The organism is Rhodoferax sp. GW821-FHT10B06, assembly GCF_059415605.1.
The window spans coordinates 1-55222 of record NZ_JBWKNO010000025.1 but is presented as its reverse complement, the minus strand read 5'-3'; the positions used below and the strand labels follow the sequence as shown (position 1 = coordinate 55222).

Sequence of the window (55222 nt, the reverse complement as noted above, 5' to 3'; positions counted from 1 at the left end):
CACGGCGGTAAGGCGTGTCGTGCGCGGCCAGTTCCAGTGCCAGCCGGGTCACCATATCGTGCGAGCGTGACGGTGCTGCCTGCAGGGGCATGATGCTGAGCCAGCCGACCACGGGCAGCAGTGCCCAGCGTCCGGGCATGCCGTGGTGGGTGTACTGGCTGCGCCAGATGGTCCAGGCGCTGGCGGTGGTGCCCAGCACAAAACCGGCCACCACTTCGGACCAGGAATGCACCTGGATGTATACCCGGCTCCAGGCAACCAGCAGGGCCAGTGCGTAGCCGCCCATGACCGCCAGGCGTACTGTGCGTGCGTTGCGCGCGTGCGCCGTCAGGGTATAGGCCAGCACCGGGTAGATGGCGGCGGAGAACATGGCATGGCCCGAGAAGCCGGTGAAGTCCAGCGCCGCAATCCCCAGGCCCCAGCCTATGAAGGCGATCTTGGACGCCGTGGTGACTGCAATGACCAGGCCCAGCGGCACCAGCCAGCCCAATACCGGACGCAGCGAGCGGGTGGACGCCACCATCCACACGGCCAGTACGGCTGCCATGGGCAGCACGATGCCCATTTCACCAAAACGGGTGATCCAGTAGGGGGCTTTGGCCAGGTAATAAGACATCCGCTGATTTTACGGGCCGTGCTGCGCCGCAGCATTTCTCTGCGCTATATGCCCTTGACCTTGGAGCATCACCAGTTGGCCACTAAAGTGTAAAAAGTTGTAGCACGCCCTGTGATTCCCCAATGAGCCCGCGGCGGGTGGGTGCAGTGTGTTGTGTCTGGAAAATAGCTGCTGTGGGCGCGCTGTTTAAACGTATTCCATGCATTCTGCTGGGCCATTGTGGGCTATATTGCAACTATCCAACCCCACCGAGTTACGAGGAGAACACCATGAAAGTTAGCGATATCCTGCGTGTGAAAGGCAATACGCTCTACACGGCCAATCCTGATGAGCTTTTGTCTGCTGCCTTGAACGTGATGGCCGAGAAGGATATGGGCTCTCTGGTGGTGATGTCCCATGGCGATTTGGTCGGCATGCTGACCTTCCGTGAGGTCATTCAGCAACTGGTGAAAAACGGCGGCTCCATCGGCAGCACCCTGGTGCGTACCGCCATGGACGATCACCCCCTGACCTGCACGCCCGAAACCGAGCTGGACGAAGTGCGCCGCATGATGCTGGACCGCCATGCCCGCTACATGCCGGTAATGAACCAGAAGATGCTGATGGGGGTGATCAGCTTCTACGACGTGGCCAAGGCCGTGGTGGACAGCCAGAACTTCGAAAACAAGATGCTCAAGGCCTATATCCGTGACTGGCCCGCAGGCGATGACGAAGAGACGGACGCCAAATAAGCGTAGTTACCCCATTAAAAAGCCCGGCTAGCCGGGCTTTTTTGTTTTTGGGCGCTTACTACCGGCGTGGCACTTTGCGGTAGGAACGCTACCTACCGAGGATGCCGTGGAACCGGCTCTGCCGGGCCACTGGCATCGCCCCCTGCAAGGGGGTTGGCGGAAAGTGCGACGCACTGGAGCCTGGGGGTGTTCAAGCTTGGTTGGCGTAGATCATGTCGCGCACGCGCGGGTAGATCTGCTGGTTCCACTTTTTGCCGCTGAACACACCGTAGTGGCCCACACCCGTCTGGATGTGGTGGACCCGCTTGCTGGGGCGGATGCTGGTGCACAGGTCTTGTGCGGCCATGGTTTGGCCGACTGAGCAGATGTCGTCACGCTCGCCTTCCACTGTCATCAGGGCGGTGCGACGAATGGCCGCTGGCTTCACGGTACGGCCCTGGAAAGTCAGCACGCCGCGTGGCAGGTCATAGGTCTGGAATACCTTTTCCACGGTTTCCAGGTAGAACTCGGCTGGCAGGTCGTTCACCGCCAGGTATTCGTCGTAGAACTTGCGTATGGTTTCGGCCTTGTCCAGTTCGCCGTCCAGCAGGTATTTGTACATCTCTTTGTACTGCTGCTTGTGGCGCTCCAGATTCATGCTTAAAAACGCGCTGAGCTGTATGAAACCAGGGTAGACCCGGCGCATAAAGCCCTTGTGCGGCAGGGGTACGTGGGTGATCAGGTTTTGTTCGAACCACTCAATCGGCTTGCTGGTGGCCAGGGCGTTGACGCCGGTGGGGTTGATGCGGCAGTCCACCGGCCCGGCCATCAGGGTCAGGCTGCGGGGCTGGCAGGGGTTATCGTCTTCGGCCATTACGGCGGTAGCGGCCAGGGCGGCCACGCAGGGTTGGCAGACCGCAATCACGTGGGAGCCCGGACCTATGGTTTCAATGAACCGGATCATGTGCGCGGTGTAGTCGTCCAGCGTGAATGCCCCGTGGCTCAGCGCGACGTCGCGGGCGTTGTGCCAGTCGGTGATGTAGACGTCGTGGTCCTGCAGCAGGGTGCGCAGGGTTTCGCGCAACAGCGTGGCAAAGTGGCCGGACAGCGGCGCCACCAGCAACACGGGTGGCTGTGGGGTCTGCAGCTCGACACCGATTTTCTTGAAATGCAAGAGGCTGCCAAAGGGCAGGCTGAGCACGGTTTCTTCGGCGATGTCCACGTCGCGCCCGGCCATCTGCACCGTGTGGATGTCATAGCTGGGGCGGGTATGGGTCAGCCGTATGCGTGAAAACACGTCGCATGCGGCCGCAATACGGCGCACCGGACTGCCCTCGGTATCGTTGAGCCACAGGGCTGCAGCGGCGCTTTGGGCCATGAGCCGCAGCGGCGACATCCAATCGGACTGGAGTTGGTAGGCCTGGTACAGCATGGTTTGTTTTCGGTGGGGCGGATGGACCCAAGTTACGCAGGCAAGTTATGGGCCATATGGGGTCTATGTGCTTGTTACGTTTGGTAAAAATCAGCCTGTTCTCTGGCACAGCCCTTGCTCAAATAGCCCACCACACAAGGAGCATCCATGCGCAAAGCCGAGTTGACCATCAGCAGTAAAAACTACGGCGCCTGGGCTTTACGTGGTTGGTTGATGGCCAAATTCGCGGGCCTGGATTTTGAAGAGCAGGTGGTTTCGCCCGATGATCCGGCCATGAAGGCCGAGATGCTGCTGATGTCTTCCTCCATGCTGGTGCCGTCGCTGGTGCACAACAAGATCAAGGTGTGGGACACGCTGGCGATTGGCGAATACCTGAACGAGATCAAGCCCAAAGCCGGGCTGCTGCCTGCGGATGCTGCGGCCCGGGCGCATTGCCGGGCGATTTGCGGAGAAATGCACTCGGGCTTTGCGTCCTTGCGCACCGCTCTGCCCATGAATTTGAAAGCCCATTTTGCAGATTTCAAGATTTGGTCCCGCGCCCAGAGTGACATAGACCGTATCGTGGAGATCTGGAAAGAGTGCTTGGCCAACTATGGCGGCCCCTACCTTTTTGGAGCCCAGGTCACGCTGGCGGATGCCATGTACGCGCCGGTGGTGACGCGTTTTCTAACCTACAGCGTGGTGCTGGACCCGGTGTGCAGTGCTTACTGCCAGCGCATCATGGCTTTGCCGGCCATGCAGGAGTGGATAGCCGCTGCGCTGGAGGAGCCCGAGGATATCGACGAGCTGGATGCGGAGTTTTAGTTCCAGGGCGTTGGATCAGGTATATCGCATACCGGTTCGACGTCAATCGACTTGAAGTTGGCGGGCGAGACGATCTCCAGGTATTCCATGTCCGGTGAATAGTCGAACAGGTAGTGCCTTATGCCGGGGCGTTGGTGCACGCAGTCGCCGGCCTGCACCAGGGTTTCCTTGTCTTCGTACATGAAGCGGGCCCAGCCTTTGACCATGATGACGATCTGAAAATCCGCTTCATGTCGGTGCCAGCCAGTGCCCTTTTCTGGAGCCATATTTGCCTTGACCAGGTGCGCAATCACCTTTCCGTGCGTGGCCTCGGCAATGCCCAGGTCGCGGTACAAAAAGAAATCGCGCAAGCCGCCTTGCACATAGTCGGTGTCACCGGGTTTGACATGTGAGAAATCGGTCGGGGTGGGTTGCAGCATCGGCCTCTCCTTGAAAAGTTGCACGGACACCGGCATGGGTGTGCGGCCGACTAAGCATGAACTGTTCCCACCTCCGTAGTCGGGGATAATCCTGTGCCATGAGCGGCAATACCTTTGGAAACTTATTCGCAGTCACCAATTTTGGTGAATCCCACGGCCCAGCCATTGGCTGCGTGATCGACGGCTGCCCCCCGGGCATGGCCTTGACCGAGGCCGATATTCAGACCGATCTGGACCGCCGGCGCCCCGGCACCAGCCGACACGTGACCCAGCGCAACGAGCCGGACGCGGTAGAAATCCTCAGCGGCGTATATGAAGGCAAGACCACCGGCACGCCGATTGCGCTGCTGATCCGCAATGCCGACCAGCGCAGCAAGGATTACAGTGCGATTGCGCAGAGCTTTCGCCCTGGACATGCCGACTACACCTATTGGCACAAATTCGGCATCCGCGATCCGCGTGGTGGTGGTCGCTCTTCAGCCCGCCTGACGGCGCCCACGGTGGCAGCGGGCGCAGTTGCCAAAAAATGGCTGGCCGAGAAATACGGCGTAGTGTTTCGCGGCTGCATGACCCAGGTGGGCGACTTGGCCATTCCCTTCGAAAGCTGGGAGCACGTGCCGAACAACCCGTTTTTCGCCCCGGTGGCCGATGTATCGGCTCTGGAAGACTATATGGACGCATTGCGCAAGGCCGGCGACTCCTGCGGCGCACGCATCCGTGTTACGGCCTCGGGCGTGCCAGTGGGTCTGGGCGAACCGCTGTACGACAAGCTGGACGCAGATATTGCCTTCGCCATGATGGGGCTGAATGCCGTCAAGGGTGTGGAAATTGGTGCCGGTTTTGCCAGTGTGGCCCAGCGTGGCAGCATGCATGGCGATTCGCTGTCGCCACAGGGTTTCCGTAGCAATAACGCAGGCGGCATTCTGGGCGGTATCAGCACCGGACAGGATCTGGAAGTGTCTATCGCCATCAAGCCCACTAGCTCCATCATCACGCCGCGCGAGTCCATCGACACGCAAGGGGTGTCTACCGAGGTGGTGACCAAGGGGCGGCACGACCCCTGCGTAGGTATCCGTGCCACACCTATCGTGGAGGCTTTGCTGGCCTTGGTGGTGATGGAGCATGCCCTGCGCCAGCGCGCCCAGAATGCAGATGTGGTGCAGGCGGTAGGCCCGATAGCATCGTCGGCCGGCTGATGCCCGCCACGGCACCCGCAGGGCTGGTGGGTCGCCGCCAGCTGGCGCCGTTTGCCGTGTTTTCGGCCTGCTATTTTGCGCATGCCGGGTTTTTTACTTCCTACCTGCCGCTCTGGCTGAAGAGCCAGGGCCTGGGTTTGGTCACGATCTCGATGCTGACCTCCATCCAGGCCGCGACCCGGTTGTTTGCACCTTATGGCTGGGGTGCGTTGAGCGACCATACCGGCGAACGGGTGGCGTTGCTGCGCTATTGCGCCTTGGCGGCACTGGTGGTTTCTTTGGGGCTGGCGCTGGACTGGGGCCTGGTCTGGCTGGGTGCCGTGTTGTTGCTGCTGTACACCCATACCAGCTCTATGACCCCGATGAGCGAAGCCGCCATGGCTGAGCTGGTCAGCCGCGACGGTGGCTTCAACGCCCAGCGCTATGGGCGTGTGCGCCTGTGGGGTTCGCTGGGTTTCATGCTGTCGGTCTTGCTGTGTGGCATGTGGTTTGATCGGTTTGGCATGCAGGGTTTTCCGGGCGTGACCTGGCTGAGTTTGCTGGTGCTACTGGCCAGCAGCGCCTGGATGCCAAACACCAAGGAGGCCGTACACACCCAGCAGCCACGGCCGCCGATCTGGCCTATCCTGCGCCAGCGGGCGGTACGCTGGATGTTCGTCAGCTGCTTTTTCCAAGTGCTGTCGCATACAGGCATCAATGTGTTTTTCTCGCTGTACCTGGATGCGTTGGGCTATAGCAAGACCACCATAGGCTTGCTGTGGGCGGTGTCGGTGGTGGCCGAGGTGGCCTGGTTTTTTACCCAAAGTCGGTGGTTGCCCCGCGTTGGCCTGCCGCGCTGGCTGATGTTTGCGGCGCTGGCCATGGCCGTGCGCATGGTTTTGACGGCCAGCAGCGCCCATGTGCTGTGGGTATTGGTGCTGGCCCAGACCCTGCATGCCCTGACTTTCGCTGCCCACCATGGCGCCTGCATTGCGCTGCTGTCACACTATTTTCCGGGCCGTCTGCGAGGCCGTGGCCAGGCTTTGTACACCGTGCTGGGCTATGGTTGCCCTGGCGTGCTGGGTGCTTTGATGGGGGGATATATCAGCTCAAAATACGGCTTGGCGCAGGTATATTGGGCGGGACTAGCTACGAGTTTGATAGCGACGATATGCGCACTCAAGTTCCAGTCGCACTCAACTCTTGCCGCGTTGGAGCAGCCCGCTCGCTAGCGAAAACGGCATCAGCAAGAAGCTCAACGGGTCCAGTTGCAGATGCCGCCACAACAGTCCCATGGGGATCTTTTTGCGGTGCGCCACCCGGTGCAGAAGATCACTGGCAAAGGCTTTGCGCAGCCTGGACAGGCTGGCGTTGATGTGGGCGCGCTGGACCGGCGTGACCGGGAATAGCTGGCAGGTCAGCTTTTGGTACTTGATTTCGTTGTGCAGGCGCAGCAGGTGTTTTTCAGTCCCCCAACCGGTGCCGGCAAAGATGTTCACGCCGCGTCCGTAATGCGCCTCGCAGGTGCTGGAGAAAGCCACTTTGGCGCCGCTATGGGCGATGTCCATCCAGAAAAGATAGTCTTCACCGGCGTTGGTAAATTCGACTTTGAAGCGCTTGTCTGGAAACTTTTGCAGGTCGTACACGACGGTGGAGGTGCCGATCACATTGCCGCGGATGATCTGGTCCAGCAAATCGCCCTGGTAGGCATGCAGGCCGGGGAATGTATCGGGTAGCTGTGGGTGCTTGTCTGGTTGGATGCGGCCGGCGCGGGCAAATGCGCCCACGGTAGCCCCCAGCTGGAAATGGTCGGCGAAATAAAAGTTGTAACCCGAGCCCAGCGCTGCGGTGGCGCGCGCCAGATGGTCGTTGGACCAGATATCGTCCGAATCCAGAAAGGCGATGTAGCGGGTGCCCGTGGGGGCGTGGTCTATGCCTGTGTTGCGCGCAGCACCGGGGCCGCCATTGGGCTGCTTGATGATTCTCACCTGGCTGCTGAACGCTCCGATGGCTTCTACCTCGGGTTCTGCGGGTGTCGGCGAGGCATCGTCCACCACCAGCACCTGTATGGGCATGCCCGCGGGCTGCTGGGCGGCAACGCTGGCCAGAGCCTTGGCCAGAATGCCGGCCTCTCGCTGGTAGTAAGGGATGATGACCGTGATCATGGCGCTCCTACTCGGCCGTTGCGGCAGCCTTGGCGGGGTTCTCTGCGGCAGGCGCCGGTGCTGCAGCGCTAGCCTGCATTTGGCGCCGGCGTTCAGCCAGGCTCTTCAACCAGGGCCAGCGGTAGCTGGTGAGGTGGTAGAGGCTGCGCTGGTTTTCGGTCCAGCGGGTATGCCATTCCATCATGCGGCCGTAGTATTCCAGCCGGTGGATCTGGCCCTCGGCGAACAGCTTTTCCAGCACGTCCTGGCTGAGCAAAAACGCCGGGGAGTAGGCCTGTATGCTTTCGTCGTAGGCGGTTTTCAGGATCACCAGCATGCCTGCGCGTTGCAGACATAGGTTCAAGGCCACGGTTTTCCCGTTGAACAGGTACTCAAACACCACGGCCCCACCTTGACGTGCGGCGGTTTGCAGCAACTGGATGTAGAAGCGCCCTTGGTCGTTCTCGGGGTGGATGGCCGTACCCTTGCCGGCTTTCCAGCCTGCGCTTTCCAATGCACCATAGCGGGCAATGGCGTCTGGCATGTCCTCTGGGGCGGTGAAGCTGCGCATTTCGGTGACCACGCCTTCGGCGGCCAGCTTGTTGCGTTGCTTGCGCATGTTCTGCCGCAGGTTTTTGCCGCGTGCCGCCCAGTAGTCTTCATAGCTACCAGCGATATCGATCCAGCCGGTATCGATGTAGTCCATGGGTTTGGTGTCGGACAGCTCGGCTTCGCGTGGTGCCAGCAAAGGATCTACCTGCGTCAGTGAAAAGCCCAGGCACAGGCCCAGCGGGCCGCAGCACACGCTGCGCGCCAGCTCCGAAGCCGTAAGACTGTTGGATGCCACCCAGGCACCCAGCGGTAGTTGGGATGGCTGAAAGGTTCTCCATTGGAAACGCCCCGCTGGCACCACGATCAGCATGGCAACCAGGCTGTTGGCCTGCCGGGCGACCAGCAGCCGTTCGTTGCCGGCGCCGAATATTTGGATGGCTAGCTGGATGGCATCAGCCGTCATGAAGGGCAGGTTGCTGCGCTCCTGGTTCAGGCGGTCCCACTCGGCGCGCAGGCTGACGGTTTTCTGCAGGTCGCTGGCGGGCAGGTTTTGCCATTGGAGGGGAGAGGATTGCATGGAATAGGGGGTAATGGGTAAGCGGACGTGTTCAGACGCTGCTGTTTTGCAGCAGCTGCAGGATGGCCTGCGCTGTGCGGTCGATATCTGCGTCATCCAGATCCTGGTGGCACAGCAACTGCAGCACGTGGTGGCTCCATAACAGACCCACGTCGCCTGCAATGGTCGGAGTATCCGGCCAGATGCGGTCCCAGCGGAATACCGGCAATTCCATGCGGCGCAGTGCCTGGTAAACCGCTTCAGGTTTGTCCACCCAGAGCGGAAATACATAGGGAGCGGCACGTTCCGCAGCGGCCGGAAGGTTGGCAAACAGCGGGCGTGCACCCGGGGTATCCACAAAATACGGAATGTAGCGGCTGAAGTTGCGCTGGCGCCGGGCAATGATGCGACCCCGTGGCAGCATGGACTTGAGTGCCATGGAGGCCCACAGCGGTGTCTGGCTAATGCGGTCCATATCGCAGTCGCGCATCATATTGGCTGCCGGGGCGGGGGCTGTCGCTTCCGTGTGCGCCTGCGCCTGGGGGCTACGTGCATTCTTGAACTTGAACAAAGACGCCAGCACCGGGCGTATGCCTGCCAGGCGTTGGTAGCGTGTTGCCAGCTCTATGACGTCCACCCAGCCTTTGACTTGGGCCTTCAAATTGGGCTTGGCCAAGTCCATGGGCTTGATGGGGTGCAGTGCCGAGGCCAGTAGCCCGGCTTCTGGCACGGGCAAGAATTTCGATAGGCTTGCCGTGGAAAAATCGCCCCAGGCGCCTACGGTTCTGTCCCCGGCTTCACCGAAGTAGCAATGCGCGCAATCTTCTATCAGCGCGATACCGTGCGTGTCACACCATTTGCGTACATCGGCCAAGGAGTTGGCCAAACCGAAATAATGGGACACCAGCATGGCCCGGCTTTTGTTTGCCAGCTCGGCAGGAATGCCGCCGAGGTCAGGCAGACCATTCGGCTGCAGGCCGAAATACGCGACTTCCAGTTGGGCCAGCAGCACCGGGGCCACCATGGTCGGACAGTGGTAGGTGGGTACCAGCACCGTGCTGCCAGCAGGCAGCTTGAGTTGCAGCAGCGCCTGGTAAATGGCCGCCCGCCCACTGGTGGTGAATGCGGTGTGGGCCAGGCTCTCGATGCTGGGAACGCCAGGCGCGTCCACGCGTTGAAAGCTGGACCAGTCCAGCACCGGACCGCGTGGCAGTGGCGGTCGATGGGCTGCTACAGGTTGGGAGGCGGAATACAAGAAATGCGCCTTCTAGGGTTGCGTTGCGGCCGCACTGGCGGCTTCAGCCGGTGCTGAGGCGCTGCTGTCGGGGTTGTCCGTCGCCTTGTCGGTCCATTTCCCCAGGGCTTTGAGGCGATCTTTCAACTCGGGTTGTAAAAAGCCCATTCCATATGCCTTATGGGCCTGTTCTTCGGCTTTGGCATATTCCTTCAGGTCCATGTAATTCAGGCCTAGGTTGTAGTGGGTGAAGGGGTTGTCCTGGTTCTCGGCATTGCTTGCGGCAATGTCCAGTTGTTTTATCGCTTCTGGCACGCGGTTGCCCTTGGCCAGAAACATGGAATACAGCATGCGTGCGATTCCGTCATCCGGGCGGAAGCGTACGGCGCGTTCGAGATAGCACTCCACCGAATACCGCAGGTCCGAGGGGTGCGGCTTTTTCATTTTCTCCCCGTAGCGCATGACGGACATCAGTGCGCGATGGTGGTTGGGGAACGCACGCAGCGTGTAATCCAGATCGCCGCCAATGTAGCCGGCATTGCCTTTGATGAGCGCTTCCACGGGTGGGGTGAAGTGGGCGCCCTCTACCAGGCTCAGGTTATTACCCCGTTCCACCCGGTAGTCGTAAGGCCCAAAGGCATTGGTGAGCGCGCCGCAATCCTCGCCACCGGCCTGCTGTGCCAAAGCCACATCAGTGCCCAGTGTGCATAACAGTGCCAGTACCAATGGCATCGTTTTTTTGGCCAATTGCATCATGCCATGCTCCTGTCCGGTGGGGTCTGTTTGTGACCGCCTGTGTGTGTGGAAAGCCAGTCAAGAGTCATGTTTTCCACCTGGGTTTGCGCCACTGCATTGGAGAAAGTATGGTCTGCGTCGGGCAAGTCCTGGCGCAGCAGCTGGGGGTGCTGGAACGCGCCTGACCATGCCGCATCAGTGCCAGCATATTCTAGGAACTCCTTGGCGGTGAAGTCGTTTCCGCTCAACAGCAAAAGTATGGGGCCTGAGAAATCCTTCCAGGCACTGGCCATGCGTTGTTGAAACGGAGCCTTGGCGGTTTGTGCCGGACCCGCGGCAGAAAAGGCTGTGCGTAAGTTTTGCACCAAACCGCTCAAGGCACCCAGGGCGACCTTGCCGCTGAGCAATTTGCTCCAGAACGCGGGCTGCATTAGGCGCTGCAGGTAATAGTGCTTGACCTGGGTCCGTGCCAGGCTGGCTTCGGAACGCACCCAGGGGTTCAGCAGGCACAGGCCGGTCACCCGGGGGTCCTGGGTTTGTTGCACATACAAGAGCGCCGCCGAAGCTGCGTCACATAAACCCCACAAAACGATATTTTTCGCCTGTGGTACACGGTCTTGCAGCGCCTGGATGGCCGTTGCGATATCCGGCGTGGCAGCTAGAAAATCTACGGCGGAGCCGCTGCTGTCACCCATGCCTTGGTAGTCAAAGCGCAGCACGGCATACCCTGCCGCTGCCAGCCGGCGGGCCAGCAGTACGAACTGACGGTGACTGCCTACGCGGTACTGGGGGCCGCCCACCACCACCACCACGGCGGTTGCTGCAGGCTGGGCAGGTAGGCTCAGAACGCCCACCAGGGTGCTGTCCGGGCGGGCAATCAGCAATGCATGTTCGGATGGCTTCATGGTGCGGGCGCAGACAGGGCTGCCAGGGTGGCGCTGAGCAAGGCCGGCGCCTCTTCGATTTCGCTGGTCTGCCAGAACGCAGGGCCCATGGCGACCTGGCTGCGAACCGCAAAGCCGGCGGACTGCCAGGCCTGTAAGGGCTTGGCGGCGGCAGGCGGTAGCGTGGCGCCTGGTTTGGTGGACAGGTCCAGCCACTCCAGCCGGCCCGCGGTGGGCGGTGGCGTCAGCGTGGCTTGTTCTAGACCCGATGCCAATGCTGCAGACACGGTATAGCCGGCAATCTCGACCGCCGAGCCAGACGCTAGTTGTTGGCGCAGGGCCTCCATGGCGGCTTTGGCATTACCGTCGGCCATGTCGCCAGCGGCTTTCAGGCGCATGAACTGTTGCAGCAGTGGCTTGCCTGCAGGCGTGGGCGCCCAGAACAGAAAGTTGCAGGGGCCGTCCAGTTGCTGTGCGGCTTGCGCGGCCAGCAGGCAACCGGCGCGCAGGCCCCACAGCCATAAAGGTGCATCGTTCTGGCGGCGCAGCCATTGGCATGCCAGGACCACATCGTCCACCCAGTCCTGCCAGCTGGCATCGCCAAAATCGTCGGAGCTATCTCCACAGCCTCGCAAATCCAGTTGCAGCACGGCGTAGCCGGCGGCAGCCAGGGTTTGCGCCTGCAAAGCCGCCATGCGGCGGGATTTGTTCATCTCCTCGGCGAAGGGATGCACGTAGGCCACCAAGCCCCGTGTGGTTGCGCCCTGGGCCGGGTGAAAAATGCAAAACCGCTGGCCGGATGATCCGGGCAGGAAGAAAGCGTCCATCGGGCCGGGCCGCTCTCAGGCCGCGAGTTTTTCGCTGACGAAGTCGGCCAAGCTACCTACGGTGGCAAAGGTGGAGCCATCCATGTCGTCGTCGTCCACCGTCAAGCCAAAATGTTCTTCCAAGCGGGTGATCAAGGACACCACGGCCATGGAGTCCAGTTCGGGAATCGCTCCGAGCAAATGGGTTTCTCGGGTAAAAGCGGCGCTGCGGCCATTCAGGCTCAGAATCTCGTCCAGAACTTGCTTGACCTCCTGTGTGACATCCATGGGAACCCCTGTTGTGTTTGGCTAAAAGTAGGGCGCATTTTAGGCGGCGCCAATTGCAGATTGCCGCCGCGTGTGCCCCAAGCGCTGTGAGATACTTTTGCGACTCCCCGTTTCCACGACTCCAGCCCCATCCCTATGCGTGAATCCACACTTTTGCATGAACTCATAGCCTGTGCGGCGCAGCGGGCTCCGCTGGACAGAGCGTTGACCTATGGCGCGGTGTCCATGGCCTACGGCGAGCTGCAGACCGCCGTGTCCCAGTTTGCTGCCGGCTTGATGGCGCTGGACATAGGCAGGGGCGAGCGGGTGGCGATATATCTGGAAAAGCGCTTTGAAACCGTAGTGGCCAGCTTTGGCGCACCGGCGGCTGGCGCGGTATTCGTGCCACTGAACCCGCTTCTAAAGCCCGAGCAAGTGGCTTTCATCTTGCAGGACTGCAATGTACGGGTGCTGGTGACTTCGCCTGAGCGCCTGGCCCTGCTGGCCGGTGTGCTGGGCGATTGCCCTGATCTGCGGCATGTGGTGGTGACCGATGCCGTGCCGCAACCGGCCCCGGCACTGTCGCATACGGCCTGGCCCGATTTTCTGGCTGTTGCACCCCGCGCCGGCCACCGGGTCATCGACACCGACATGGCCGCCATCCTCTACACCTCGGGCAGTACCGGCAAACCCAAGGGCGTGGTGCTGTCGCACCGGAATATGGTGGCTGGTGCAAAAAGTGTAGCAAGCTATCTAGAGAATACCTGCGCTGACACCTTGTTGGCTGCCTTGCCTTTGTCGTTTGACGCGGGCTTCAGCCAGTTGACCACGGCTTTCCACGTGGGTGCCCGTGTGGTGCTGCTGAACTACCTGATGCCGCGCGATGTGCTTAAAGCCATGGCCCGCGAAGGTGTGACCGGCCTGACCGCCGTGCCCCCTTTGTACATACAACTGACCCAGTTGGAGTGGCCGGTCGAGATTGGCGCCAAGCTGCGCTACTTTGCCAACACCGGTGGCCGCATGCCGCGCGAAACCCTGGACTTGCTGCGCCAGCGCGTCCCGCAAAGCCTGCCGTATCTGATGTACGGCCTGACCGAGGCCTTCCGTTCCACCTATTTGCCACCGGCCGAAGTGGACCGCCGCCCCGACTCCATCGGTAAGGCCATACCGAATGCCGAAATCCTGGTGCTGCGTGAAGACGGCAGCCCATGTGCACCAGATGAACCCGGCGAGTTAGTGCACCGCGGCGCGCTGGTCGGCATGGGCTACTGGAACGACGCGGAAAAAACCGCAGAACGCTACAAATTACTGGCCTCTGACGCGCCGGGCCGCCAGCCCGGCCTGCAGCTGCCTGAATATGCAGTTTTCTCGGGTGACACCGTGCGCATGGATGCTGAAGGCTTCCTCTATTTCATAGGTCGGCGCGACGAGATGATCAAGTCCTCCGGCTACCGTGTCAGCCCGACCGAGGTGGAAGAGGTGCTGTACGCAACCAAGCTGGTGGGTGAATGTGTGGCCTTCGGCGTGGAACACCCGGCCTGGGGCCAGGCGATCCAGGTGATTGCTACCGCGCCTGACGGCGCCACGCTGGACACCGCTGCCTTGCTGAGCGTCTGTAAGGCGCGCATGCCGGCCTATATGGTGCCATCGGGTGTGGAGGTGGTCGCCGGCCCCTTGCCGCGTAACCCGAATGGCAAGATCGACCGCAAATTACTGTCTACCGGCTGGGCCGAGCGCCAGTCCAACCCCTAAGCCTTATGACCGCTACCGAACGCACCATCCCCGTCCACGCCCCCTTGTCGCAGTTTCCCGTTCAGAACGGTGAGCTGGTGCTGGGTGGTATTCCTTTGTCGCAGCTGGCGGCGCGGGTGGGGCAGACGCCGTTCTATGCCTACGACCGGTCGCAGCTGCGCCAGCGTGTGGCCGAGTTGCGCGCGGCCTTGCCGGCCAGCGTCAAGCTGCACTACGCCATGAAGGCCAACCCCATGCCAGCTGTTGTGGACCTGATGGCGGGTTTGGTGGACGGCATTGACGTGGCCTCCGCAGGAGAGCTCAAGGTGGCGCTGGATGCCGGTGCCGACCCGCAGGAGATCAGTTTTGCCGGCCCTGGCAAGCGCGAGTCCGAGCTGCGCCAGGCCGTGGCCTCGGGCGTGCTGGTGAACCTGGAATCCATGCGCGAAGTGCACCTGCTGGCAGAAATTTCGCAAGACCTGGGGTTGCCGGCCCGCGTGGCCGTGCGCGTCAACCCCGACTTCGAGCTCAAGGGCTCGGGCATGAAGATGGGCGGCGGCCCCAAGCAGTTCGGCGTGGACGTGGAGCAGATGCCCGAACTGTTGGCTGCCATAGGCCAGGCGGGCCTGGCGTTTGAGGGCTTTCACCTGTTCGCCGGCTCGCAGAATCTAAAACCTGAGTCGATTTGCGAAGCCCAGCAAAAATCCTATGCCCTGGCCGTGCGCCTGGCCGATAGTGCACCTCTGCCGGTGCGCTTTCTGAACCTGGGCGGGGGCTTTGGCATTCCCTACTTCCCTGGAGAGCAGCGCATCGACTTGCAGCCGATTGGCGACAACCTGGCCGCCCTGGCCGAGCGCGCCAGGACCGAGCTGCCCCAGGCGGCATTCGTGATCGAACTCGGCCGTTATCTGGTGGGCGAGGCCGGTGTGTATGTGGCGCGTGTGCTGGACCGCAAGATCTCGCGCGGCCAGGTCTTTTTGGTGACGGACGGTGGCCTGCACCACCATTTGTCGGCCTCAGGCAACTTCGGCCAGGTGATACGCAAGAACTACCCGGTGGCCATTGGCAACCGCATGGGTGCGACGGAGACCGAGCCGGCGTCTGTGGTCGGCCCCTTGTGCACTCCGCTGGACCTGCTGGGCGACCGCATGGTCTTGCCCACGGCGCAAGAGGGGGACTTGGTAGTGGTGTTCCAGTCGGGCGCTTATGGTGCCAGTGCCAGTCCGCAGGGCTTCCTGGGCCATCCAGCTTGCGTGGAAGTGCTGGTTTGACGGTACTGGTTTAGCGGGTGACTTTGCGCCGCGCCGTCTCAGCGCTGCTGGCGCTTGCGTGTTTCGGTGCGGGCTGTGGCCTGGCGCTGGCACATCCCGTCACGCCCATGCTGGTGCTGGCGGGCTTCTACACCCTGTGCATGGTGATGTTCTGGCTGCCCGGTGCCTGGCTGTTCCTGGTGCCTGCCTGCCTGCCCTGGTTGAATTTTTCTCCCTGGACAGGTTGGGTGGTCTTTGAAGAATTCGACGTGTTGCTGCTGGCCGTGCTGGCTGCCGGCTATGGCCGTTGGGCCTTTTCCCCTGCACAGGCCAGATCTGCGTTGCAATGGCGTTCGTCGGCAACGGTATTGCCGGCTCTGCTGGCGGCGGCTGGCATGCTGGCCTTGCTGCGTGGCGGCTGGGATGCAGGTGGTTGGACCTGGGCTTGGTTCCAGGGCTATGCCGACCCGCTGAACAGCCTGCGGGTGGCCAAAAGCCTGCTGTGGGCGCTGCTGTGCCTGCCTTTGCTGCGCGAGACCGTGGCGCGTGCGCCTGCGGCGGTGGAGCGCGCCCTGGCCTGGGGCATGCTGACGGGCTTGGTGCTGGTAACCCTGGCCGTGCTGTCGGAGCGCGCTGCATTTCCCAATCTGTTCAACTTCACCAGCAAGTACCGTACGACGGCGTGGTTTTGGGAGATGCATGTGGGCGGGGCGGCCATAGACGCCTATCTGGCGCTGAGCACACCTTTTGCGGTCTGGGCTCTGCGTTCGGCCCGCCGGCCCTGGCAATGGGGATTCGGGGCCATATTGGCGCTGGCCGTGGCCTATGCGGGTTTGACCACGTTTGCGCGCGGCGTCTACCTGTCCATGGCGGCGCCGGTGTTGTTGCTGGGCGTATGGTTTTGGCTGCAGCGTGCCGGGTTGGACCTGCGCACCTGGCTGGACGTCCTGTGGCAGCGCCGCTGGCCGGGCTGGCGAGCCCCGGCGGCCTGCTTGCTGGCCCTGGCTTTGTTGGGCGAGATCGTGGGCGTGTTGCAGGGCGGCAGCTTCATGGCCGAGCGCCTGGCGCATACCGAGCGCGACTTCGGCAGCCGTCTGGAGCATTGGCAGCGCGGCCTGGATTTGCGCGACGACCCGGTGGACCAATGGCTGGGTATAGGCCTGGGCCGCCTGCCCAGCCACTATGCGCACAACTACCCCGAGGGGGAATGGCCCGGGCACGTCACATTGCAGACAGAACCGGGTATGCAGCGGCCTTTCATGCGTTTGCATGGCCCGGACACCGACCCCGACCTGGACGCCTATTTTTCCCTGACCCAGCGGGTGCGGCTGGAGCCGACTGAATCGTACCGGGCCAGGCTGCAGGTGCGTGTGGATGCGCCGGTGGAGGTCTACCTGCAGCTGTGCGAGCGGCATTTGCTTTACCCAGGGCGTTGCCAGGACGCATTCCTGCAGTTGGCGCCCACCGAGTCACCTTGGCAGCAGATCGACGTGCCACTGCATGGTCCGCAATTCAAACGCATGCCCTGGTATGCGCCGCGGCTGGGCATGTTGTCGGTTTCGGTGTTTGGTGGCGGCACGCATGCCGACTTCCAGTCCATTGGCCTGGCCGGGCGCAACGGCAAGGAACTGCTGGCCAACGGCGACTTTGCCCAGGGCTTGGCACGCTGGTTTCCGGCTGAACGCATTTACTTTTTGCCCTGGCATATTGATAACCTGTACCTGGAGCTATTGATCGAGCGCGGGGCCCTGGGCTTGCTGCTGTGGTTGCTGTTGGTGGGCTGGGCCCTGTGGCATTTGTTGCTGGGGCGAGCGCGGCAGCAGCCGCTGGCGCCGTACCTGGCGGCGTCCTTGATCGGTGTGTCGCTTGTGGGGCTGGTCAGCAGCGTGATGGACGTGCCGCGCGTGGCTTTTCTGCCCTATCTGCTGGCGTTTGTCGCGCTGTGCATGGCCAGGAATACCGACCCGCCCAAGGCTTGAAAATTATTTTGCTATTGAAAACATAGCTGCTCGCGCAGATTTCACCTGCGCCATATCTATATTTCTTTTGGTTTTACCTTGGGTGCCGCGGGGGGAATCGCTCTGGACTTGGGACGCCGCTGCAGTGTAGGAAAATAGGGGCTAATTTCACCACCTAGCCAAGCTACCCCTTATGAGTGCTTTCAACGAAGAAACTGTCCTGAGCGTGCACCACTGGACCGACCGCCTGTTCTCCTTCACGACCACCCGCGATCCATCGCTGCGTTTCAGCAACGGCCACTTCACCATGATCGGGTTGCGCAAGGAAGACGGCAAGCCGCTGCTGCGTGCCTATAGCATCGCCAGCGCCAACTACGAAGAGCACCTGGAGTTTCTGAGCATCAAGGTGCCGGACGGCCCACTGACCTCGCGCCTGCAGAACATCAAGGTCGGCGACACCATCATCGTTGGCAAGAAGCCCACTGGCACCCTGGTCACCGACTACCTGCTGCCCGGCAAGCATCTGTACCTGCTGTCCACCGGCACCGGCCTGGCGCCGTTCCTGAGCATCGTGCGCGACCCCGAAACCTATGAACGTTTCGACCAGGTGATCGTGGTGCACGGCGTGCGCCAGGTGGAAGAGCTGGCCTACCACGACATGCTGACCGAACATTTGCCTGCCCACGAATTTCTGGGCGAGATGGTGACCGACAAGCTGCGCTACTACCCCACGGTGACCCGCGAGTCCTACCGCAATATGGGCCGTATCACCGAGCTACTGCAAAACGGCAAGTTGTTCAAAGACCTGGAGCTGCCCGAGTTCGACCCCGCTATCGACCGTGTGATGCTGTGCGGCAGCCCCGGCATGCTGGTGGACCTGAAGCACATGCTGGAAGCGCGTGGCTTTGTGGAAGGCAATACCTCGACGCCCGGCCATTTCGTGGTCGAACGCGCGTTCGCTGAAAAATAAGCCTCTGGCGCAGGTTCTACCTGCGCAAGCAGCTATGTTTTCAATAGCGTAGCTGCTGCTTTTAGTCTTCAAAAATGCGCGTCTGCGGGGCTTCTCCGGCGCGCACCCAGCCCCGGTACATGCCGGCGCTGATGAAGGGCAGGGCAATGTTGCCCTGGCGGTCCACTGCGATCACGCCGCCTTCTCCCCCCAACTGACCTACTTGCGCCAGCGCTGCTTGGCTGGCCTCGCTGAGCGTGGCACCGGCATAGGCCATGCGCGCGTGGATGTCGTGGCCCACGCAGGCGCGGATGAAGTATTCGCCTGAGCCGGTGGCGCAAACGGCGCAGCTCTGGTCGTTGGCATAAATGCCGGCGCCCACCAGGGGCGAGTCGCCAATGCGGCCCGGGTGCTTGTTGGTCATGCCGCCGGTGGATACGGCGCTGGCCATATGGCCCGCACTGTCCAGCGCCACGGCGCCCACGGTGCCGAACTTGCGGGTTTCGTCCAGCGGTGCTGTAGGTGTGTGGTCCATCTGCATGCGCTGGCCGCCGTCCTGGGCCTGCAGGCGCTGCAGTTGCTCCAGCCGGTGGGCGGTATGGAAGTACTCTGGCGGCATGGCCTCAAAGCCGTGTTCGTGGGCGAAGGCTTCGGCTCCGTCGCCGCTGAGCAGCACAAAGCGCGAATCCATCACCGCCCGTGCCAGCTGCACCGGGTTGCGCGGCGTGCGTACCGTAGCCACGGCGCCAGCAGCCAGGTTGCGCCCATCCATCACGGCGGCGTCCATTTCATGCTCGGCGGTGGAGGTGTAGACCGAGCCACGCCCGGCGTTGAACAGAGGTTCGTCCTCCAGCGCGGTGACGGCTGCCACCACGGCATCTAGCGCGCTGCCGCCTTGGGCCAGGATGGCCTCGCCGGCCGCCAGCGCGGCATGCAGGCCGGCATGGTAAGGCGCTTCGTCGGTGGCGCCGCGGGCCATGGTGCCGGCGCCGCCGTGGACTGCCAGGGTGTAGCGGGGTGTGGTCAAACGCATCTCCTCAATGTCGGTAGGGTAGAAACTGTATCCCATGGTGGCTGGCAAAATGCCCCGATGAACCCGCCCCGTGTACGCATACAGACCCAGGACTTCGACCCCAGCAGCGAAATCGCCGCCTTGCGCCGGCACGACCGGCGCGTGGGTGCGGTGTGCAGCTTTGTCGGAGTAGTGCGCGACTTCCACCCGGACAGCGCTGGCGAGGTGCTGAGCCTGGAATTGGAGCACTACCCCGGCATGACCGAGCGCGCCATCGAGGCCATGGTGGACCAGGCCCTGGCCCGCTTCAACATCTATGCCGCCCAGGTCATCCACCGCGTAGGTCTGCTGCAGCCCCTGGACCAGATCGTCTGGGTGGCCGTCAGCTCTGCCCACCGGGGCGAGGCCTTCCAGGCCTGTGAATTCCTGATGGACTATCTGAAAACCCAGGCACCGTTCTGGAAGAAGGAGCAAACCCCCAGCGGCGCGCGCTGGGTGGATGCGCGGGTCAGCGACGACGCAGCACTGGCCCGCTGGGGCATACAGGCGCAGAACGCCTGAGCGGTTAGGGCGTACTCAGCGCGGGGAAGCCCTGTTCCAGCGCAATCAACCGGTCCACCAGGGCGCTGGATGCCGGCGTCATCGGCGCGCGCAGCTCGGCCTGCATCTGGCCGTGGCGGGCCAGCCAGCCCTTGATGGGGCCGGGGTTGGGCTCGGCGAACTGGCCGGTGATCCAGGGCAACAGCGGCTGCCACAGCGCACGTGCCTGTGCCAGATTACCTGCTGTAATGGCTTGCATGACTTGTACAAAACGCTGCGTATGCCCATGGGCGCTGGCGGCAATCGCGCCCGCTCCGCCCTGGGCCAGGGTGCTGAAGATCTGTACATCTTCGCCGGCCAGCACCTGCAGCGCGCCGCTGGCGATCAGGGCCGCCGTCTTGGCGGCATCACCGCCGCAGTCCTTGACGGCCTGGATGCGCGGGTGCTGGGCCAGCTGCAGCAGGGTGGTCAGCTCCAGCGTGGCGCCGGTGCGATAGGGAATGTCATAGACGATCAGCGGTACTTCGGATGCATCGGCCAGGGCTGTAAACCAGTGCAGCAGCCCGGCTTGCGAGGGGCGGATATAGCAAGGTGCGGCCAGCAGCAGGCCGGCAACACCCTGTCGGCTGGTGGCGGCCACGCTGTCCCGCATCTTGGGCAGGTGGTAGCCCGATAGGCCCATCACCACGGGCAGGCTCTGGGCGGCCTCCAGTACCGTGTTCAGTACGGCCTGTTGCTCGTCGGCATCCAGGGCCGCTGCCTCACCGGTAGAGCCGCAGGCGACGAAGCCGGCAATGCCGCTGCCTCGCAGGTTTTTCACCAGCCGGGCCAGCGCAGGGTGGTCTACCGCCCCGTGGTGGAACGGGGTGACCAGGGGAATCCATAAACCAGAAAAATCGCCGGAAAAATCGTTCGAAGCGCTCACACTGCATCCTTTGTTGATAACAGACCGATGGGGTAACCATCGTCAAAGGAGCGCGGGCCGAAGGGGGGACGGGAGGTATCGGTTCCATCGCTCATCTGAGGACGGAACCGCAGCTCCGGTCAGATGAGCTGGGGTTTTTTAGCGGCACCGGCAGACACGCCGCCACGGCTGCAGGGCAGCGGTGTGGAACGGAGTAGTGCGCGGGTAGGCATTCCGCTATTGTATTCAGTTCAGGTACTTGGGGCGCTCTTCCGGGTCCGGCATGTCGCTGGCCTGGGCCTGTGCGCTGCCGGCCAGCTCATGGCCCTGGCCCCAGGCGGACAGATGCAGCGCGCGTTCCAGCAATTGCACCAGGCCGTGCACCAGCGGCGGCGCCAGCTCGACCTGGAAGCCACGTGGATTGTCCTGCTCGGGCAACTGCTCGTTGAAGGCGATTTTCAGCGGGCCATTCGCTTCGGGTGTGATGCGTACTTCGGTGACCAGCAAGGGCTCTGTGCCCAGTGGCCAGCTGGTGGGTAGGGCGGCATCCTGGTACGGGGTGGCGAAGTCGGTCTCTTGCAGCACGGCTTCGCGCCGGAAGTCGGCCAGAATCTTTTTGCTGACCTCGTCACGCTGCATGCTGCCCAGGTCCTCCTGGCGGGCTGCGTGCTCTACCACCGCGCGGTTCAATGTAGGCCAGAGCACCAGGGTCAGGCGGCGCGTCAGCCACAGGCGCATTTCTGTGCCTTCGCGGGTATTGACGCGCACCAGTATCCGGTCCTGCGCTTCCAGGTAGCGGACCGAGAGCTGGTGGATGTTCATGGTGCGAATTTTAAATCGCAGGCCGCGGGCCTTGGTTTTACAGTGATGCTATTTTTTTGATAGCTGCTGGCGCAGATAACTACTGCGCCAGAGCTTGATTTTTATCAAATACCGGCGAAGTTGCGGCAGCGCGGAGCAGCCGTTTGGTCTTGAAATCGGCCATATTCTCCTCACGTAGCTCGGTATTGGAGATCACGATGCGACAAGACAAACTCACCACCAAATTCCAGGAAGCCCTGGGCGACGCACAAAGCCTGGCGCTGGGTGCCGACCACGGCTATATCGAACCGGCCCATGTGCTGGCCGCCATGCTGCGCCAGGACGACGGCCCGCAGGCGCTGCTGCAGCGCGCGGGCGTGAATGTGCCGAATCTGCTGGCCGCCGCCGAGGGCGCGCTGAAGAAGCTGCCCACGGTGCACGGGCAAGACCAGGTGCAACCCAGCCGCGATTTCATCAGCTTGCTGCAGGGCGCTGAGAAGGAAGCTATCAAGCGCGGCGACCAGTTCGTATCCAGCGAATTGTTCCTGCTGGCGCTGACCGACAGCAAGTCCGACTTTGGCCAGCTGGTGCGCGCCAACGGCCTGACCCGCAAATCGCTGGAAGCCGCGGTGGACGCGGTGCGTGGCGGCGACAAGGTAGACAGCGCCGACGCCGAAGGCCAGCGTGAATCCTTGAAGAAATACTGCCTGGACCTGACCGAGCGCGCCCGCATGGGCAAGCTGGACCCGGTAATTGGCCGCGACGACGAAATCCGCCGTGCCATCCAGGTACTGCAGCGCCGTACCAAGAACAACCCGGTGCTGATCGGCGAACCCGGCGTGGGTAAGACTGCCATCGTCGAAGGCCTGGCCCAGCGCATCGTGGCCGGCGAGGTACCCGAGTCGCTCAAAGGCAAGCGCGTGCTGTCGCTCGACATGGCGGCCCTGCTGGCCGGAGCCAAGTTCCGCGGTGAATTCGAAGAACGGCTGAAGTCCGTGCTGAAAGAGCTGGCCAAGGACGAAGGCCAGACCATCGTTTTCATCGACGAGCTGCACACCATGGTGGGCGCAGGCAAGGCCGAGGGCGCGATGGACGCCGGCAATATGCTCAAGCCCGCGCTGGCGCGTGGCGAGCTGCACTGCGTGGGTGCAACCACCCTGGACGAGTACCGCAAATACATCGAAAAAGACGCGGCCTTGGAGCGCCGTTTCCAGAAAATCTTGGTCGGCGAACCCACCGTGGAAGCCACCATCGCCATCCTGCGCGGCCTGCAAGAAAAGTACGAAGTGCACCATGGCGTGGACATCACCGACCCGGCCATTGTGGCCGCGGCCGAACTCAGCCACCGCTACATCACCGACCGCTTCTTGCCGGACAAAGCCATCGATCTGATCGACGAGGCTGCGGCCAAGATCAAGATCGAAATGGATTCCAAGCCCGAGGTGATGGACAAGCTGGACCGCCGGCTGATCCAGCTGCAGATCGAGCGCGAAGCCGTGCGCCGTGAGAAGGACGAGTCGTCGATCAAGCGTTTCGGCCTGATCGAGGAAGAGATCGTCAAGCTGCAAAAGGAAATCGCCGACTACGACGAAATCTGGCAGTCGGAAAAAGCCCAGGCCCAGGGCAGCGCACATGTGCGTGAAGCCATCGACAAGCTGAAGTTCCAGATCGAAGAGCTGACCCGCAAGGGCGATTTCAACAAGGTGGCCGAGCTGCAATACGGCAAGCTGCCCGAGCTGGAAAAGCAACTCAAGGAAGCGCAGGACAAGGAGTCCAGCAAGGGCGTGACCAGCGCGCCGCGCCTGCTGCGTACCCAGGTCGGCGCCGAGGAAATTGCCGAAGTGGTGGCGCGCGCCACCGGTATTCCGGTTAGCAAATTGATGCAAGGTGAGCGCGACAAGCTGTTGCAGATGGAGGTCAAGCTGCACGACCGCGTGGTCGGCCAGGACGAGGCCATCACCGCCGTGGCGAATGCCATCCGCCGTTCGCGCGCTGGCCTGTCTGACCCGAACCGGCCTACCGGCTCCTTCCTGTTCCTCGGCCCTACGGGCGTGGGCAAGACTGAGCTGTGCAAAGCGCTGGCGGGCTTCATGTTCGACTCGGAAGACCACCTGGTCCGCATCGACATGAGCGAGTTCATGGAGAAGCATTCGGTGGCCCGCCTGATCGGTGCGCCGCCCGGCTATGTGGGCTACGAGGAGGGCGGCTACCTGACCGAAGCTGTGCGCCGCAAGCCCTACAGCGTGCTGCTGCTGGATGAAGTGGAAAAAGCCCACCCCGACGTGTTCAACGTGCTGCTACAGGTGCTGGACGATGGCCGCCTGACGGATGGACAGGGCCGTACCGTGGACTTCAAGAACACGGTGATCGTGATGACCAGCAATATCGGCTCGCCCATCATTCAGAACATGGTGGGCCAGGATTACGAGGACATCAAGGATGCGGTGCAGGACGAGCTGAAGAACTACTTCCGCCCCGAGTTCCTGAACCGCATCGACGAGACCGTGGTGTTCCATGCGCTGGACGCGAAGAACATCGAGGCGATTGCCGCGATCCAGATCAAGGTGCTGCAGACCCGTTTGGCGAAGATGGACCTTGAACTGCAGGTTTCGCCTGCGGCGCTGGCCGAGCTGGCCAAGGTCGGCTTTGACCCGGTGTTTGGCGCCCGACCGTTGAAGCGTGCGATCCAGCAGCGCATTGAGAACCCGCTGTCCAAGCTGCTGCTGGAGGGCCGCTTTGCGCCCAAGGATGTGATTCCTGTGGACGTGGACCCGATCCAGGCACCGGGCCAGTTCAGCTTCGGCAAGGTGGCCGCTTGATGGGGCAGTTTGTCTGGCGGCTTTTTGTATGGATGCTGGCCTTGGTTTTCATCGCCAGCGCCTTGCTGGTGCTGTCGGGCATTGCCCTGCTGTGGTTGCTGCGTAGCCTTTGGGCTCGTCTGACGGGGCAGCCCGTGGCGCCCATGCGCATGTACTCGGCCGGCTGGAAAGATGTGGCGCGCACGGTGGACCGCTTTTCGCAGCGTCCGCGTGCAAGCAGCGGCACGCCCGAGGTCGCTGACGTTACGGACGTGGAAGTGAAAAAGGTTTCGCCACCCTGAGTGGCGTGGCCGCAGCCGCACCAAATACCTGCGCTTACTGCAGGCTGGCGTAGCGCGAGTTTTTGGTGGCGTACATGGCGTTGTCGGCGGCGGTCAGCAGCTCTTCCACGTTGCTGCCGTCCACCGGGTAAATCGCCAGGCCTATGCTGGTGCCGATCTGCACCATTTCACCTGTGTCCAGTGTGATGGGGGTGTTCAACACGTCGCGGACCTTGCGGGCGATAGACATCATGGTGTTGCCATCGCTCACGGCGTCGAGTATCAGCACGAATTCATCGCCGCCCACGCGTGCCACCGTGTCTACGCCGCGCACGGTGGAGGTTAGCCGCAGGGCCACGGACTGCAGCACGGTATCGCCGGCTGCATGACCGTAACGGTCGTTCACAGGTTTGAATCCATCCAGGTCCAGCATCAGCACGGCGAAGCCTTGCTGGTTGCGTTTGGCATGCTCCATGGCCACATTCAACCGGTCGCCTAGCAGCTTGCGGTTGGCCAGGCCTGTCAACGGGTCGTGGTGGGCCTGCAAGGCCAGTTGCTCTTCGTTCAGGCGTAACTCGTGGTTGGCTTTCTCCAGCTCACGGGTGCGTTCCTGTACCCGGCCTTCGATCTTGCGCTCGCTTTCGCGCAGGCTGTTCAGTACAGCCAGCTCGCTCTGGTAGGCGCGCGCCTGGGCTTCAGAGGCCTCGCGGCGGCTGGTGTGGATGCGATCGGCCAGCGAGAAGGACAGCGCCAGCATTTCCACCGCCGAACCGATCAGCATGGCATGGGTGATGAAGGGGTGGGAGGGCAGCAAGCCCAGGTTGTGCAGGGCGGTGACCAGCACACCCAGCAGCAGGGTGCCCCAGGCAAAACTGAAGTGGCGTGCCCCCAAGTGTTTTTGCAGCAGGCAGTAGATACTGACACCGACCAGCACACAGGTAAACAGGATTCCGTCGATATTGATCAGCCAGGCACACAGATGGTAGGGCAGGGTCAGTACGCAGACGGCGGTTAGGGCCATCAATCCGGCCAGGCCTTGCAGTATCTTGTCCGCCACCGGTGCCCGCATGGCCGTGCCCAGAAACTGGCGCGCAAACAGGGCAGCAAAAAAACCAGCTACCGACATGCTGAACTGGGCTGCAATATTGCCCCACCATGGTGTGTTGGGCCAGATAAATTCTTCACCAAAGCCGGTCAGCCCCAGTTGGCCGAAGACCATGCCGGTGGCAAAGCCTACATAGCTCAGATAAATGTTGTCGCGTAGCGAGACGTACAGCAGCAAGTTGTACATCACCAAGCCCAGCAGCAGACCGAAATACAGGCTGAACGCGCCATAGCTTGCATGGTCAGCCTGGGCCAGGGCTGCAGGGCGCCAAAGCTGCAATGGTATGGACAGGCTACCCTCAGATGTCACCCGCAGGTACAGGGTTTGGCTTTGGCCTGGGGTCAGTTGCAGCGGAAACACATGGTTGTGGTGTGGCAGCGGCCGTTGTGAAAACGGCATCTGGTCGCCGGATCGGAGGTGCTCGGCGCCTTTCTCGCGGCTGGTATAGAACAGGTCTATCTGGTCCAGCATCGGTGCCGCGATTTCCAGCATCCACTGGCTGGGAGCGTTGTCTTGCAGCGGCAGCTGAATGCGTAGCCAGATGGCGGAACGGGTCAGCCCAAAATTGCTGGTGCGCCCCTGGTTGGCCAGAGGGCTGAAGCGTTGCTGGTTATCTTGCTGCTGGATCTGCGCCAGTGTGAGCTCGCGGCTGGGATCGAGCAGCACGGAGGTCATGGGCGTTAGGTTGGAGTAGGCGTCGGTGAAGTCCTGCTCTGCGATGGGCGGCGTGGCGGCATACCCGAAGCTGAGTGCGCAGCATGCTAGCAACGCGAGCAACAGCGCAAAGGGGGATGGAAATCGCATGGTTGGAAACATCCGAATGGGCAGCCTGCGATAGAAGAACGTTGGGTTTGCGGAAACAGGGCTCAAATGCCTCCGTCTATTGTGGCTTGGCAGAAGTGCTGGGCGGGTAAAAGTTTGCACAAATATAGGTATGTGAAATACCGGAGTGCTGCGATTCTGCCTGCGACAAGGGGCTGAAAAACTCTGTTACTTCAAAATTGCACTTCAGCTTTTATTTTGTATACATTTCGAGTGAAAAAAGTGCAAAAGTGGCGTATTCGTGGACATATTCGCCGAATTTGAAGCTTGCGCCTGCAGGTTTTGCAGGGATTTCTTCTGCTGAAAAGTATGTGGAGGACGGCTTGCTAAGCAGGTGTATACGATCTGTTTTTGATTCCAAATAAATCGTAAAAATGTTTTAAGCGTTGCTGTGTTTTTGCACCCACTGAATGATCGTGCGCGCCGTACGGAAGTCATCACAGGCGCGTGCCGGCACGTCAGGGTAGCGTTGGTTCCAGATGCGTGCCAATGCCTGTCCCGGGCCTATCTCCAGCACACAGCGTACTCCCCGTGCATGCAGGTTGTCCATGCATTCATCCCAGCGCACGGTTTGAGCGATTTGCGTGGACAGCGCCTGCTCTGCCTGTATGGCATCCAGTACACGGTCTTTGGCATTGCTGAACAGCACGTGGCGTGGCCGTTGCAGTGGCAGCTTGGCCAGGGTGTGGGCAAAGCTGTCGGCCGCCGCACGCATCCAGGGGGTGTGGGATGCGATGCTGACGCGTAGGTGGGTGCAGTGTGCACCCTGCTGAATTGCGGCTTCTTCTGCCCGCGCCAGTGCGGTAAGCGGGCCGCCGAGCACCACGCTGTCGTGACCATTGCGGATGGCGATGGCAACGCCGGTGTTCTTGCATAGCTGGTCCAGGGGGGCTGATGCCAGGCCGCTGACAGCCAGCAGGCCGCCCGGTATTTGCAGGGCGCAGCGGTCCATCGCTGCGGCTCTGTGGCTGGCAAGGTCCAGCGCCGTCTCGGCACTGAAAACCCCGGCCGCGCTGAACGCGGCCAATTCACCCACGCTGTAGCCTGCGACCGCTGCGGGAGGGGGGAGTTCCGGCGCAAGCTGTTGCCAGGCAGCCAAGCCCAGGCCTGTGAGTAGGCATTGGGCTACTGTGTTTTGCGCAGCCCAATCCAGGTCTTGCAGGTGGTGGCGCCAGTCGAGCACCCCTAGCTGCGTACAAGTGCGCTGTACCAATGTATCTGTGGCCAGCCAGGGCAGCATCGCTGGATGCTGCATGCCCTGACCCGAAAACACCAGCGCAAAACTCATGGACTGGGCATGCAGAGCTGGACCACCCAGCAGGCGGCAGCCAATGTGTCGGCCGCCCCGCCGGGGGAGAGATTGCGGGCGACGAAGTCGCGCCCTATAGCGTGCGCGGCTTCCGGTCCACCGGGGCTGCTTGCACCACCCGCGGCCAGGAAGCGGCGGGCCGACTGCTGGGCATGGCGCAAGCCTTGCAGGCCGCCGCGGTGGGCGAGGTTGCTGTCGTCCAGCACGGCCATCACATGGAATAGGGTGTCCAGCCGTGCTTGCTGGACGGTCAAACCCCGTGCCAGGCCGGCCGTCAGGGCCGGCACTGCCGTTTCAAACAACACAGGGAACGCCAGTGCCGCTTCTGACGAGGCGCTGCGCAGGCCATGTTTGCGGGCTGCGATGCCCCCCGGCAAGCTGGGCAGGCGTAGGGCGCGCGCGTCCAGCGCCTGCCCCCAGCCATGGCGCAAGGCCTCACGCAGCTGCTCAGGGCTGGGGGAGGCATTCGTTCGTGTGAGTGCCCCCGCTGCGGCGCACAACAAGCCCAGCATGAAAATGGCGCCGCGGTGGGTGTTGATGCCGCCGGTGGCTGCCAGCATGCGGGCTTCGGCCTGGATGCCGCAGCGCTCCAGAGCGGGGAAATCTGCGCCCAGCAGCCCCAGCTCAGCAATCGCCACAAAGTAGCTGCGTAGTGCAAACAGGCTGCGCATAAAGGTGTGCGCGTCCATGTCGCGGTGGCTGCCGCTATCGCACAGGGTGACCAGGCCGGGCTTGGGGCACAAGGCCAGCTCGTGGTACAGCGCCCGTGTCGCTGCCCGGCCAATGGTGGACGGTGTGGAGTATGGCGTGGGTGCCGTCCAATGCAGTGGCTGCGCACGGGTCATTGCACCAACTCCGCTGTGCTTGCTGTGCGCCAGAACGGCGCATATTCCAGCGTGGCGCCGTGCAGGCGTTTCACCAGCACGGCCGTGCTCTTGCCGGATCGCCAGGCGGCCCATTCGCGCCAGGCGACGGCCGCACCGGCGTCAAACACGAGCTCGCCATCCAGGCGCAGCCGTGGAGCCGCAAAGCTTTGCAACAACGTGACCACGGCGTCGGCCTGGCGTCCATCCGATACGGTGATGCATAGATCGATATCGGATTCGGCGTGTATGTGGTCCAGCCCGGTGAGCCGCTGCCAACCATAGCTGCCGTACACCCGGGCGTTGGCCTGGCAGCTGTTGAGTTGCTCGCACAGCTGCCGCCATGGCGTGCGCGCGGGGACGGCCAGCAGGCCCAGCACCTCGGTGGCGCGTGGAAATGCGTCGAAGTAGAGTATGGAGCTGAGCGGCACCGCCAGCGTGATGCGCCGTTTGTCCCAGCGGGCCGGTGCCGGCAGACCGAGGGCTACCGTGTGTGGCAGCTCGCTGGCGGTCTGGCGCGTGACCACCAGCGGCAAGCGCTGGGTAGCCCAGTGGTGGAGACATTCCGCTGCTAGCGCATCCCATTGCAGTTCCAAAACTTGCTGCCAGCCGGCATCCGTCAGCCAGGCGATCTGGTGGCGGTGCAGCGGTGTCATGTTGCATCCAGTACCCGTTGCACCACGGCGGCCGACATCTTGCGGCCGCCGCGTTCGGCACCAATGATGGCGCGCAGATCTTGTGTCGGTGCGTGTGCCAATGCATCACGCAAAGCTGCTGGCAAATCGCCCTGCCACAGGGCCTGCACACCGCCCATGGCCACATAGTTGCCCACGCCGGGGGCGAATACGGGGTTGGACTGCGACAGTGCGGTCAGCATCTCTTCAGGCAGTTTGGTGACGCGGGCCATGGCGGGGATACGCATTACGCGGATCTCGGCTTCGGGCAGCGCATAGCAGGCGTCTGCAATCAGGCCCGAGGTGATGAAGCCGCCCGACAGTGCCTGGTCGTACACCAGGCCGATGACGCGGTGCCCCTGGCGCCGTGCCAGGTCGATGGCCATGCCCAGATGCGCCATCGCGCGGTTGATGCCCAGCAGCTCGTCGCGCCGGCGCAGTTGCTGGCCCTGGGTGTCGATCAGCAACAGGATGGGCCGGCCGGGGTGGCGGGCGATGGTGTCCAGCACCACACGGGCCTGGGCCAATGCCAGCTGGACGCCAATAGGGGCGTGGTTGGTGGTGCCGAGCACCGCCAACGGCTGACCATCGAATGTGACCGTACCCTGCAAAAAGTCATCGTCGGCGCTGATGCCGTGCGCAGGGCCAAAGAGTTGGGTGGCGAGGCTGTTCCAGTTCATGCGTTGACTCCCAGGGCGCGTGTTTCCGCCACATCCATGTCCGGCACGCGGGCGGCATCGGCAACGCCCAGGCGCCGCCAGAGGGCCGTGGCCTGGTCGCCGTTGCTGTCCAGTGGGCGCAGGCGTGCGGTAAGCAGCGCGTGTTCGGCTTCCAGTGACTGCAGGGTCACTGTGTGGGCGGCTTGCAGCGCAGCGATGGCGGCGCTGCGGAAGGCTGCCACATCGTCTTCCACCAGCGTGTCGCAGTCGCCGGTGAGCCAGCGGTGCTTACCGCCAGTGGTGCGCCAGACCAGCGCCCGGTCACGCGAGTCGAATTCGTCCACGCCGTGGCTGGCTTCGATCACCTCTGGGCCGGACATGGCCAGGCGGCCCACGTCGCTCATCACGATATGGTCGGCGCAGCGCGCCACGATGCCCATGCCGCCAAAGCAGCCGTTGGCACCGCCTATCAACACGATCACCGGAATGTCTGCGGCGCGCACATCCAGCACGGCGCGCATCACCTCAGACACCGCAATCAGCCCGGCATTGGCTTCGTGCAGGCGCACCCCGCCGGATTCGGCCAGCAGCAGCACGGCTTTCGGCCGATCCCGCAGCGCGCGCTGCAGCAGTCCGACCAGCTTGGCGCCATGTACCTCGCCCACGCCTCCGCCCATGAATTCGCCTTCTTGGGCCGCCACAAAAATGGGGTGACCGTCCAGGGTGGCGCGGCCAATGGCTATGCCGTCGTCAAACGCCGATGGCACGCCGAGCTGCGCCAGGTGCGGGCTGGTGACGCGTGCCGATGGCGGCAGCCATTCATGGAAGCTGCCAGGGTCCAGCACCTGGGCTAGGCGCTCGCGCGCTGTGCATTCGACATAGCTGATCATGTGGAGGCCTCCGGAGTTTTGGGCAATTCGGCCACGGCCTGGTCCAGGCGCAGACTGACGACGGCGGGCGTGGCGCCCATGTCGTTGATGGAAATACGCACGCCGGCAAGTGGGTGGCGGGCATGGAAATCGTCCACCACCGCCTGCCAGATCGGGCCGAAGCCGCGTGCCGAGGTTTCAACGCGCACTGCGCAGCCGGTGCCGGCTGCGGCTTCCAGCATCACCTCCAGGTTGCCCGAGCCGACCACGCCGACCAGGATGGGTGCAAAGTTGCCGGCGGGCCGGCCGGCACTGTAAGAATAATCCAGGGTTTCCAGCCCTGCGGAAATATCGCTCATGCTGCTTGTGCTCCTACCAGTTTCTGAAACGTTTGGGTGGCTGGTACAGCCCGCCGGAGGCGCGCACCAGGTCGCGCATGCTGCGTGCAGCCAGCAGGTTGCGCGTGGCATCGCGCGGGTCAATCCCCAGGTCTTGCGGGCGCCGGATGATGCCGCGGTCGCGCAGGTTTTCTACCGCACGCTTGTCGCGCGCCAGGCCCACCGCCGTGTAACCGGCGACGCCGCGTATCGCCTGCTCGCGCTCGGTGTCGTTGCGGCACAGCAGCAGATTGGCAATGCCTTCTTCGGTCAGGATGTGGGTCACATCGTCGCCGTAGACCATGATCGGTGGTAAGGCCATATTTGCTTGCTCCTGCAGCGTCCAGGCGTCCAGCCGCTCCACAAACGCAGGCTGCATGTGTTCGCGGAAAGTCTCCACCATCTGCACCACCAGCTTTTGTCCACGCGGCGTACCGGCGGCGCCACTGCGGCCGTCGCGGGCCTCGCGTCCGGCTTTCAGCCAGGCCGGGCTGGCGTGGCGGCGACCGCGCGCATCGGCACCCATGTTGGGCGCGCCGCCAAAGCCGGCGATGCGGCCCAGCGTGGCGGTGGAGCTATTGCCGTCCAGGTCGATCTGCAAGGTCGAGCCTATGAACAGGTCGCAGGCGTAGTGGCCGGCCGCCTGGCTGAAGGCGCGGTTGCTGCGCAGGCTGCCGTCGGGGCCGGTGAAGAATACATCGGAGCGGGCGCGGATGTAGTCCTCCATGCCCAGCTCGGAGCCAAAGGAGTGGATGGATTCGACCCAGCCGGCCTCGATGGCCGGTATCAACGCCGGGTGCGGGTTCAGCGCCCAGTGCTTGGCGATCTTGCCTTTCAGCCCCAGTGATTCTGCGTAGGTGGGCAGCAGTAGCTCGATGGCAGCGGTGTCGAAGCCGATGCCGTGGTTCAGCCGCTCGACGCCGTATTCGGCGTAGATGCCCTTGATCGCCATCATGGCCATCAGCACCTGGATTTCGCTGATCTGCGCTGGGTCGCGGGTGAACAGCGGCTCAATCAGGTTCGGCCGCGGAGCCTTCACCACAAAGCTGATCCAGCCCGCCGGAATATCGATGCGCGGCAGGCTGGTGTTGCCGTCCACCAGCTCATTGACCTGGGCGATGACGATGCCACCCGAAAAGGCCGTGGCCTCGACGATGGCCGGCGTGTCCTCGGTGTTCGGCCCGGTGTAGAGGTTGCCCTCGGCGTCGGCCGCATGCGCCGCCACCAGCGCCACCTTGGGCGTCAGGTCCACAAAGTAGCGGGCAAACAGCTCCAGATAGGTATGGATGGCGCCGATCTGGATGCGGCCGCTGGACACCAACCGTGCCAGCCGTGCGCCCTGCGGGCCGGAGAAGCTGAAGTCCAGCTTGCTGGCTACGCCGTTCTCAAAAATGTCCAGGTGCTCCGGCAGCGCCAGCACGGATTGCACCATGTGCAGGCCATGGACTTTGTGCGGATCGACCTGCACCAGCGCCTGGGCCAGGAAGTCGGCCTGCTTCTGGTTGTTGCCCTCCAGGCAGACCCGGTCGCCAGGTTCGATTACCGCTTCCAGCAGTGCGGCGATGGCCTCGGTTGCCACATGCTTGCCGCGTAGCTGCAGCCCCAGGGCCTGGGCAGCACGTGCCAGCCGGGCGGTGCGGTTGTCTGCCTTGGTGTTCCAGTTCACACGGTCCATAGTCATATCCCCATATCCATATCCTCTGATCCTCAAGCTACCAGGGCTTTGGTGGCAAAAAACAGTACCGATGGGCCCATCAGGCAGCCCAGGCCGGTGTGAAAAGTCGCCACCAACGCGCCATAGGGCACCAGTTTGCGGTCGGTCGCGGCCAGGCCGGCAGAAACCCCGCTGACCGTGCCGGCCAGCCCGCCAAACACCATGGCCGAGCGTGGCGTTTTCAGGCGCAGAAAGCGCGCTGCTACCGGCGTGCCGACCATCACCAGGATCGCCTTGATCAGGCCGGTGGCAATGCTCAGCGCCATCACGTCCGAGCTGGCGCCAATTGCAGCACCCGTGACCGGGCCGACGATGTAGGTTACGGCACCTGCGCCGATGGTGGTCATGCTCACTGCATCCCGGTAGCCGAAACTCCAGGCCACGCTGGCACCCACGATAAAGGGTAGCAAGGTGCCCAGTAGCAGTGCGACGACACCGATCAGGCCGGCCTTGCGGGCTTCGGTGGCCTGCACCTCGAAGGCGGTGGCGACGATGGCGAAGTCGCGCAGCATGGCGCCCCCCATCAGTCCGATACCGCCGAACAGCGACATATCGGCCAGGCCCTTGTGCCCGCCAGTTTGTGTGCCGCCCCAGTAGGCCAGCACCAGGCCGATGACGATGGCAATGGCCGAGCCGTGCACCCGGCCAAAAGTCAGCTTGCGTGAGATGACGCCGGACAACAGCACGATCAAACCCACCATGGCGAAGGCGGTGACCAGGCCGTTGGCGGCCGCGGCTTTTTGCAGAATTTCTAGCATGGTGGTCATTTCAGGTGGGTTGCGGGCTGGGCATTGGGAAGCGTTGCGGCATCCGCATCCGGCACCGGCTCTTCCACGCGTTCCATGCGGTTGATCAGCGAGATGACGATGGCGCAGACGGCCACCGCGCCGATTGCCGACAGCAGCGCCAGATGGCCGCCGCGCAGCGCCGATACCACGTCCTGTTGTGCCGCCATGGCGACCACCACCGGGATGTACATGGCACCCCAGTACTCCACACCCGCCTCGGTGAGTTTGGGCAGGATGTTGCGTTTTTGCATGCTTAGCCGCGCAAAAATCAGCAGCAGCATAGCGATGCCGACGCCGCCAACATTGGTTTTGACGCCCATGGCCTGCCCGAGCAAGTCACCTAAAAAAATCCCCAGCAAATGGCATGCTGCCAGTAGCGCGGTGCCGTAAATAATCATGTCTGTCTCCTGGTTATGGCGCATGTCAGCGCTATTTTTTGGAAGCCTTGCCAAGCGGTGGGGCACGGCAGGGCTTCTCGGAGTGGAATGTACCGAGCCAGCCGCGACAGAACAATTAAGCGGAAGAGGGGATGTTTACGGCAGGTGAAACGATCGGGGGTTTACCCGGGCCAGTCACTGGTCAGGCCAGGCGGGTCTGCGACATGCGGCAGACCGACAGCAGTGTCAGCAGATTCGGGTCGCGTTCGCGGCTGCGTAAAAAGCTCAGGCCTATGGTCTGGCGCATCAGGTATTTGGGCTGCAGCGGAATCAGCTGCACCTTGTGCGGAAACACATCGCGCACCCGGCCCGGCAGCAGCGTGCAGCCCAGGCCGCCGCTGACCAGGTTCATCAGTGAAAAAATATCGCCGGTTTGCATCACCACATTCGGCGTGAACTCGGCGATGCGAAAGGCCTCCTGGAAGCCCTTGTAGGTGGCAAAGCCTTCGGTCAGGCTGACGAAGCGTTCGTCGGCGCAGCTGCTCAGGTCCACTGCCGCCATGTCGGCATAGCGCGAACCCACTGGCGCGGCAAAGTAGATGTCGTCTTCAAACAGTGGTACCGATTCGACATCGGGTGCGTCGTCGGGCACAGCCATCAGCGCGGCATCGATGGCCCCCTGGGCCAGCTTTTGCAGCAGTACGGCGTTCGAGCCCAGCACCAGCTCGGGTTGCAGTTCGGGCTTGCGCACTTTCAGGTCGACCAGCAAGGTCGGCACGGTCTTGATGGTCAGCGAATACAGCGAGCCGATGCGGATCTGGTCGGATGCATAGCCCGCTGCCTGGCGTGTAGCGCGCACACCCTCGTCCATCAGGTGCAGCACGTCTTTCGCGGCCTCGGCCAGCACCTGGGCCGCATGCGTGGGTATCAGATTGCGGCCTTCGTGGCGGAACAGTGCGCAGCGCAGGCCTTCTTCCAGAGCATGCAAGGCCCGGTGCACGCTGACCGTGCTGGTGTCTAGCACCTCGGCCGTACGCGTCAGATTACCTTCCTGCATGAAGGCCAGAAAGATTTCCAGCCTGCGGAAGGTGATTTCGTCGCCGACGCGGAATGCCATGGCCGTGCTCTTATGCAGCCTTGGCTTTATCGGCTTCGCTGGTGAATGAGTCGGCAAAAAATGCGTCACTCGGCAGGCCGGCTTTGGCGATGTAGTCGGCCTGGGCCGATTCCACCACGATGGGCGCACCGCAGGCATAGACCTCGTGGCCGGACAAATCCGGCAGGTCTTGCAGGACGGCCTGGTGCACGAAGCCGGTGCGGCCGGTCCAGTTGTCTTCTGGCAGGGCGTTGGAGACCACCGGCACGTAGGTCAGGTTTGGCATACTCGCCAACTGAGCCTGCAGCCAGTCGTTCAGGTATAGATCGCGAGGACGGCGGCCACCCCAGTACAGCGTGGCCGGGCGGGTGATGCCTTTATGTTGCATGTGTTCGAGGATGGCCTTGATGGGGGCAAAGCCGGTGCCCGAGGCCAGCAGCACGATGGGCTTTTCGGAGTCTTCACGCAGGTAGAAGCTGCCGTAGGGGCCTTCAATGCGCTGGATTTCTTTTTCTTTCATGGCGCCGAACACATGGTCGGTGAACTTGCCGCCGGGCATGTGCCGGATGTGCAGCTCCACCGCCGGGCCGGTGTGCGGTGCATTCGCCATGCTGTAAGACCGGCGGGCGCCGTCGCGCAGGATGAATTCGATGTACTGGCCGGGGTGGTAGCGCAGGGTGTCGTTGGCCGGCAGCTGCAGCTTGATGACCATCACGTCGGCCGAGACTTTCTCCAGCGTGGTCACGCGCGACGGCATCTTCTTGATCGGAAAGGCGCTCTCGTCGGTCACCTGGCGCGATTCCAGCACCACATCGGTCAGTGGCATGGCGCAGCAGGTCAGCACCAGGCCGGCTGCTTCTTCCTCGTCGCTCAAGGCCTTGCTCTGGTGCGGGCCGTGGAACACCATGCCTTCGAGCTTTTTGCATTTGCAGGAGCCGCAGGCGCCGTCCTTGCAGCCATAGGGCAGGCCAATGCCTTGGCGTATGCCGGCCGCCAGGATGGATTCGTCGGCCGTGGCGGCAAAACTGCGGCCGCTGGGCTGTACGGTGATGCTGAAGGCTTGCGGAGTGGGGACGGGATGGGTCATGGGTTCGTTATGCTCGGTCAGTTCTATCTCTAGCCACCGATTTTGCCCTCAAACCAATTTCCTCTTGGCGCGCTGCCTGCGCGCTTCCGCCGCGAGCGTGTGCTGATCGTCGGCTGCGGCGATGTCGGCCTGCGTGCTGCGGCCTGCTTGCCGCGCTCTGTGCGCCTGCTGGCGTTGACTTCCAGCCCCGAGCGTGTGCCGGCCTTGCGGGCCCTGGGTATTACCGCGCTGTGCGGCAATCTAGACGCGCGCGCATCGCTGTACCGGCTGGCCGGCCTGGCCACCCGCGTGCTGCATCTGGCACCGCCCCCCGGTGAAGGCCGGGACGATCCGCGCACCCGCAATCTGCTGCGCGTGCTGCAGCTGCGTGGCGCACCCCGTGCGCTGGTGTACGGCTCGACCAGTGGCGTGTATGGCGACTGCCATGGCGAACTGGTGCGGGAGACCCGCGCCTTGGCCGCCACCACACCCCGGGCCCAGCGCCGGGTCGACGCCGAAGCGGCGGTACGCTTGCTGGGCCGGCGTGCCGGCCGGGTGCGCAGCAGCATTCTGCGCATTCCCGGCATCTATGCGCCCGACCGCGAGGGGGGCACACCCGAGACGCGCTTGCGCAAAGGTACGCCGGTGCTGGACGCGGCAGACGATGTGTACACCAACCATATCCATGCGAATGACCTGGCCCGCGCCTGCATCCAGGCCCTGTGGCGAGGCCGCCCGCAGCGCATCTACAACGTGAACGACGACACGGACATGCGCATGGGCGACTACTTTGACCTCGCCGCTGACCTGTACGGCCTGCCGCGCCCGCCCCGCGTGCCGCGTAGCGCTGCGCAAGGGCAGTTGTCGTTGATGTTGCTGAGTTTCATGTCCGAGTCGCGGCGCCTGGACAACACGCGCATGAAGACCGAGCTGCGGCTGCGGCTGCACTACCCTACGGTAGAAACTGGTCTGCTATCGAATAAATAGCTGCTTGCGCAGGTAATGTCTGCGTTAGAGGCTGATTTTTCTTAAGTTTTCTGGCGGCGGCCGCGTGTGGTCGCAGGCTGCTTTTGCAAGCTGGGAATCAGGGTGGCCAGCAGCGGGTTGTTGCGCGTGGTGCTCCACGCCATCGCGGTGGTGACCACGTTCAGGTTTTCTTTCAGCGGGAGTACCACCACATTCTCGGGCGCCAGTTTTTTCAAGGAGGTCGGCACCAGCGCGATGCCCTGGCCACAGCCGACGAAGGCAATTTGCGACGCGGCGGAGCGCACCTCGTGCAGCACGCGCGGTGAGAAGCCGCTGGCCTGGCAGGACGCCACCAGGCCGTCGAAAGATACCGGGCTGATCTGGCGCGCAAACATTACGAATTCTTCCTGTGCCAGCGATGCCAGCGCCACCCTCGACTGCAATGCCAGCGGGTGCGAGCGGGGCAAGGCGACCGCCAGCCGGTCCTGCGCCAGCGGGGTGGCGGTGATGCCGTCGCCCAGCGCGCCCTCCAGCCGTGCGAATGCCAGGTCGATATCGCCGCTTTTCAGCAGGGGAATGGCCTCAAAGCTGTCGATCTCCCGCACCGATACCGTTAGCAGGGGGTGTTCGGCCTTCAGCCGCTCCAGCAGAGGCGGCAGCACGTCCAGCAGCGCAGAGCTGATGGCGCCTATGGTGAGCAGCCCGGTTTGCCCGGCAATAGCCTCCTGCACGGCCAGCTCCAGCCGTTGCAGCTGCTCTGCAAACTTGCGTACCGCTGGCAGGATGGCCGCCCCCACCGGCGTGAGCTGCGCCCCCTTGCGGGAGCGTTCGAACAGCTGCAGCTTCAGTGCTTGCTCCAGCACCTGAATTTGCTCGGTGAGCGGCGGCTGCGACATGCCCAGCCGTTTGGCGGCGCGACTGAAGTTCTCCTCTTCGGCCACTGCCAGGAATAGCCACAGATGGCGGATAAGCCGGAAGTTGATCATGTGGTATCCATAGGTTTATCGTATTGATGGGTTCCTGGATTCGGAATTTACAGATAGTGGCTGAAAAGCGAAAGTAGCAGCTTGACCACTGCAGCCGATTCCATGACCGAAGCCCATCGCCCCCCAATCACCAGCATTGCCTTACTGGGCCTGGTGCAGATACTGGTATGGGGCGGCTCGTTCTTTCTGATGGCGGTGCTGGCCAGTCCGGTGATTGCCGAGACCGGCTGGGCACGCCAATGGGTCTATGGCGCGCTGTCGCTGGGCATCCTGGTGTCCGGTCTGCTGGCGCCCTGCAGCGGGCGGCTGATCCTGCGCTACGGCGGCCGCGTCCTGTTGTGCAGCAGCGGCATCATCACCGCGGCGGGCCTGCTGGTGCTGGCTATGGCGGGCAGTCTGCCGGTGTTTTTGCTGGGCTGGGCCATTCTGGGCGTGGGCATGGCGGCCGGGCTGTACGACGCCTTGTTTGCCACGCTGGGTCACGTGTATGGGCCGAACGCCCGTTCCGCCATCACCGGCGTCACGCTGATCTCGGGTTTTGCCACGACGGTGGTGTGGCCGGCGGTGGCCATGCTGATTGCCTACTGTGGTTGGCGCCAGGCCTGCTGCGTCTACGCCGTGTTGCTGTTGCTACTGGTGTGGCCTATGTACGCAAAGGCTTTGCCTGCGCCCGGGCTGGCCAGCGCGGGTTCTGGCGTGCAGGCAAGCGGTAGCGGGCAGGTGGATGCCAGGCTGTATGCCTTGCTGGCCGCGATCTTTACCCTGGCCGCCGTGGTCATGACGGCCATGTCAGTGCACCTGATCGCCTTGCTGGAGGGGCGTGGCTATTCGCTGGCGGGGGCTGTCAGCATGGGCGCGCTGCTGGGCCCCAGCCAGGTGGGATCGCGCGTGGTGGACATGCTGGCGCGTAAAAGGCACCCTGTGTGGACTACGTGTATCTCGGTGTCGCTGGTGCTGGCAGGGCTGTTGCTGATTGCGCTGCTGCCCGACGCGGCGGCGCTGGGCGTCATGCTGTACGGCGCGGGCAATGGCTTGCGTGCGATTGTGCGTGGCACGCTGCCGCTGTCTCTGGTGGCTGCCGCCGACTACCCGGTGCTGATGGGGCGCATGGCCAGGCCGGCACTGTTGGGGCAGGCGGCCACGCCGCTGGTGGGCGGCTATCTGATCGATGCTTGGGGAGCGGGGGCTGCATGGCTGCTGCTGTGCGGGCTGGCGGTACTGAACCTGCTGCTGGTTCTGCTGCTGGCCAGGCGCTTGCCGCGGTGGACAGCGCTTCCGGCCTGAGCGCATGCCATGGGTTTTGCTATTGAATAAATAGCTGCTGGCGCAGGCACTATCTGCGCCAGAGGCCTATTTTCTGTAAATATTGATCAGTACTTCAGCGCGGTGGATTTGCCCCAGAACACCCGGTAGGCAAATACCGTGTAGCCAATGATCACCGGCAGCACCACGGCCACGCCGTAGAAGATCACCATCAGTGCTTCGGGAGCACTGGCTGCGTCCCAGATGGTGATCTTGTCGATCACTAGCCAGGGGAAGATGCTGTAGCCCAGGCCGTAAAACGCCAGCAGGAAGATGCCCACCGTGGCGCCGAAGGGCACGCCTATGCCGTATTCGTTGCCTTGCTCTAACCGTATCGGTAATCGGCCCAGGCTGCGCCAGATGGTGCCGAACAGCACCAGCGTGCCTATCGGTATCGGCAACAGCAAGATGAGGTTCGGGAAGCTGAACCATTTCACAAAGATGCTATGGCTGACCATGGGCGTGGCGACGGAGATGGCCAGCACGCCCAGTCCGGTCAGCCACAGGCTGCGGCGCGCCCAGGCTACCGCCATCAGCTGTAGTGCGCCCTCGGTCTTGATGATCAGCCAGCCCGCGCCCAGCAGCGCATAGGCAGCCAGCAGGCACAGCCCGATCAGGCTGCTGAACAGAATGCCCGCCAGGTCGTGCCGGAAGCCGGTAATCATCGAGCCCAGCATGAAGCCCTGGGCCCAGCCTGCCAGCAGCGAGCCGATGTGAAAGGCCATGTTCCACAGCCGCTTGTGGTCGTCCTTGGCCTTGACGCGGAAGTCGAAGGCCACGCCACGCAGCATCAGCCCCATCAGCATCAAGGCCACGGGCAGGTAGAGCGCGCCCAGGATCACGCCATGCGCCATCGGGAACCCGACCAGCAGCACGCCCACGCCCAGCACCAGCCAGGTTTCGTTGGCGTCCCAGAACGGGCCTATGCTGGCAATCATCGCGTCTTGCTGCGCGTTGTCGGGCTTGCGCATCAGAATGCCCACGCCCAGGTCGTAGCCGTCCAGAATCACGTAGGCCAGCATGGCCAATGCCATCACCAGTGCGAAGACGATGGGCAGCCAGACTTGCGGTTGGCCCAGGTTGTTGATCAGATCAGGCATACTGGGTCTCCCGGCGGCGGTCTATGGTAGGGAAGATGGGTTTGGCCAATGCACTGGCTTTGCGGGCCATATAGAACACCACGGACACATAGGCGGTGATCAGCACCGCGTACAGCAGCAGGTACATCAGCAGCGTGGCCGCAATCGCCGTGGGCGGCACGCTGGACGCGGCTTCGGCGGTGGTCACCACGCCATACACCAACCAGGGCTGGCGACCGATTTCCGTCACATACCAGCCCGCAATCAGACCCACCCAGCCGATGAAAGTCATGGCCGCCAGCAGACGCGCCAGCCAGGGCTCTGGTGCACCTTGGCGGCGTAACTGCCACACGCCGACCCAGCTCGCTGCCAGCATCAGCAGCCCCACGCCGACCATGATGCGGAAGGCGAAGAACACCGGCGCCACGGGCGGGTGCTTGTCGCCAAAAGCGTCTATGCCCTGGACCTCGCCATCCCAGCTGTGCGTGAGGTACAGAGATGCCAACTTAGGAATCGCCACTTCAAACCTGTTGCTTTGCGTGGCCGCGTCGGGCAGGCCGAACAGCACGGCAGAGGCGCCGCGTTCGGTCTTCCAGATGCCTTCCATTGCGGCGATCTTGGCCGGCTGGTGCTCCAGCGTGTTCACTCCGTGCATGTCGCCGACCACGATCTGCACCGGGATCAGCAGGGCGGCTACCGTCAGTCCGGTGCGCAGGCTGGCCATCACTTCGGGCCCGCGGTCATTCTTCAGCCAGCGGAAGGCGCTGATGCCGGCCAGCAGAAACGCCACCGTCAGGCCCGATGCCAGCAGCATGTGGGCCAACCGGTAGGGGAAGGAGGGGTTGAAGATCACCTCTAGCCAGCTGGTCACATGGGCCTGGCCGTCGATCATCACAAAGCCGGCGGGCGTGTGCATCCACGAGTTCAGCGCCAATATCCAGAAGGCCGACAGCGTGGTGCCGGCGGCCACCAAGAACGTGGCTATGGTGTGCAGGCGCTCGCTCACCCGGTGCCGGCCAAACAGCATGATGCCCAGCATGGTGGCCTCCAGGAAAAAGGCGGTCAGTACTTCGTAGGCCAGCAGCGGCCCGGCGATATTGCCAACTTTCATCATGAAGCCCGGCCAGTTGGTGCCGAACTGGAAGCTCATGGTGATGCCGCTGACCACGCCGAGCGCAAAGGTCAGCGCGAATATCTTCACCCAGAACTGGTAGGCATCCATCCAGTGTTCGGCCCGCGTGGCGGTGTAGCGGGTCTTGAAATAAAACAACACCCAGCCCATGGCGATGCTGATGGTGGGGAACAGAATGTGGAACGTCATATTGGCCGCAAACTGGATGCGGGCCAGTGCGACCGGGTCCATTGCGTCCATCATGCATCTCCCTTGTTTGCAGCGGCCTTGCTGGGCTTGAGGGCCTGCTTCACCCGGTCCTTCACCTGCAGCAGCTTTTTCATCTGCGTACCCATCTTCATCATGCTGGCCAGCGAGGCCGAATCCATGCTCTGCACCTCGTCCAGCCAGGAGGTGCCCAGCTCGATCAGGTCGTGCATTTCCTTCATGCGCGATTGGGCGTGGATGTCTTCGGCCAGGGCCGGGCGCTCCATCAGCGCGTCGCGCAGCATGGACAAGGTGGGATCGATCTCGCGCTTGCGCCGCTCGGCGGCCAGGGTGCGGAAGATGGCCCATACGTCTTCGGGCGTTTCGAAGTATTCGCGCCGGTCGTTCGGCAAATGGTGCAGCCGCACCAGGTTCCACGACGATAGTTCTTTCAGCCCCATGCTGACGTTGGAGCGCGAGAAACCCAGGCCTTCGGCGATCTCGTCGGCGTTCAGCGGCTTGGCGGAGACAAATAGCAGGGCGTAGATTTGCCCCACAGTACGGTTGATGCCCCAGCGGCTGCCCATTTCGCCAAAGTGCAAAACAAAACGCTGGGTGAGAGGGGCGAGGTTCATGTTTCAAGTTCCTGAATTTTCAGTATTTTCTGAAAATTCAGGAATTCAGGCAAACTGCAGCCACAAAGACCTTCAGCAGCCAGGGTCCACTCGTTGGGTATAAGTCGCGTGCTGGCTGTCCGCTTGACTGTGTTGTTGTGCGCGCAACACAGGTGTAAAAAGAATGGGGGCCGTCGATTTCAGGCCCTACACTGGTTGCGCAAGACGCTATCGATACCGCAGCAACTGAACCTTAGCAAGGAGCATTGGATGCCGAGAAGCCAGCCGAGCAAAACCACCCCGCGCCGTGTCCCGAGGCTGTGCCTGGAACAGCGCCTGTTCCAGCGCCAATTGCAGTGCAGCCCGCAGCAGGCCGTCCAGCACTTCAAACTCACAGCCCCTAGTAGCGCCACCGTGCATTGAGCCGCCGCGTTGGCGTGGATTCCTGCCACGCAGACGTGAAAAAGCCCGCATGTAGCGGGCTTGATCCAAGCTGTGCAGGGCTATCCGGCGTGCAGCATCTGGTATACGAAGATGGCTGTGCCGCTGATGAACGTGATGGCCACGGCGCCCAAGGCGACGATGGCTAGCACCAGCTTCAGTTTTTTCCAGTTATTGGATTTGTGTGGGGCGAAGGTCAAAGTAGATGAAGGGCCGCGTCGAGCACCTTGTAAACCGCCATACCCAGGGCGCCCAGGATCAGCAGTGTGTGAACAAATGCAGCACCATTCATTGGTTCAGCTGGAACCTCTTTGGCTGCAGTGGATTGGGGATGGTTTGGTGTGTTCATGCCTCAAATTTAAATCGCATCCCGCGTCATGTGAATGACAGTTGAATTTCCAAAATGCAATTTGCGGAACTATTCGACAGTTTTGCGCTATGTGCTATGCATGTTACTGCCATACACCCTGGCTTCCGTCAGGGCAGGAAAGTCTCGCCTGGCAAAGCGAGACGGTCCATTGCAATATTTGCCGTTCGGATGGGGCGACCTGAATGCACTCTCTGGCTAGTAGCCGCATCAAATATTGATTTATGTGCGTTTGTCACGCGACGAGCTGCAGGCCCCGCTCTACATTGGTGGCGTTGATTTCTTCAACCCACAAATGGAGCAATTTGTATGGTTCAACAAGATGTAGACGAGCACTACGAGGGTTTGAGCTTTCTGGGCCTGGCAATCGGAAGCGTAACCAGTGTGGCTTTGGCTGGCACCTTCATTGCCATGTTCGCATACCAACTCATGCGAGGCATTGGCCGCGTTTTCTTTGGCTGAATACTTTGCGGTGCTTGGGTTTTTTGTAAAAGCTTTGCAGAAATGAAAAAGCCCCGTCCTACAGGGAAGGGGCTTAGCATTAGATCTTTAAGATCCACTACAAGCTAACACATGGTGCCCGGGGCCGGAATCGAACCGGCACGCCTTGCGGCGGGGGATTTTGAGTCCCCTGCGTCTACCAATTTCACCACCCGGGCATGTGCAGAAGCAAGACCAATATTATGGCACAGTGTGGGGCATGAAATACCAAACAATTGAAGACGTCATCGGAAAAACTCCGCTTGTGGCTTTGCAGCGCATTGGTGCTGCGGACAATTTGGCGCGTGGCAACGTAGTTTTGGGCAAGCTGGAGGGCAACAACCCCGCAGGCTCGGTGAAGGACCGGCCGGCCTTGTCCATGATCCAGCGGGCGCAGGAGCGCGGCGAAATCAAGCCGGGCGATAGCCTGATCGAGGCCACCTCGGGCAACACCGGTATCGCATTGGCGATGGCGGCGGCGGTCAAGGGCTACCGCATGGTGTTGATCATGCCGGAGGACTTGTCCATCGAGCGGGCCCAGACGATGAAGGCTTTTGGTGCCGAGCTGATCCTGACGCCCAAGAGCGGCGGCATGGAATACGCCCGCGACCTGGCCGACCAGATGCAGCGCGAAGGCAAGGGTAAGGTGCTGGACCAATTTGCCAATGCAGACAACCCCCGCGCCCATTATGAAAATACCGGTCCTGAAATCTGGGCTGATACCCAGGGCAAGATCACGCACTTCGTAAGCGCCATGGGCACCACTGGCACCATCACCGGCGTGTCGCGCTTTTTGAAAGAGAAGAATCCGGCCGTCAAGATCATCGGCGCCCAGCCCAGCGAGGGCTCGCGCATTCCCGGCATCCGCAAATGGCCGCAGGAATACCTGCCCAAGATTTACGACCCCAGCCATGTGGACGAGTTGGTCTATGTGGGCCAGGACGATGCCGAAGAAATGTGCCGCCGCCTAGCGCGCGAGGAAGGTATTTTTGCCGGTATCTCGGCAGCGGGCGCCTGCTGGGTGGCGCAGCAGATTGCACAGCGCGAAGAGAATGCGACCATTGTTTTTGTTGTCTGCGACCGCGGTGATCGCTACCTTTCAACCGGTGTATTTCCGGCTTGATGGGGCTGGGCTGGATTTATGAGGAATAGGCCGCTGGCGCTGATTTCACCTGCGCTGGCTGCTATGTTTTCTGTAGCTTTGAAGGATGCCCGAAGCCATGGCCGCTGAGTTCAAATTCTGCCCGCAGTGCGCTACTGCGCTGGCCTGGATCAGCCAGGAAGAAGACGGCGGCCCCAAGCAGCGCCTGCGTTGCCCGGCCTGCGACTTCACGCACTGGAACAACCCCACACCGGTGTTGGCTGCCATTGTCGAATACGGCGGGCAGATCCTGCTGGCACGCAACGCCGCCTGGACCTCTGATATCTACGCGTTGATCACCGGCTTCATGGAGGCCGGTGAAACGCCCGAAGAGGGCATTGCCCGCGAAATTCTGGAAGAGACCAACCTCACGGCCTCTGCGCTGGAGCTGATCGGCGTGTATGACTTTCAGCGCATGAACCAGCTGCTGATCGTCTACCACGCGGTCGCGCATGGCGAAGTGCGTTTGTCGCCCGAGTTGGTCGACTACCGGCTGTACAACTTTGAAGACGTGAAGTGCTGGCCTGCGGGTACCGGCTACGGGCTGGCCGAGTTCCTGAAGCGCCGGGGCTACGAGCCGCAGTTTCGCGAGCTGGGCTGATGCCGTGCGCGGGCATCTTCCGCACTAAAATCACGCACCACCCAAGGACCACCGCCCCATGCAGACAGACAAAGAAATCGACACGCGCGGCCTGAACTGCCCGCTGCCCATCCTCAAGGCCAAGAAAGCGCTGACCGATATGCAAAGCGGCCAGTTGCTCAAGGTGGTGTCTACCGATGCGGGTTCGGTGCGCGACTTCCAGGCTTTCTCCAAACAGACTGGCAACGAACTGATGGAGCAGACCACGGAAGGGACTGACTTCATCCACGTGCTACGCCGGCGCTAATGCTTGGCACGCGCCGTGCCCCGCAATAGGGGCAGCGGCGCGGCGATTCCTGTTTTACTTCAGCAGCGCCTTGCGTGCTGCCAGCGCCGTGTCGGTGAAGTCGGTGAACACGCCGTCCACACCGGTCTTGTAGATAGCGGTGTATTCGTTTGCGCCATCTTTCGCATAGTCGATGGCCAGGCGGCGTGACTCGTTGCGGAATGTGAAGGGGTGCACGAACAGGCCGGCCTTGTGGGCATCTGTCACCAGGCTGGTGGGCGCCATGGAGGTGGCGTCGGCGTCGTTGATCTTGCCATCGCCATTCACGTCCACAGGCTTGCCATCGGCGCCGATGGTGCCTTTGATGCTGATGATGTAGCGCTTCCACGGGCCGATGCCGTCGGCATAGGTTTTGATCTCGGCCAGGCCTGCGGGGGTGACCATGGCGTCGAAGTTGCGTTTGTCACCCATCAGCGTCCAGTCATAAGGGCGGTCGCTGGGCAGTTTGAAGGTGACTTTGCCTGTGGCCAGATCGATGTTGTCACCGTCGACCAGCTGGACCATCTTGGTTTGCAGGCCTTTGCTCTTCATGTACTTCAGGCTGCCAGGCTCAAACGACTGGATGAAGATGGGCGCCGATTTGCTGTTCCAGCCGGCCTTGACGATGTGTTCGACAAACATGTCTTCCATCGGCAGGCCGAGCGACGCGAAGTAGCTGGGGTTCTTGGTTTCCGGGTAGATGGCAATCGTGCGGCCGGTGGCCTGCGACTGGGCCTTGGCCAGGTCGATCACTTCCTGGAAGGTGATGACCTTGAACTGGCCATTAAATTGCTGTGGCCGCTCTGCATCGGTGGAGATGGCGCCCAGGGTCTTGATTTCGGCCAGCGTGAAGTCGTCGCTGAACCAGCCGGTCTGGGTTTCGCCATCGACCTGGATGGTCTTCTTGCGCGAGGCGAATTCGGGGTGTTTGGCGACATCGGTGCTGATGGCCAGGTTCGGGTCGTGGCGGGCGATCAGTTGGCGGTCTTTGGTGACGATGATGTCCATCTCGATCACGTCGGCGCCCAGTTCGATGGCGCGGATATAGGCTTCACGGGTTTCTTCGGGCAGGTAGCCGGATGCGCCGCGGTGCGCAATCACCAGTGGTTGTTGGCCGTTGAGGGTAGACACGGCGCCCATGGTTTGGCCAGGCATGCTGCTGCAAGCGCTCAAGCCTGCCGCGACCAACAGGGCCGAGGTGGTACGCAGGGGAAAGGAAATCGGGGACATGCACTACTCCTAGGTTAAGTAGCGGCCGATGCTATGGCGGATATGTGACAGTTGTGTTGAAAAAGAGCCCCAGCGCCGCGTGTGCGGCCTGGGGCTTCATCGGAGTTGGGTTGCTTAACCCAGGCGGGCCAATTGCTCTTTCAGGCGTTCCAAGGTGGCGCCGAAGTCGGTGATGCGGCCGCGCTCCAGCGCGATCACGGCCGGCGGCGCCTTGGCCACAAAGGCTTCGTTGCTCAGCTTGTTATGGGCCTTGGCGATTTCGCCTTCCAAGCGCGCGGCTTCCTTGCCCAGGCGGGCTTTTTCGGCGGTCACGTCGATCTCCATGTGCAGGCACAGGCGGGCATCACCGGCCACTACCGTGGGTGCGGCCTGCGCGGCGGCTTGCCAGGCGGCTTCGTCGTCGAACAGCTTGACTTCGCTGAGCTTGGCCAGCGACTGCAGCACCGGCGCCACCTCTTGCATGAAGGCGGCGTCGCCCACGCAGTACAACGGCATGCGGGTGGCGGGTGACACATTCATCTCGCCGCGCAGATTGCGGCAGGCATCCACCAGGCCCTTGAGCTTGGTCACATGGGCGATGGCAGCCGGGTCGATCTTGGCCGGCTGGCATTGCGGGTAGGGCGCAATGCTCACCGAGTCGCCGGGAATGCCGGCCACTGGTGCGACCTTTTGCCACAGCTCTTCGGTGATGAACGGGGTGATGGGGTGGGCCAGGCGTAGGATGGCTTCCAGCGTGCGGATCAGGGTGCGGCGGGTGGCGCGTTTTTGGGCGTCGCTGCCGATGTTGATCTGCACCTTGGCGATTTCCAGGTACCAGTCGCAGAACTCGTTCCAGGTGAAGTCGTAGATGGCGTTGGCCACGTTGTCCAGGCGGTAGTCGGCAAAGCCCTTGGCGACTTCGGCCTCGGCTTGCTGCAGCTTGGAGCTGATCCAGCGGTCGGCCTGGCTGAAGTCCAGGTAGCCGCCGGGGCCGCATTCCTCGGGGGTGTGGTCGCGTACGCCGCAGTCCTGGCCTTCGCACTGCATCAGCACGAAGCGGGTGGCGTTCCACAGCTTGTTGCAGAAGTTGCGGTAGCCCTCGCAGCGCTTGCTGTCGAAGTTGATGCTGCGGCCCAGGCTGGCCAGGGATGCGAAGGTGAAGCGCAAGGCGTCGGCGCCAAAGGCGGGGATGCCCTCGGGGAATTCCTTCTCGGTGTTCTTGCGCACCGCAGGCGCGGTCTCGGGCTTGCGCAGGCCGGTGGTGCGCTTGTCCAGCAAGGGTGCCAGGGCGATGCCGTCGATCAAATCCACCGGGTCCAGCACATTGCCTTCGGACTTGCTCATCTTCTTGCCCTGCGCGTCGCGCACCAGGCCGTGGATGTAGACATGCTTGAACGGCACCTGGCCGGTGAAGTGCGTGGTCATCATGATCATCCGGGCGACCCAGAAGAAGATGATGTCGTAGCCGGTGACCAGCACGCTGGAGGGCAGGTACAGGTCGTAGTCCTGCGTCTTCTCGGGCCAGCCCATGGTGCTGAACGGCACCAGCGCCGACGAGTACCAGGTGTCGAGCACGTCTTCGTCACGCTTGAGCGTTTTGCCCGGCGCCTGGGCTTGGGCCTCGGCTTCGTTGCGCGCCACATAGACCTTGCCGTCTTCGTCGTACCAGGCCGGGATCTGGTGGCCCCACCAGAGCTGGCGGCTGATGCACCAGTCCTGGATGTTGTTCATCCACTGGTTGTAGGTATTCACCCAGTTCTCGGGCACGAACTGCACCTGGCCGCTGCTCACAGCCTCGATGGCTTTTTGCGCGATGCTCTTGCCGGTTGGGTCCTGGTCGCTGACCTTGGTCATGGCAACGAACCACTGGTCGGTCAGCATGGGCTCGATGACCTGGCCGGTACGGGCGCAGCGCGGTACCTGCAGCTTGTGCTTTTTGGTCTCGACCAGCAGGCCGAGCTCGGTCAGGTCGGCGACAACCTTCTTGCGTGCCACGAAGCGGTCCAGGCCCTGGTAGGCCGCGGGGGCGTTTTCGTTGATCTTGGCGTCCAGGGTCAGCACGCAGATCATCGGCAGCTTGTGGCGCTGGCCGACGGCGTAGTCGTTCTGGTCGTGGGCGGGCGTGACCTTCACCACGCCGGTGCCGAAGGCCTTGTCCACGTAGTCGTCGGCAATCACCGGGATCTCGCGGTCGCACAGCGGCAGCTTGACCATCTTGCCGATCAGGTGGGTGTAGCGTTCGTCTTCAGGGTGGACCATCACGGCCACGTCGCCGAGCATGGTTTCGGGGCGGGTGGTGGCCACGGTCAGCGAACCGGATCCATCGGCCAGCGGGTACTGGATGTGCCAGAGGAAGCCGTCTTCTTCTTCGCTCTCCACTTCCAGGTCGGACACCGCGCTTTGCAGGATCGGGTCCCAGTTCACCAGGCGTTTGCCGCGGTAGATCAGGCCTTGCTGGTACAGCTGCACAAAGGTTTCGGTCACCGTCTTGGACAGCTTCGGGTCCATGGTGAAGTACTCGCGGCTCCAGTCCACGCTGTCGCCCATGCGGCGCATCTGGCCGGTGATGATGTTGCCGGACTTCTCTTTCCACTCCCACACCTTGGCGGTGAAGGCTTCGCGGCCCAGGTCGTGGCGGCTGATTTTTTGTTCCTGCAGCTGGCGCTCGACCACGATCTGGGTGGCGATGCCCGCGTGGTCGGTACCCGGAATCCAGGCGGTGTTATGGCCGGCCATGCGGTGGTAGCGGGTCAGGCTGTCCATGATGGTCTGGTTGAAGGCGTGGCCCATGTGCAGGGTGCCCGTCACATTCGGTGGCGGCAGCTGGATGGCGAACGACTCCGCGCCCGCTTGCGCCTGGCCCGTGCCCCGGTGGCCGGCCACGCCATAGCCGCGCCGTTCCCATTCCGGGCCCCAGTGCGCTTCCAGCGCGGCAGGTTCGAAGGATTTGGACAGGGATTGCAAGCCGGGCTGGGCGGGAGCAGTGGAAGCGGTGTCGGTCATGGTCTAACAGGTTCTTTCAGGGAGGGCGCGATTTTACCGGGCGGGTACAGAGATATGGATTTGCTACGTTTTTGGTAGCTGCTAGCGCAGGTCTTATCTGCGCGAGAGCCCTGTTTTTCATATAAATACCCGGGGCCTGCGGGGGCTTAGGCGCTGGGTTAGGCTGGCAGCCACTTTTCAACGGAGCAGATCCATGGACCTCGGTTTGGGCGGTAAAAACGTATTGATCACTGGCGGCAGCAAGGGCATAGGCCTGGCCTGCGCCCAGTTGTTTCTGGCCGAGGGCGCGCGGGTGGCGCTGGTCTCGCGCTCGCAGGCGAACCTGGATGCGGCCCGTGCCGCACTCGGCGATGTCTATACCGTGGCTGCCGATTTGACGGATGCCGCCGCCGCTGCGGCCATGGTGGCCGAGGTGGAGGTGCAGTTCGGCCCCATCGACATCCTGGTCAACAGCGCCGGCGCCGCGCGCCGCACCCATGCCGACGACCTGACGCCGGCCGCCTGGCGCGCCGCCATGGATGCCAAGTACTTCAGCTACATTCATGTGATCGACCCGGTGGTCAAGCTGATGGCGGCGCGCGGGCAGGGTGCCATCGTCAACATCATCGGCAACGGCGGCAAACTGGCCTCGGCCGTGCACCTAGCCGGCGGGGCGGCCAATGCGGCGCTGATGCTGGCCACCGCGGGTCTGGCCCATGCCTATGCGGGCCGGGGTGTGCGTGTGGTGGGCTTGAACCCGGGCTTGACGAATACCGAGCGCGTGGCCGAAGGCATGCTGGCCGAGGCCAAGCACGCGGGCATCAGCCCTGAAGAAGCGCGGCAGCGTGCCATCCAGAAGCTGGCCCAGGGCCGGCTGGCCGAGCCGGAGGAGATCGCCAATATCGTGCTGTTCGCCGCCTCCGAGCGCGGCCGCTACCTGACGGGTGCCAACATCACTGTGGACGGGGCTTCGGCGCCTACGGTGGTGTAGCTCTTCGCCATGCAAATAGGGCTGGCCTGACACCGAACTCTGTCTCTAGAATGGGCTCACCTTCTTTTTCAAGGAGAGTCCATGATCAAGCCTGGCCTTGCGCCCGACGAGCCTTTCCGCCTCGGCACGCTGCGCTCGCTCAACCTGCTGGACACCCCGCCCGAGGAACGCTTTGACCGGCTGACCCGCATGGCCAAACGCATGTTTGGCGTGCCCATGGCACTGGTCAGCCTGGTGGATGAGAACCGCCAGTGGTTCAAATCGGCCCAGGGCATGGCGCTTACCGAGACCCCGCGCGATATCTCCTTTTGCGGCCATGCCATCCTGAGCGATCGGCCGGTCCTGCTGGTGCCCGATGCGCTGCAGGACGAGCGTTTTTTTGACAATCCGCTGGTGGTGAACCCGCCGCACGTGCGCTTCTACGCTGGCTGGCCCCTGAAGGCGGTCAACGGCAGCAAACTGGGGACGCTCTGCCTGCTGGATACGCAGCCGCGCAAGCTCAGCCCTGAAGATCTGCAGCTGATGGGCGACCTGGCCGCCATCGTGGAGCAGGAGATATCCACCTACCAGATGGCCACGGTGGACGAGCTGACGCGGCTGCAGAACCGGCGCGGTTTTCTGGCGCTGGCCGAGCACGCGCTGGCACTGGCTACGCGCAAGTCCATTGCATGTTGCCTGGTGTTCTTTGACCTGGACAAGTTCAAGGCCATCAATGACAACTTTGGCCATGCCGAGGGCGACAAGGCTCTGCAGGCCTTTGCCGATCAGATGCGGCGCAGTTTTCGCAGTGCCGACATCCTGGCCCGCCTGGGCGGCGACGAGTTCGTGGTCCTGTTGTTCGATTGCCCGCATGCTCTGGCGCAGACCATTGTGGAGCGCTTGCTGGCCGCCTTGGACCGGCGCAACCAGTTCTCCCACAGCGGCTATGCAATTGCGTGCAGCCACGGCATTGTGCGGGTGTCTCCGGAGGTGCGCGAGTCGGTGGAGGCTCTGCTGTCGCGTGCGGATGCGCTGATGTACGAAAACAAGCGCAGTAAAAAGACCTTGGCTACGGTCGCGTAGGGCGGTTCCAAGAACCTGTTCAAGGCCTATTCGGAGCGGCAACCGGGTCGTGGGTGGCAGCACCCGATAATCCCGGCCAAAGGATGTTTGCCCATGTTGTTTTTGTTGTCGCCCGCAAAGGCCCTTGATTTTGAAACGCCCGCCACGGGAAAGCCGCATACCCAACCCCTGTTCACCCAACAGTCCACCGAGCTGATTGCGCTGCTGCGGGCCTACTCGCCCCAGCAGATTTCCGAGCTGATGCACCTCAGCGATGCGTTGGCCGGGCTGAACGTGGCCCGCTACCAGGCCTGGAGCCCCCAATTCACTGCCAAGAACTCCAAGCAGGCCGTACTGGCCTTCAACGGCGATGTGTACGGTGGGCTGGACGCGGCTACGCTGACACCCGAGGCTCTGGCCTGGGCCCAAGACCATGTCTGCATACTCAGCGGCCTGTACGGCGTGCTGCGCCCGCTGGACTGGATGCAGCCCTACCGGCTGGAGATGGGCACCCGCCTGCCCAATCCGCAGGGCGCCACTCTGTACAAGTTCTGGGGCGCGCAGATATCCGACTACCTGAACCAGCGCCTGCAGGCCGATGCCACGCCGGTGGTGGTGAATCTGGCCTCGCAAGAGTATTTCAAGGCGGTGGACCGCAAGACCTTGAAGGCGCGGGTGGTGGAATGCGTATTTGAAGAGCACAAGAACGGCCAGTACAAGATCATCAGCTTCATGGCCAAGCGCGCCCGCGGGCTGATGGCGCGCTACGCCACCCTGCACCACCTCAGCCTGCCGCAGCAGTTGCAGGGCTTTAACCTGGAAGGCTATGCTTATGTGCCCCAGGTGTCCGAGCCCGACCGCCTGGTTTTCCGTCGCCAAGGAGCCCCCCATGCCTAAGTCCCACGCCAACGCCGCGCAGCAGACCATCACCCCGGCACTGCGGCAATGGATCATTGCCCAGGCCGAGGCCGGTTTCACGCCCGATGTGGTGCTGAAGGCCATGCGGGATTCGGGCTGGAGCGAAGAGGTGGCCGTGGAGGCGATGGAGAGCACGCTTACCGCCCATTTGCAGGCGCGTAAACAGAGCTTGCCGCCGGCGGTGGCCGTTCCTGGGCCTGACCTGTCGCAGGCCCCCTTGCAACTGGATGTGGGCGACCGCCAGGTCCGCGTGCTGTCCGTGATGCAGAACCCGCGCGTGGTGGTGTTTGGCAACCTGCTCAGCGAAGAGGAATGCGACGCCCTGGTCGAGGCCGCCCGGCCGCGCCTGAGCCGCTCGCTGACAGTGGCCACCCGGACCGGCGGCGAAGAAGTGCACGTGGACCGCACGAGCGACGGCATGTTCTTCAGCCGGGGTGAAAGTCCGCTGGTCCAGTGCATTGAAGAGCGCATTGCCCGCCTGCTGCAGTGGCCCCTGGAAAACGGTGAAGGCCTGCAGGTGCTGCACTACCAGCCCGGCGCGCAGTACAAGCCGCATTACGACTACTTCGACCCACAGGAGCCGGGTACGCCCACCATCGTCAAGCGCGGCGGCCAGCGCGTAGGCACCTTGATCATCTACCTGCGCGAGCCCGAACAGGGCGGTGCCACCATCTTCCCCGATGTGCAGCTGGAGGTGGCACCGCAGCGCGGCAACGCCGTGTTCTTCAGCTACGACCGCCCGCACCCGGCCACCAAGACCCTGCACGGCGGCGCACCCGTGCTGGCGGGCGAAAAGTGGATCGCCACCAAGTGGCTGCGGGAACGAGAGTTTAATTAGACACCCCCAGGCTCCACGCTGCGCGTTTCCGCCAACCCCTCCTTCGGCAAGCTCAGGACAGGCCTTGCAGGGGGTGAACCCGACGGCCCGCCAGAGCCGGTTCCACGGGTTCCTTGGAGGAATGCAGGGCGCGCCTATGCCGTGGTGTCACGAATCACAAGGAAAATAAGCAGTTGGCGCAGATATCTTCTGCGCAGGCTGCTACTAAAGGTATAGCAATCATGAACACTCCAGAACAATCCCAACTGGGCAAGTCCTCGGCCTATATCGACCAGTACGACGCGTCGTTGCTGTTCCCGATTCCGCGTGCCGTCAAGCGCGCCGAGATCGGGCTGGCCGACAAAGCCGCGCCTTTCTTTGGTGCCGACCTGTGGACTGCCTTCGAGCTCAGCTGGCTGAACCTGCGCGGCAAGCCACAGGTGGCGCTGGCGCACATCACCGTGCCTTGCGAGACGCCCAACATCATCGAGAGCAAGTCCTTCAAGCTTTACCTGAACAGCTTCAACAACACCCGCTTTGCCGATGCCGCCATGGTGCAGGCGCGCATCCGCACCGATATCAGCGAAGCCGCCTGGCGCGGCAGCGATACGCCCTCAACGGTGGGCGTGCGCATTCTGCTGCCCGAGCTGTTCGACCAGGAGCCCGTGCACGAGCTGGACGGCCTGAGCCTGGACCGGCTGGACATGGACTTTGACAATTACAGCCCCGCCCCCGAGCTGCTGAGCGCCGCGCTGGACGAGGCCCCGGTGTCCGAGGTGTTGACCAGCAATCTGCTGAAAAGCAACTGCCTGGTTACCGGCCAGCCCGACTGGGGTAGCGTGCAGATCAGCTACAGCGGTCCGCAGATCGACCAGGCCGGCCTGCTGAAATACCTGGTCAGCTTCCGCAACCACAACGAATTCCACGAGCAGTGCGTGGAGCGCATCTTCATGGAGCTGTGGACGCGCTGCAAGCCGATCAAGCTCAGCGTCTACGCACGCTACACGCGTCGCGGCGGTCTCGATATCAACCCCTACCGCACCAGCCACCCGGGAACGTTGCCGGGGAATATCCGCACCGCGCGGCAGTAGTCAGGCAACGCGACTGTCGTAGTGCTGCACGGGGATGGACGCCAGGTTCAGGCCCTCCAGGCAGCGGAGGTTGACGGGGGCCATGCGCTGGCCGTGGGGACTCCGTTCTGGAGGCTGCCGTTGTTAGTGCTTCGCTTTAGCTCTGATACGAAAGGTTGAAGGGGCTGCTTCAGGCTGGTTGCGGCCGTTGGCAGGTGTTAGGCGAATAGGTACTATCGGCCAACAGCTGTCGTTCGCGAACGTCTCCTACCGGGCTATCCTCTGTGAAGCCCGCCGCAAGATCGCGCGCTAGCGTAG

The 55222-nt window shown here is 62.7% G+C and carries 55 protein-coding genes and 1 tRNA gene (1 of these 56 cut by a window edge); 22 read left to right on the top strand and 34 right to left on the bottom strand.

What is annotated here, in order from left to right:
- Positions 1 to 616, bottom strand: partial view of a phosphatase PAP2 family protein gene (locus AC07O2_RS24935; RefSeq protein WP_495106931.1) — the 5' portion only. Its footprint begins 35 nt before the window's first position; the window shows 616 of its 651 coding nt (coding positions 1–616); it begins with the start codon at positions 614 to 616; its stop codon lies beyond the left edge, outside the window.
- 269 nt (positions 617 to 885) lie between these two features.
- Between AC07O2_RS24935 and AC07O2_RS24930 the strand changes: the two genes are divergently transcribed.
- The gene (locus AC07O2_RS24930) at positions 886 to 1347 is read left to right on the top strand and encodes a CBS domain-containing protein (RefSeq protein WP_495098827.1); all 462 of its coding nucleotides are present in this window, start codon (positions 886 to 888) and stop codon (positions 1345 to 1347) included.
- A 190-nt stretch (positions 1348 to 1537) separates the two neighbouring features.
- Here AC07O2_RS24930 and AC07O2_RS24925 read toward each other — a convergent pair whose 3' ends face one another.
- Complete coding sequence (locus tag AC07O2_RS24925) at positions 1538 to 2758, bottom strand: polyhydroxyalkanoate depolymerase (protein ID WP_495234822.1); 1221 nt, start codon at positions 2756 to 2758, stop codon at positions 1538 to 1540.
- A 147-nt stretch (positions 2759 to 2905) separates the two neighbouring features.
- Here AC07O2_RS24925 and AC07O2_RS24920 point away from each other — a divergent pair, with 147 nt between their 5' ends.
- Positions 2906 to 3562: a glutathione S-transferase gene (locus AC07O2_RS24920; protein ID WP_495234821.1), complete on the top strand. Its 657-nt coding sequence runs from the start codon at positions 2906 to 2908 to the stop codon at positions 3560 to 3562.
- Here the strand turns inward: AC07O2_RS24920 and AC07O2_RS24915 are convergent.
- Complete coding sequence (locus AC07O2_RS24915; protein ID WP_495106933.1) at positions 3559 to 3981, bottom strand: cupin domain-containing protein; 423 nt, start codon at positions 3979 to 3981, stop codon at positions 3559 to 3561. The two genes, AC07O2_RS24920 and AC07O2_RS24915, sit on opposite strands and share 4 nt — an antisense overlap.
- Before the next feature lie 98 nt (positions 3982 to 4079).
- Here AC07O2_RS24915 and aroC point away from each other — a divergent pair, with 98 nt between their 5' ends.
- Together aroC and AC07O2_RS24905 are read left to right on the top strand one after the other, a co-directional pair.
- Complete coding sequence (gene aroC, locus AC07O2_RS24910; protein ID WP_495234820.1) at positions 4080 to 5177, top strand: chorismate synthase; 1098 nt, start codon at positions 4080 to 4082, stop codon at positions 5175 to 5177.
- A complete protein-coding gene (locus AC07O2_RS24905) occupies positions 5177 to 6388 on the top strand; it encodes an MFS transporter (protein ID WP_495106935.1) in 1212 nt (403 codons plus the stop codon). Before aroC ends, AC07O2_RS24905 begins: the two co-directional genes overlap by 1 nt.
- Here the strand turns inward: AC07O2_RS24905 and AC07O2_RS24900 are convergent.
- Genes AC07O2_RS24900 through AC07O2_RS24870 form a run of 7 tightly spaced genes read right to left on the bottom strand, consistent with a single transcriptional unit; the run spans position 6353 to position 12355 of the window.
- Complete coding sequence (locus AC07O2_RS24900) at positions 6353 to 7321, bottom strand: glycosyltransferase family 2 protein (RefSeq protein ID WP_495234819.1); 969 nt, start codon at positions 7319 to 7321, stop codon at positions 6353 to 6355. The two genes, AC07O2_RS24905 and AC07O2_RS24900, sit on opposite strands and share 36 nt — an antisense overlap.
- Positions 7322 to 7328: 7 nt before the next feature.
- Entirely contained in the window at positions 7329 to 8429 is a 1101-nt protein-coding gene (locus AC07O2_RS24895) for a GNAT family N-acetyltransferase (RefSeq protein ID WP_495234818.1), read from the bottom strand.
- A gap of 31 nt (positions 8430 to 8460) precedes the next feature.
- Positions 8461 to 9663, bottom strand: a complete 1203-nt coding sequence (locus AC07O2_RS24890) for a DegT/DnrJ/EryC1/StrS family aminotransferase (protein ID WP_495234817.1) — start codon at positions 9661 to 9663, stop codon at positions 8461 to 8463.
- Between the two features lie 12 nt (positions 9664 to 9675).
- Complete coding sequence (locus tag AC07O2_RS24885; protein ID WP_495234816.1) at positions 9676 to 10398, bottom strand: ABC transporter permease; 723 nt, start codon at positions 10396 to 10398, stop codon at positions 9676 to 9678.
- Positions 10395 to 11282 (bottom strand): hydrolase 1, exosortase A system-associated, encoded by an 888-nt coding sequence (locus tag AC07O2_RS24880; RefSeq protein WP_495234815.1) that lies wholly within the window; start codon positions 11280 to 11282, stop codon positions 10395 to 10397. The genes AC07O2_RS24885 and AC07O2_RS24880 overlap by 4 nt, the downstream gene beginning before the upstream one ends.
- Complete coding sequence (locus tag AC07O2_RS24875) at positions 11279 to 12088, bottom strand: hydrolase 2, exosortase A system-associated (RefSeq protein WP_495234814.1); 810 nt, start codon at positions 12086 to 12088, stop codon at positions 11279 to 11281. Before AC07O2_RS24875 ends, AC07O2_RS24880 begins: the two co-directional genes overlap by 4 nt.
- A gap of 15 nt (positions 12089 to 12103) precedes the next feature.
- Complete coding sequence (locus AC07O2_RS24870) at positions 12104 to 12355, bottom strand: acyl carrier protein (RefSeq protein ID WP_495098839.1); 252 nt, start codon at positions 12353 to 12355, stop codon at positions 12104 to 12106.
- Between the two features lie 135 nt (positions 12356 to 12490).
- Between AC07O2_RS24870 and AC07O2_RS24865 the strand changes: the two genes are divergently transcribed.
- The 4 genes from AC07O2_RS24865 (at position 12491) to AC07O2_RS24850 (ending at position 18243) form a co-directional block, all read left to right on the top strand.
- Entirely contained in the window at positions 12491 to 14086 is a 1596-nt protein-coding gene (locus AC07O2_RS24865; protein ID WP_495234813.1) for an acyl-CoA ligase (AMP-forming), exosortase A system-associated, read from the top strand.
- 5 nt (positions 14087 to 14091) lie between these two features.
- Complete coding sequence (locus tag AC07O2_RS24860; protein WP_495234812.1) at positions 14092 to 15336, top strand: pyridoxal-dependent decarboxylase, exosortase A system-associated; 1245 nt, start codon at positions 14092 to 14094, stop codon at positions 15334 to 15336.
- Between the two features lie 17 nt (positions 15337 to 15353).
- Complete coding sequence (locus AC07O2_RS24855) at positions 15354 to 17294, top strand: O-antigen ligase family protein (protein WP_495234811.1); 1941 nt, start codon at positions 15354 to 15356, stop codon at positions 17292 to 17294.
- A 172-nt stretch (positions 17295 to 17466) separates the two neighbouring features.
- Positions 17467 to 18243, top strand: a complete 777-nt coding sequence (locus AC07O2_RS24850) for a ferredoxin--NADP reductase (RefSeq protein WP_495098843.1) — start codon at positions 17467 to 17469, stop codon at positions 18241 to 18243.
- Between the two features lie 61 nt (positions 18244 to 18304).
- Here the strand turns inward: AC07O2_RS24850 and AC07O2_RS24845 are convergent, their stop codons facing one another.
- Positions 18305 to 19255, bottom strand: a complete 951-nt coding sequence (locus AC07O2_RS24845; protein WP_495234826.1) for an isoaspartyl peptidase/L-asparaginase family protein — start codon at positions 19253 to 19255, stop codon at positions 18305 to 18307.
- 57 nt (positions 19256 to 19312) lie between these two features.
- Here AC07O2_RS24845 and AC07O2_RS24840 point away from each other — a divergent pair, with 57 nt between their 5' ends.
- The gene (locus AC07O2_RS24840) at positions 19313 to 19795 is read left to right on the top strand and encodes a molybdenum cofactor biosynthesis protein MoaE (RefSeq protein ID WP_495234810.1); all 483 of its coding nucleotides are present in this window, start codon (positions 19313 to 19315) and stop codon (positions 19793 to 19795) included.
- A 4-nt stretch (positions 19796 to 19799) separates the two neighbouring features.
- Here AC07O2_RS24840 and AC07O2_RS24835 read toward each other — a convergent pair whose 3' ends face one another.
- Positions 19800 to 20699 carry a dihydrodipicolinate synthase family protein gene (locus AC07O2_RS24835; RefSeq protein ID WP_495234809.1) on the bottom strand — a complete coding sequence of 300 codons (900 nt, stop codon included), beginning with the start codon at positions 20697 to 20699 and terminating at the stop codon, positions 19800 to 19802.
- Positions 20700 to 20924: 225 nt separating this feature from the next.
- Positions 20925 to 21500, bottom strand: a complete 576-nt coding sequence (locus AC07O2_RS24830) for a hypothetical protein (protein ID WP_495098847.1) — start codon at positions 21498 to 21500, stop codon at positions 20925 to 20927.
- Positions 21501 to 21697: 197 nt separating this feature from the next.
- Between AC07O2_RS24830 and clpB the strand changes: the two genes are divergently transcribed.
- Both clpB and AC07O2_RS24820 read left to right on the top strand, forming a co-directional pair.
- Positions 21698 to 24298, top strand: a complete 2601-nt coding sequence (gene clpB, locus AC07O2_RS24825) for an ATP-dependent chaperone ClpB (protein WP_495234808.1) — start codon at positions 21698 to 21700, stop codon at positions 24296 to 24298.
- On the top strand, positions 24298 to 24579 hold the full coding sequence (locus AC07O2_RS24820) for a hypothetical protein (RefSeq protein ID WP_495106948.1): 282 nt from the start codon (positions 24298 to 24300) through the stop codon (positions 24577 to 24579). Before clpB ends, AC07O2_RS24820 begins: the two co-directional genes overlap by 1 nt.
- A gap of 34 nt (positions 24580 to 24613) precedes the next feature.
- On the opposite strand, the gene AC07O2_RS24815 is transcribed toward AC07O2_RS24820, so the two are convergent.
- The 12 genes from AC07O2_RS24815 to AC07O2_RS24760 form a co-directional block, all read right to left on the bottom strand.
- The gene (locus AC07O2_RS24815; protein WP_495098850.1) at positions 24614 to 26467 is read right to left on the bottom strand and encodes a diguanylate cyclase domain-containing protein; all 1854 of its coding nucleotides are present in this window, start codon (positions 26465 to 26467) and stop codon (positions 24614 to 24616) included.
- Between the two features lie 397 nt (positions 26468 to 26864).
- The gene (locus AC07O2_RS24810; RefSeq protein WP_495098851.1) at positions 26865 to 27773 is read right to left on the bottom strand and encodes a malonate decarboxylase subunit epsilon; all 909 of its coding nucleotides are present in this window, start codon (positions 27771 to 27773) and stop codon (positions 26865 to 26867) included.
- Positions 27770 to 28639, bottom strand: a complete 870-nt coding sequence (mdcB, locus tag AC07O2_RS24805) for a triphosphoribosyl-dephospho-CoA synthase MdcB (protein WP_495098852.1) — start codon at positions 28637 to 28639, stop codon at positions 27770 to 27772. Before mdcB ends, AC07O2_RS24810 begins: the two co-directional genes overlap by 4 nt.
- On the bottom strand, positions 28636 to 29313 hold the full coding sequence (mdcG, locus tag AC07O2_RS24800; protein WP_495098853.1) for a malonate decarboxylase holo-[acyl-carrier-protein] synthase: 678 nt from the start codon (positions 29311 to 29313) through the stop codon (positions 28636 to 28638). Before mdcG ends, mdcB begins: the two co-directional genes overlap by 4 nt.
- Entirely contained in the window at positions 29310 to 30011 is a 702-nt protein-coding gene (locus AC07O2_RS24795; RefSeq protein ID WP_495234807.1) for a biotin-independent malonate decarboxylase subunit gamma, read from the bottom strand. The genes mdcG and AC07O2_RS24795 overlap by 4 nt, the downstream gene beginning before the upstream one ends.
- Entirely contained in the window at positions 30008 to 30880 is an 873-nt protein-coding gene (locus tag AC07O2_RS24790; RefSeq protein WP_495234806.1) for a biotin-independent malonate decarboxylase subunit beta, read from the bottom strand. Before AC07O2_RS24790 ends, AC07O2_RS24795 begins: the two co-directional genes overlap by 4 nt.
- Positions 30877 to 31218 (bottom strand): malonate decarboxylase acyl carrier protein, encoded by a 342-nt coding sequence (gene mdcC, locus AC07O2_RS24785; RefSeq protein WP_495234805.1) that lies wholly within the window; start codon positions 31216 to 31218, stop codon positions 30877 to 30879. Before mdcC ends, AC07O2_RS24790 begins: the two co-directional genes overlap by 4 nt.
- Before the next feature lie 13 nt (positions 31219 to 31231).
- Positions 31232 to 32911 carry a malonate decarboxylase subunit alpha gene (gene mdcA / locus AC07O2_RS24780; protein ID WP_495234825.1) on the bottom strand — a complete coding sequence of 560 codons (1680 nt, stop codon included), beginning with the start codon at positions 32909 to 32911 and terminating at the stop codon, positions 31232 to 31234.
- A gap of 32 nt (positions 32912 to 32943) precedes the next feature.
- On the bottom strand, positions 32944 to 33708 hold the full coding sequence (gene madM / locus AC07O2_RS24775) for a malonate transporter subunit MadM (protein WP_495098858.1): 765 nt from the start codon (positions 33706 to 33708) through the stop codon (positions 32944 to 32946).
- A 5-nt stretch (positions 33709 to 33713) separates the two neighbouring features.
- Positions 33714 to 34136, bottom strand: a complete 423-nt coding sequence (gene madL / locus AC07O2_RS24770) for a malonate transporter subunit MadL (RefSeq protein ID WP_495234804.1) — start codon at positions 34134 to 34136, stop codon at positions 33714 to 33716.
- Between the two features lie 181 nt (positions 34137 to 34317).
- The gene (locus tag AC07O2_RS24765) at positions 34318 to 35232 is read right to left on the bottom strand and encodes a LysR family transcriptional regulator (RefSeq protein WP_495234803.1); all 915 of its coding nucleotides are present in this window, start codon (positions 35230 to 35232) and stop codon (positions 34318 to 34320) included.
- A gap of 10 nt (positions 35233 to 35242) precedes the next feature.
- Positions 35243 to 36298: a CDP-6-deoxy-delta-3,4-glucoseen reductase gene (locus AC07O2_RS24760; protein WP_495234802.1), complete on the bottom strand. Its 1056-nt coding sequence runs from the start codon at positions 36296 to 36298 to the stop codon at positions 35243 to 35245.
- A gap of 42 nt (positions 36299 to 36340) precedes the next feature.
- Between AC07O2_RS24760 and AC07O2_RS24755 the strand changes: the two genes are divergently transcribed.
- The gene (locus tag AC07O2_RS24755) at positions 36341 to 37264 is read left to right on the top strand and encodes an NAD-dependent epimerase/dehydratase family protein (RefSeq protein ID WP_495234801.1); all 924 of its coding nucleotides are present in this window, start codon (positions 36341 to 36343) and stop codon (positions 37262 to 37264) included.
- A gap of 41 nt (positions 37265 to 37305) precedes the next feature.
- Here the strand turns inward: AC07O2_RS24755 and AC07O2_RS24750 are convergent, their stop codons facing one another.
- Positions 37306 to 38229, bottom strand: coding sequence for a LysR family transcriptional regulator (locus tag AC07O2_RS24750; protein WP_495234800.1), 924 nt, complete (start codon positions 38227 to 38229; stop codon positions 37306 to 37308).
- Positions 38230 to 38331: 102 nt separating this feature from the next.
- Here AC07O2_RS24750 and AC07O2_RS24745 point away from each other — a divergent pair, with 102 nt between their 5' ends.
- Positions 38332 to 39513, top strand: a complete 1182-nt coding sequence (locus AC07O2_RS24745; RefSeq protein ID WP_495234799.1) for an MFS transporter — start codon at positions 38332 to 38334, stop codon at positions 39511 to 39513.
- A gap of 86 nt (positions 39514 to 39599) precedes the next feature.
- On the opposite strand, the gene AC07O2_RS24740 is transcribed toward AC07O2_RS24745, so the two are convergent.
- From AC07O2_RS24740 to AC07O2_RS24720, 5 genes are all read right to left on the bottom strand, one after another.
- Complete coding sequence (locus AC07O2_RS24740; RefSeq protein ID WP_495234798.1) at positions 39600 to 40631, bottom strand: cytochrome d ubiquinol oxidase subunit II; 1032 nt, start codon at positions 40629 to 40631, stop codon at positions 39600 to 39602.
- On the bottom strand, positions 40624 to 41985 hold the full coding sequence (locus AC07O2_RS24735) for a cytochrome ubiquinol oxidase subunit I (protein ID WP_495234797.1): 1362 nt from the start codon (positions 41983 to 41985) through the stop codon (positions 40624 to 40626). Before AC07O2_RS24735 ends, AC07O2_RS24740 begins: the two co-directional genes overlap by 8 nt.
- The gene (locus AC07O2_RS24730) at positions 41982 to 42563 is read right to left on the bottom strand and encodes a GbsR/MarR family transcriptional regulator (RefSeq protein ID WP_495098867.1); all 582 of its coding nucleotides are present in this window, start codon (positions 42561 to 42563) and stop codon (positions 41982 to 41984) included. The genes AC07O2_RS24735 and AC07O2_RS24730 overlap by 4 nt, the downstream gene beginning before the upstream one ends.
- 482 nt (positions 42564 to 43045) lie before the next feature.
- Entirely contained in the window at positions 43046 to 43183 is a 138-nt protein-coding gene (locus tag AC07O2_RS24725; protein WP_495234796.1) for a hypothetical protein, read from the bottom strand.
- A complete protein-coding gene (locus AC07O2_RS24720; RefSeq protein WP_495098869.1) occupies positions 43180 to 43332 on the bottom strand; it encodes a hypothetical protein in 153 nt (50 codons plus the stop codon). The genes AC07O2_RS24725 and AC07O2_RS24720 overlap by 4 nt, the downstream gene beginning before the upstream one ends.
- 327 nt (positions 43333 to 43659) lie before the next feature.
- Here AC07O2_RS24720 and AC07O2_RS24715 point away from each other — a divergent pair, with 327 nt between their 5' ends.
- Positions 43660 to 43812 carry a hypothetical protein gene (locus tag AC07O2_RS24715; RefSeq protein WP_495234795.1) on the top strand — a complete coding sequence of 51 codons (153 nt, stop codon included), beginning with the start codon at positions 43660 to 43662 and terminating at the stop codon, positions 43810 to 43812.
- 112 nt (positions 43813 to 43924) lie between these two features.
- On the opposite strand, the gene AC07O2_RS24710 is transcribed toward AC07O2_RS24715, so the two are convergent.
- Positions 43925 to 44009 (bottom strand) — tRNA-Leu (locus tag AC07O2_RS24710).
- A gap of 41 nt (positions 44010 to 44050) precedes the next feature.
- Between AC07O2_RS24710 and cysM the strand changes: the two genes are divergently transcribed.
- The 3 genes from cysM to AC07O2_RS24695 all read left to right on the top strand — a co-directional run bounded on the left by cysM (position 44051) and on the right by AC07O2_RS24695 (position 45858).
- Complete coding sequence (gene cysM / locus AC07O2_RS24705) at positions 44051 to 44953, top strand: cysteine synthase CysM (RefSeq protein ID WP_495234794.1); 903 nt, start codon at positions 44051 to 44053, stop codon at positions 44951 to 44953.
- Between the two features lie 97 nt (positions 44954 to 45050).
- On the top strand, positions 45051 to 45572 hold the full coding sequence (locus AC07O2_RS24700) for an NUDIX domain-containing protein (protein ID WP_495106735.1): 522 nt from the start codon (positions 45051 to 45053) through the stop codon (positions 45570 to 45572).
- 58 nt (positions 45573 to 45630) lie between these two features.
- A complete protein-coding gene (locus tag AC07O2_RS24695; protein ID WP_495234793.1) occupies positions 45631 to 45858 on the top strand; it encodes a sulfurtransferase TusA family protein in 228 nt (75 codons plus the stop codon).
- Between the two features lie 54 nt (positions 45859 to 45912).
- Here AC07O2_RS24695 and AC07O2_RS24690 read toward each other — a convergent pair whose 3' ends face one another.
- Both AC07O2_RS24690 and AC07O2_RS24685 read right to left on the bottom strand, forming a co-directional pair.
- The gene (locus AC07O2_RS24690) at positions 45913 to 47106 is read right to left on the bottom strand and encodes a glycerophosphodiester phosphodiesterase (RefSeq protein ID WP_495234792.1); all 1194 of its coding nucleotides are present in this window, start codon (positions 47104 to 47106) and stop codon (positions 45913 to 45915) included.
- Positions 47107 to 47220: 114 nt separating this feature from the next.
- Positions 47221 to 50088 carry a valine--tRNA ligase gene (locus AC07O2_RS24685; protein WP_495234791.1) on the bottom strand — a complete coding sequence of 956 codons (2868 nt, stop codon included), beginning with the start codon at positions 50086 to 50088 and terminating at the stop codon, positions 47221 to 47223.
- Positions 50089 to 50281: 193 nt separating this feature from the next.
- On the opposite strand from AC07O2_RS24685, the gene AC07O2_RS24680 reads away from it, so the two are divergent.
- The 5 genes from AC07O2_RS24680 (at position 50282) to queF (ending at position 54925) form a co-directional block, all read left to right on the top strand.
- Positions 50282 to 51058, top strand: coding sequence for an SDR family NAD(P)-dependent oxidoreductase (locus tag AC07O2_RS24680; protein WP_495234790.1), 777 nt, complete (start codon positions 50282 to 50284; stop codon positions 51056 to 51058).
- 81 nt (positions 51059 to 51139) lie between these two features.
- Positions 51140 to 52120 carry a sensor domain-containing diguanylate cyclase gene (locus tag AC07O2_RS24675; RefSeq protein WP_495234789.1) on the top strand — a complete coding sequence of 327 codons (981 nt, stop codon included), beginning with the start codon at positions 51140 to 51142 and terminating at the stop codon, positions 52118 to 52120.
- 93 nt (positions 52121 to 52213) lie between these two features.
- Positions 52214 to 52996: a peroxide stress protein YaaA gene (gene yaaA, locus AC07O2_RS24670; RefSeq protein ID WP_495234788.1), complete on the top strand. Its 783-nt coding sequence runs from the start codon at positions 52214 to 52216 to the stop codon at positions 52994 to 52996.
- Positions 52989 to 53855, top strand: a complete 867-nt coding sequence (locus AC07O2_RS24665; protein WP_495234787.1) for a 2OG-Fe(II) oxygenase — start codon at positions 52989 to 52991, stop codon at positions 53853 to 53855. The genes yaaA and AC07O2_RS24665 overlap by 8 nt, the downstream gene beginning before the upstream one ends.
- 221 nt (positions 53856 to 54076) lie before the next feature.
- A complete protein-coding gene (queF, locus tag AC07O2_RS24660; protein ID WP_495098878.1) occupies positions 54077 to 54925 on the top strand; it encodes an NADPH-dependent 7-cyano-7-deazaguanine reductase QueF in 849 nt (282 codons plus the stop codon).
- Positions 54926 to 55222: the final 297 nt, after the last annotated feature.

Bases quoted from the DNA above. Each gene is read 5' to 3' on its own strand.
- AC07O2_RS24930 (WP_495098827.1), top strand. From the start codon at position 886: ATGAAAGTTAGCGATATCCTGCGTGTGAAAGGCAATACGCTCTACACG.
- AC07O2_RS24925 (WP_495234822.1), bottom strand. From the start codon at position 2,758: ATGCTGTACCAGGCCTACCAACTCCAGTCCGATTGGATGTCGCCGCTG.
- AC07O2_RS24920 (WP_495234821.1), top strand. From the start codon at position 2,906: ATGCGCAAAGCCGAGTTGACCATCAGCAGTAAAAACTACGGCGCCTGG.
- AC07O2_RS24915 (WP_495106933.1), bottom strand. From the start codon at position 3,981: ATGCTGCAACCCACCCCGACCGATTTCTCACATGTCAAACCCGGTGAC.
- aroC (WP_495234820.1), top strand. From the start codon at position 4,080: ATGAGCGGCAATACCTTTGGAAACTTATTCGCAGTCACCAATTTTGGT.
- AC07O2_RS24905 (WP_495106935.1), top strand. From the start codon at position 5,177: ATGCCCGCCACGGCACCCGCAGGGCTGGTGGGTCGCCGCCAGCTGGCG.
- AC07O2_RS24900 (WP_495234819.1), bottom strand. From the start codon at position 7,321: ATGATCACGGTCATCATCCCTTACTACCAGCGAGAGGCCGGCATTCTG.
- AC07O2_RS24895 (WP_495234818.1), bottom strand. From the start codon at position 8,429: ATGCAATCCTCTCCCCTCCAATGGCAAAACCTGCCCGCCAGCGACCTG.
- AC07O2_RS24885 (WP_495234816.1), bottom strand. From the start codon at position 10,398: ATGATGCAATTGGCCAAAAAAACGATGCCATTGGTACTGGCACTGTTA.
- AC07O2_RS24880 (WP_495234815.1), bottom strand. From the start codon at position 11,282: ATGAAGCCATCCGAACATGCATTGCTGATTGCCCGCCCGGACAGCACC.
- AC07O2_RS24875 (WP_495234814.1), bottom strand. From the start codon at position 12,088: ATGGACGCTTTCTTCCTGCCCGGATCATCCGGCCAGCGGTTTTGCATT.
- AC07O2_RS24870 (WP_495098839.1), bottom strand. From the start codon at position 12,355: ATGGATGTCACACAGGAGGTCAAGCAAGTTCTGGACGAGATTCTGAGC.
- AC07O2_RS24865 (WP_495234813.1), top strand. From the start codon at position 12,491: ATGCGTGAATCCACACTTTTGCATGAACTCATAGCCTGTGCGGCGCAG.
- AC07O2_RS24860 (WP_495234812.1), top strand. From the start codon at position 14,092: ATGACCGCTACCGAACGCACCATCCCCGTCCACGCCCCCTTGTCGCAG.
- AC07O2_RS24850 (WP_495098843.1), top strand. From the start codon at position 17,467: ATGAGTGCTTTCAACGAAGAAACTGTCCTGAGCGTGCACCACTGGACC.
- AC07O2_RS24845 (WP_495234826.1), bottom strand. From the start codon at position 19,255: ATGCGTTTGACCACACCCCGCTACACCCTGGCAGTCCACGGCGGCGCC.
- AC07O2_RS24840 (WP_495234810.1), top strand. From the start codon at position 19,313: ATGAACCCGCCCCGTGTACGCATACAGACCCAGGACTTCGACCCCAGC.
- AC07O2_RS24830 (WP_495098847.1), bottom strand. From the start codon at position 21,500: ATGAACATCCACCAGCTCTCGGTCCGCTACCTGGAAGCGCAGGACCGG.
- clpB (WP_495234808.1), top strand. From the start codon at position 21,698: ATGCGACAAGACAAACTCACCACCAAATTCCAGGAAGCCCTGGGCGAC.
- AC07O2_RS24820 (WP_495106948.1), top strand. From the start codon at position 24,298: ATGGGGCAGTTTGTCTGGCGGCTTTTTGTATGGATGCTGGCCTTGGTT.
- AC07O2_RS24815 (WP_495098850.1), bottom strand. From the start codon at position 26,467: ATGCGATTTCCATCCCCCTTTGCGCTGTTGCTCGCGTTGCTAGCATGC.
- AC07O2_RS24810 (WP_495098851.1), bottom strand. From the start codon at position 27,773: ATGAGTTTTGCGCTGGTGTTTTCGGGTCAGGGCATGCAGCATCCAGCG.
- mdcB (WP_495098852.1), bottom strand. From the start codon at position 28,639: ATGACCCGTGCGCAGCCACTGCATTGGACGGCACCCACGCCATACTCC.
- mdcG (WP_495098853.1), bottom strand. From the start codon at position 29,313: ATGACACCGCTGCACCGCCACCAGATCGCCTGGCTGACGGATGCCGGC.
- AC07O2_RS24795 (WP_495234807.1), bottom strand. From the start codon at position 30,011: ATGAACTGGAACAGCCTCGCCACCCAACTCTTTGGCCCTGCGCACGGC.
- AC07O2_RS24790 (WP_495234806.1), bottom strand. From the start codon at position 30,880: ATGATCAGCTATGTCGAATGCACAGCGCGCGAGCGCCTAGCCCAGGTG.
- mdcC (WP_495234805.1), bottom strand. From the start codon at position 31,218: ATGAGCGATATTTCCGCAGGGCTGGAAACCCTGGATTATTCTTACAGT.
- mdcA (WP_495234825.1), bottom strand. From the start codon at position 32,911: ATGGACCGTGTGAACTGGAACACCAAGGCAGACAACCGCACCGCCCGG.
- madM (WP_495098858.1), bottom strand. From the start codon at position 33,708: ATGCTAGAAATTCTGCAAAAAGCCGCGGCCGCCAACGGCCTGGTCACC.
- madL (WP_495234804.1), bottom strand. From the start codon at position 34,136: ATGATTATTTACGGCACCGCGCTACTGGCAGCATGCCATTTGCTGGGG.
- AC07O2_RS24765 (WP_495234803.1), bottom strand. From the start codon at position 35,232: ATGGCATTCCGCGTCGGCGACGAAATCACCTTCCGCAGGCTGGAAATC.
- AC07O2_RS24760 (WP_495234802.1), bottom strand. From the start codon at position 36,298: ATGACCCATCCCGTCCCCACTCCGCAAGCCTTCAGCATCACCGTACAG.
- AC07O2_RS24750 (WP_495234800.1), bottom strand. From the start codon at position 38,229: ATGATCAACTTCCGGCTTATCCGCCATCTGTGGCTATTCCTGGCAGTG.
- AC07O2_RS24745 (WP_495234799.1), top strand. From the start codon at position 38,332: ATGACCGAAGCCCATCGCCCCCCAATCACCAGCATTGCCTTACTGGGC.
- AC07O2_RS24740 (WP_495234798.1), bottom strand. From the start codon at position 40,631: ATGCCTGATCTGATCAACAACCTGGGCCAACCGCAAGTCTGGCTGCCC.
- AC07O2_RS24735 (WP_495234797.1), bottom strand. From the start codon at position 41,985: ATGATGGACGCAATGGACCCGGTCGCACTGGCCCGCATCCAGTTTGCG.
- AC07O2_RS24730 (WP_495098867.1), bottom strand. From the start codon at position 42,563: ATGAACCTCGCCCCTCTCACCCAGCGTTTTGTTTTGCACTTTGGCGAA.
- AC07O2_RS24720 (WP_495098869.1), bottom strand. From the start codon at position 43,332: ATGAACACACCAAACCATCCCCAATCCACTGCAGCCAAAGAGGTTCCA.
- AC07O2_RS24715 (WP_495234795.1), top strand. From the start codon at position 43,660: ATGGTTCAACAAGATGTAGACGAGCACTACGAGGGTTTGAGCTTTCTG.
- cysM (WP_495234794.1), top strand. From the start codon at position 44,051: ATGAAATACCAAACAATTGAAGACGTCATCGGAAAAACTCCGCTTGTG.
- AC07O2_RS24700 (WP_495106735.1), top strand. From the start codon at position 45,051: ATGGCCGCTGAGTTCAAATTCTGCCCGCAGTGCGCTACTGCGCTGGCC.
- AC07O2_RS24695 (WP_495234793.1), top strand. From the start codon at position 45,631: ATGCAGACAGACAAAGAAATCGACACGCGCGGCCTGAACTGCCCGCTG.
- AC07O2_RS24690 (WP_495234792.1), bottom strand. From the start codon at position 47,106: ATGTCCCCGATTTCCTTTCCCCTGCGTACCACCTCGGCCCTGTTGGTC.
- AC07O2_RS24685 (WP_495234791.1), bottom strand. From the start codon at position 50,088: ATGACCGACACCGCTTCCACTGCTCCCGCCCAGCCCGGCTTGCAATCC.
- AC07O2_RS24680 (WP_495234790.1), top strand. From the start codon at position 50,282: ATGGACCTCGGTTTGGGCGGTAAAAACGTATTGATCACTGGCGGCAGC.
- AC07O2_RS24675 (WP_495234789.1), top strand. From the start codon at position 51,140: ATGATCAAGCCTGGCCTTGCGCCCGACGAGCCTTTCCGCCTCGGCACG.
- yaaA (WP_495234788.1), top strand. From the start codon at position 52,214: ATGTTGTTTTTGTTGTCGCCCGCAAAGGCCCTTGATTTTGAAACGCCC.
- AC07O2_RS24665 (WP_495234787.1), top strand. From the start codon at position 52,989: ATGCCTAAGTCCCACGCCAACGCCGCGCAGCAGACCATCACCCCGGCA.
- queF (WP_495098878.1), top strand. From the start codon at position 54,077: ATGAACACTCCAGAACAATCCCAACTGGGCAAGTCCTCGGCCTATATC.